This window comes from Jeotgalicoccus marinus DSM 19772, from assembly GCF_000425825.1.
GTDB classification, from domain to species: Bacteria; Bacillota; Bacilli; order Staphylococcales; family Salinicoccaceae; genus Jeotgalicoccus; species Jeotgalicoccus marinus.
In genome coordinates, this window is the sequence record NZ_KE384460.1 from 313,136 (window position 1) to 370,806 (window position 57,671).

The 57,671-nt window shown below is 38.3% G+C and carries 48 protein-coding genes (2 of these 48 running past the window's edge); 46 read left to right on the forward strand and 2 right to left on the reverse strand.

The window, feature by feature from the left end; genetic code table 11:
- The 38 genes from frr to hfq form a co-directional block, all read left to right on the forward strand.
- A protein-coding gene (gene frr, locus H624_RS0110720; protein WP_026867600.1) for a ribosome recycling factor crosses the window boundary here: on the forward strand, window positions 1-486 show its 3' portion. The gene continues 72 nt to the left of window position 1, outside the view; the window shows 486 of its 558 coding nt (coding positions 73-558); its start codon lies off the left edge, out of view; it ends in the stop codon at window positions 484-486.
- An 80-nt stretch (window positions 487-566) separates the two neighbouring features.
- Window positions 567-1,364, forward strand: coding sequence for an undecaprenyl pyrophosphate synthase (locus H624_RS0110725; RefSeq protein ID WP_026867601.1), 798 nt, complete (start codon window positions 567-569; stop codon window positions 1,362-1,364).
- A complete protein-coding gene (locus H624_RS0110730) occupies window positions 1,354-2,139 on the forward strand; it encodes a phosphatidate cytidylyltransferase (RefSeq protein WP_026867602.1) in 786 nt (261 codons plus the stop codon). Before H624_RS0110725 ends, H624_RS0110730 begins: the two co-directional genes overlap by 11 nt.
- Window positions 2,140-2,156: 17 nt before the next feature.
- Complete coding sequence (locus tag H624_RS0110735; protein ID WP_026867603.1) at window positions 2,157-3,281, forward strand: 1-deoxy-D-xylulose-5-phosphate reductoisomerase; 1,125 nt, start codon at window positions 2,157-2,159, stop codon at window positions 3,279-3,281.
- 5 nt (window positions 3,282-3,286) lie between these two features.
- On the forward strand, window positions 3,287-4,570 hold the full coding sequence (rseP, locus tag H624_RS0110740) for an RIP metalloprotease RseP (RefSeq protein WP_026867604.1): 1,284 nt from the start codon (window positions 3,287-3,289) through the stop codon (window positions 4,568-4,570).
- A gap of 12 nt (window positions 4,571-4,582) precedes the next feature.
- Window positions 4,583-6,277: a proline--tRNA ligase gene (locus tag H624_RS0110745; RefSeq protein WP_026867605.1), complete on the forward strand. Its 1,695-nt coding sequence runs from the start codon at window positions 4,583-4,585 to the stop codon at window positions 6,275-6,277.
- 64 nt (window positions 6,278-6,341) lie between these two features.
- Window positions 6,342-10,625: a PolC-type DNA polymerase III gene (locus tag H624_RS0110750; protein WP_026867606.1), complete on the forward strand. Its 4,284-nt coding sequence runs from the start codon at window positions 6,342-6,344 to the stop codon at window positions 10,623-10,625.
- A gap of 115 nt (window positions 10,626-10,740) precedes the next feature.
- A complete protein-coding gene (rimP, locus tag H624_RS0110755; protein ID WP_026867607.1) occupies window positions 10,741-11,208 on the forward strand; it encodes a ribosome maturation factor RimP in 468 nt (155 codons plus the stop codon).
- A 16-nt stretch (window positions 11,209-11,224) separates the two neighbouring features.
- Window positions 11,225-12,280, forward strand: coding sequence for a transcription termination factor NusA (gene nusA, locus H624_RS0110760; protein ID WP_026867608.1), 1,056 nt, complete (start codon window positions 11,225-11,227; stop codon window positions 12,278-12,280).
- An 11-nt stretch (window positions 12,281-12,291) separates the two neighbouring features.
- The gene (gene rnpM, locus H624_RS0110765; protein ID WP_035857278.1) at window positions 12,292-12,576 is read left to right on the forward strand and encodes an RNase P modulator RnpM; all 285 of its coding nucleotides are present in this window, start codon (window positions 12,292-12,294) and stop codon (window positions 12,574-12,576) included.
- Window positions 12,573-12,869 (forward strand): L7Ae/L30e/S12e/Gadd45 family ribosomal protein, encoded by a 297-nt coding sequence (locus H624_RS0110770; RefSeq protein WP_026867610.1) that lies wholly within the window; start codon window positions 12,573-12,575, stop codon window positions 12,867-12,869. The genes rnpM and H624_RS0110770 overlap by 4 nt, the downstream gene beginning before the upstream one ends.
- Window positions 12,870-12,883: 14 nt before the next feature.
- A complete protein-coding gene (infB, locus tag H624_RS0110775; protein ID WP_026867611.1) occupies window positions 12,884-15,037 on the forward strand; it encodes a translation initiation factor IF-2 in 2,154 nt (717 codons plus the stop codon).
- 1 nt (window position 15,038) lies between these two features.
- A complete protein-coding gene (gene rbfA / locus H624_RS0110780) occupies window positions 15,039-15,386 on the forward strand; it encodes a 30S ribosome-binding factor RbfA (protein WP_026867612.1) in 348 nt (115 codons plus the stop codon).
- A gap of 58 nt (window positions 15,387-15,444) precedes the next feature.
- Window positions 15,445-16,392: a tRNA pseudouridine(55) synthase TruB gene (truB, locus tag H624_RS0110785; protein WP_035857280.1), complete on the forward strand. Its 948-nt coding sequence runs from the start codon at window positions 15,445-15,447 to the stop codon at window positions 16,390-16,392.
- A complete protein-coding gene (ribF, locus tag H624_RS0110790) occupies window positions 16,379-17,317 on the forward strand; it encodes a riboflavin biosynthesis protein RibF (RefSeq protein ID WP_026867614.1) in 939 nt (312 codons plus the stop codon). Before truB ends, ribF begins: the two co-directional genes overlap by 14 nt.
- 159 nt (window positions 17,318-17,476) lie before the next feature.
- Entirely contained in the window at window positions 17,477-17,746 is a 270-nt protein-coding gene (gene rpsO, locus H624_RS0110795; protein ID WP_026867615.1) for a 30S ribosomal protein S15, read from the forward strand.
- Window positions 17,747-18,313: 567 nt separating this feature from the next.
- Window positions 18,314-20,431 carry a polyribonucleotide nucleotidyltransferase gene (gene pnp, locus H624_RS0110800; RefSeq protein WP_026867616.1) on the forward strand — a complete coding sequence of 706 codons (2,118 nt, stop codon included), beginning with the start codon at window positions 18,314-18,316 and terminating at the stop codon, window positions 20,429-20,431.
- Between the two features lie 29 nt (window positions 20,432-20,460).
- On the forward strand, window positions 20,461-22,134 hold the full coding sequence (locus tag H624_RS0110805; protein WP_035857284.1) for a ribonuclease J: 1,674 nt from the start codon (window positions 20,461-20,463) through the stop codon (window positions 22,132-22,134).
- Between the two features lie 81 nt (window positions 22,135-22,215).
- Window positions 22,216-24,648, forward strand: a complete 2,433-nt coding sequence (locus H624_RS0110810) for an FtsK/SpoIIIE family DNA translocase (protein ID WP_026867618.1) — start codon at window positions 22,216-22,218, stop codon at window positions 24,646-24,648.
- Between the two features lie 15 nt (window positions 24,649-24,663).
- The gene (yfmF, locus tag H624_RS0110815; RefSeq protein WP_026867619.1) at window positions 24,664-25,935 is read left to right on the forward strand and encodes an EF-P 5-aminopentanol modification-associated protein YfmF; all 1,272 of its coding nucleotides are present in this window, start codon (window positions 24,664-24,666) and stop codon (window positions 25,933-25,935) included.
- Window positions 25,928-27,220: an EF-P 5-aminopentanol modification-associated protein YfmH gene (yfmH, locus tag H624_RS0110820; RefSeq protein WP_156889188.1), complete on the forward strand. Its 1,293-nt coding sequence runs from the start codon at window positions 25,928-25,930 to the stop codon at window positions 27,218-27,220. The genes yfmF and yfmH overlap by 8 nt, the downstream gene beginning before the upstream one ends.
- The gene (locus tag H624_RS0110825; protein ID WP_026867621.1) at window positions 27,213-27,899 is read left to right on the forward strand and encodes an SDR family NAD(P)-dependent oxidoreductase; all 687 of its coding nucleotides are present in this window, start codon (window positions 27,213-27,215) and stop codon (window positions 27,897-27,899) included. Before yfmH ends, H624_RS0110825 begins: the two co-directional genes overlap by 8 nt.
- On the forward strand, window positions 27,896-28,717 hold the full coding sequence (locus H624_RS0110830) for a DUF3388 domain-containing protein (RefSeq protein WP_051220576.1): 822 nt from the start codon (window positions 27,896-27,898) through the stop codon (window positions 28,715-28,717). The genes H624_RS0110825 and H624_RS0110830 overlap by 4 nt, the downstream gene beginning before the upstream one ends.
- A 15-nt stretch (window positions 28,718-28,732) precedes the next feature.
- Window positions 28,733-29,602, forward strand: coding sequence for a helix-turn-helix domain-containing protein (locus tag H624_RS0110835; protein WP_026867623.1), 870 nt, complete (start codon window positions 28,733-28,735; stop codon window positions 29,600-29,602).
- Window positions 29,603-29,606: 4 nt separating this feature from the next.
- Window positions 29,607-30,191 (forward strand): CDP-diacylglycerol--glycerol-3-phosphate 3-phosphatidyltransferase, encoded by a 585-nt coding sequence (pgsA, locus tag H624_RS0110840; protein WP_026867624.1) that lies wholly within the window; start codon window positions 29,607-29,609, stop codon window positions 30,189-30,191.
- 169 nt (window positions 30,192-30,360) lie between these two features.
- Window positions 30,361-31,416 carry a recombinase RecA gene (gene recA / locus H624_RS0110845; protein ID WP_026867625.1) on the forward strand — a complete coding sequence of 352 codons (1,056 nt, stop codon included), beginning with the start codon at window positions 30,361-30,363 and terminating at the stop codon, window positions 31,414-31,416.
- A gap of 169 nt (window positions 31,417-31,585) precedes the next feature.
- Window positions 31,586-33,136, forward strand: coding sequence for a ribonuclease Y (rny, locus tag H624_RS0110850; RefSeq protein WP_370545414.1), 1,551 nt, complete (start codon window positions 31,586-31,588; stop codon window positions 33,134-33,136).
- Between the two features lie 179 nt (window positions 33,137-33,315).
- A complete protein-coding gene (locus H624_RS0110855) occupies window positions 33,316-34,296 on the forward strand; it encodes a nuclease-related domain-containing protein (protein ID WP_026867627.1) in 981 nt (326 codons plus the stop codon).
- A gap of 303 nt (window positions 34,297-34,599) precedes the next feature.
- Window positions 34,600-35,358: a TIGR00282 family metallophosphoesterase gene (locus H624_RS0110860; RefSeq protein ID WP_026867628.1), complete on the forward strand. Its 759-nt coding sequence runs from the start codon at window positions 34,600-34,602 to the stop codon at window positions 35,356-35,358.
- Window positions 35,359-35,505: 147 nt separating this feature from the next.
- Entirely contained in the window at window positions 35,506-37,227 is a 1,722-nt protein-coding gene (locus H624_RS0110865) for an ABC transporter ATP-binding protein (protein WP_026867629.1), read from the forward strand.
- Entirely contained in the window at window positions 37,220-39,031 is a 1,812-nt protein-coding gene (locus H624_RS0110870; RefSeq protein ID WP_026867630.1) for an ABC transporter ATP-binding protein, read from the forward strand. The genes H624_RS0110865 and H624_RS0110870 overlap by 8 nt, the downstream gene beginning before the upstream one ends.
- 77 nt (window positions 39,032-39,108) lie before the next feature.
- Window positions 39,109-39,543 carry a YlbF/YmcA family competence regulator gene (locus tag H624_RS0110875; protein WP_026867631.1) on the forward strand — a complete coding sequence of 145 codons (435 nt, stop codon included), beginning with the start codon at window positions 39,109-39,111 and terminating at the stop codon, window positions 39,541-39,543.
- Window positions 39,544-39,613: 70 nt separating this feature from the next.
- Complete coding sequence (gene thiW / locus H624_RS0110880; protein ID WP_026867632.1) at window positions 39,614-40,102, forward strand: energy coupling factor transporter S component ThiW; 489 nt, start codon at window positions 39,614-39,616, stop codon at window positions 40,100-40,102.
- Window positions 40,103-40,154: 52 nt separating this feature from the next.
- Entirely contained in the window at window positions 40,155-42,683 is a 2,529-nt protein-coding gene (gene mutS / locus H624_RS0110885; protein ID WP_026867633.1) for a DNA mismatch repair protein MutS, read from the forward strand.
- A gap of 12 nt (window positions 42,684-42,695) precedes the next feature.
- A complete protein-coding gene (gene mutL, locus H624_RS0110890) occupies window positions 42,696-44,531 on the forward strand; it encodes a DNA mismatch repair endonuclease MutL (RefSeq protein ID WP_026867634.1) in 1,836 nt (611 codons plus the stop codon).
- 181 nt (window positions 44,532-44,712) lie between these two features.
- On the forward strand, window positions 44,713-45,597 hold the full coding sequence (locus H624_RS0110895) for an alpha/beta fold hydrolase (protein ID WP_026867635.1): 885 nt from the start codon (window positions 44,713-44,715) through the stop codon (window positions 45,595-45,597).
- Window positions 45,584-46,492, forward strand: coding sequence for a tRNA (adenosine(37)-N6)-dimethylallyltransferase MiaA (miaA, locus tag H624_RS0110900; RefSeq protein ID WP_026867636.1), 909 nt, complete (start codon window positions 45,584-45,586; stop codon window positions 46,490-46,492). The genes H624_RS0110895 and miaA overlap by 14 nt, the downstream gene beginning before the upstream one ends.
- Complete coding sequence (gene hfq, locus H624_RS0110905) at window positions 46,493-46,681, forward strand: RNA chaperone Hfq (protein ID WP_026867637.1); 189 nt, start codon at window positions 46,493-46,495, stop codon at window positions 46,679-46,681.
- A 58-nt stretch (window positions 46,682-46,739) separates the two neighbouring features.
- On the opposite strand, the gene H624_RS0110910 is transcribed toward hfq, so the two are convergent.
- Window positions 46,740-47,225: a glutathione peroxidase gene (locus H624_RS0110910; protein ID WP_035857287.1), complete on the reverse strand. Its 486-nt coding sequence runs from the start codon at window positions 47,223-47,225 to the stop codon at window positions 46,740-46,742.
- Window positions 47,226-47,345: 120 nt separating this feature from the next.
- Here H624_RS0110910 and hflX point away from each other — a divergent pair, with 120 nt between their 5' ends.
- From hflX to H624_RS0110935, 5 genes are all read left to right on the forward strand, one after another.
- The gene (gene hflX / locus H624_RS12100) at window positions 47,346-48,569 is read left to right on the forward strand and encodes a GTPase HflX (RefSeq protein ID WP_035857289.1); all 1,224 of its coding nucleotides are present in this window, start codon (window positions 47,346-47,348) and stop codon (window positions 48,567-48,569) included.
- Window positions 48,562-49,815, forward strand: coding sequence for a methionine gamma-lyase family protein (locus tag H624_RS0110920; RefSeq protein ID WP_425402335.1), 1,254 nt, complete (start codon window positions 48,562-48,564; stop codon window positions 49,813-49,815). Before hflX ends, H624_RS0110920 begins: the two co-directional genes overlap by 8 nt.
- An 80-nt stretch (window positions 49,816-49,895) precedes the next feature.
- The gene (locus tag H624_RS0110925) at window positions 49,896-50,705 is read left to right on the forward strand and encodes an ABC transporter permease (RefSeq protein WP_026867640.1); all 810 of its coding nucleotides are present in this window, start codon (window positions 49,896-49,898) and stop codon (window positions 50,703-50,705) included.
- 7 nt (window positions 50,706-50,712) lie between these two features.
- Entirely contained in the window at window positions 50,713-51,627 is a 915-nt protein-coding gene (locus tag H624_RS0110930) for an ABC transporter ATP-binding protein (RefSeq protein WP_026867641.1), read from the forward strand.
- Between the two features lie 78 nt (window positions 51,628-51,705).
- Window positions 51,706-54,516 (forward strand): glycosyltransferase family 4 protein, encoded by a 2,811-nt coding sequence (locus H624_RS0110935; RefSeq protein ID WP_026867642.1) that lies wholly within the window; start codon window positions 51,706-51,708, stop codon window positions 54,514-54,516.
- Window positions 54,517-54,552: 36 nt separating this feature from the next.
- Here the strand turns inward: H624_RS0110935 and H624_RS12105 are convergent, their stop codons facing one another.
- Window positions 54,553-55,749 (reverse strand): DUF6270 domain-containing protein, encoded by a 1,197-nt coding sequence (locus H624_RS12105; protein WP_051220579.1) that lies wholly within the window; start codon window positions 55,747-55,749, stop codon window positions 54,553-54,555.
- 91 nt (window positions 55,750-55,840) lie between these two features.
- On the opposite strand from H624_RS12105, the gene H624_RS0110945 reads away from it, so the two are divergent.
- The 3 genes in view from H624_RS0110945 to H624_RS0110955 are tightly spaced (at most 32 nt apart) and all read left to right on the forward strand, a layout consistent with a single transcriptional unit that may run on beyond the window.
- Window positions 55,841-56,362: a YveK family protein gene (locus H624_RS0110945; RefSeq protein ID WP_026867643.1), complete on the forward strand. Its 522-nt coding sequence runs from the start codon at window positions 55,841-55,843 to the stop codon at window positions 56,360-56,362.
- A 10-nt stretch (window positions 56,363-56,372) separates the two neighbouring features.
- Window positions 56,373-56,999: a ParA family protein gene (locus tag H624_RS0110950; protein ID WP_026867644.1), complete on the forward strand. Its 627-nt coding sequence runs from the start codon at window positions 56,373-56,375 to the stop codon at window positions 56,997-56,999.
- Between the two features lie 32 nt (window positions 57,000-57,031).
- Window positions 57,032-57,671, forward strand: the 5' portion of a protein-coding gene (locus tag H624_RS0110955) for a nucleotide sugar dehydrogenase (RefSeq protein ID WP_026867645.1). 614 nt of this gene lie beyond the right edge of the window; the window shows 640 of its 1,254 coding nt (coding positions 1-640); the start codon lies at window positions 57,032-57,034; the stop codon falls past the right edge of the window.

Consider the following 57,671-nt stretch of genomic DNA (forward strand, 5'->3'; position numbering starts at 1 on the left):
GCTGGCATTAGAACAGGAGCTGCAAACTCAAGCATGCTTGACAGAGTATCTGTGGATTACTACGGTGCACCAACACCAATCAACCAATTAGCAAGTATTTCAGTGCCTGAAGCACGTATGCTAGTTGTTCAACCTTATGACAAAAGTTCAGTAGATGATGTCTTAAAAGCAATACAAATTGCAGACCTTGGTGTTAACCCAACAAGCGACGGGACATTAATCAGAATTACTGTGCCTCAGCTTACAGAAGAGCGTCGTAAAGAGTTTGTTAAAGATGCACGTAAAGAAGGCGAAAATGCAAAAGTTGCCATCCGTAATGTACGTCGTGATTCTAATGATGAATTAAAAGCAGCTGAAAAAGCAGGCGATATTTCTGAAGACGAATTACGTAATTACACAGACGATGTTCAAAAACTCACTGATAAGTTTATCGCTAAAGTAGATTCGTTATGTGACGATAAAGAGAAAGATATCTTAGCAGTTTAACTTTCAAACAGGTAAGGGGACTTACCTGTTTTTTTATTGATTAACTATGTTAAAATTAAATAATTGATAAGTATATAAAAATGTACAAAGCAACATATACAGCACGGAGGATCGTCATGTTTAATTCCGAAAAAATTAAAGCAGAGACAAATAGACCACTACCTGAACATATCGCTATGATTATGGATGGTAATGGCAGATATGCGAAGCGTATGGGAATGCCTAGAATTAAAGGGCATTATGAAGGGATGCAAAATGTTAAACGCATCGTCCGGCACGCAGCTAACATCAACATAAAGTACTTAACACTATATGCCTTTTCAACAGAGAATTGGACACGACCAAAGAGTGAAGTGAAATACCTGTTAAAGTTGCCGACTGACTTTTTAGGTACGTTTTTACCTGAGCTCATGGAGAAAAACGTTAAGGTCACAACAATTGGTGATTTTAATGCTTTACCTATACATACGAAGAAGGCAGTACAAACCGCAATAGATAAGACTGAGAATAACACAGGATTGAATCTAATCTTTGCCTTGAACTACGGCAGTAGAGACGAAATTCAAGACGCTCTAAAAGCGATGATTAGAGACGTAGAACAGGGGCACTTATCTATCGATGATATTGACAATCAAAAAATTGACGATTATTTGATGACAAGAGATATACCAGACCCAGAAATGATTATTAGAACGTCTGGGGAATATCGCTTAAGTAATTTTCTATTATGGCAATCCTCTTACAGTGAATTATTTTTCTCGCATACGTTTTGGCCAGAGTTTACTACTGAAGAAATGGATGAACTGATTTCCCAGTACCAAAACAGAGAAAGGCGTTTTGGAGGATTGAATGAGGAGGAGGATGTGAATGAGGACTAGAACAGTAACTGCAGTTATTGCACTGTTGTTATTTATCCCAATTGTCATTATTGGCAATTGGCCATTGTTGATTCTTGTTTATCTGATGGCAATTACTGGCCTGTATGAGATATTAAAGATGAATCACATTCATATCATTTCATTACCAGGTATCTTATCCTTAATAGGACTCTGTATGATTTTAATACCTAAGGAATCTTTCTCTCCCTTAGTCGGTGAATTTCAACTGGAAATCATTGTTGGACTCGCACTGATTATGCTATCGACAACGGTGGTCTCTAAAAATAGATTTACTTTTGTCGACATGGGCTTTTGTGTTCTAGCAGTCGCCTATATAGGGATTGGTTTTATGTACTTTTATGAAACTAGAGAAGCAGGTATCTTTTATATTCTATATGCGCTATTAATCGTTTGGTTAACAGACACCGGTGCTTATCTTTTCGGTAAGGCATTTGGTAAAAGAAAACTATGGCCACAGATTAGCCCGAACAAAACTATTGAAGGCTCACTTGGTGGTACATTGATTTCCACACTCATTCCAATCATTTTTGTTTCTTTTGGATGGTTAGAAGGATCATTATGGTTTCTTATTCCATTTACAATAATTCTTAGCATATTTGGCCAGATGGGGGATTTAGTTGAGTCAGCCTTAAAACGTCACTTTGATGTTAAGGACTCTGGTAATTTTCTACCTGGCCACGGCGGTATTTTAGACCGTTTTGATAGCTTTATATTCGTGTTACCACTCATGAATATTCTGCCGATTATTTCATAAAATAGGTGAATAAAATGATTAAGACAATTTCTATATTAGGTGCGACAGGGTCTATTGGTACTCAAGCGCTTGATGTCATAAAAAATAATCCGGAACACTTTAGACTCGGGGCCATATCTATCGGGCGTAATATAAATCGTTTAAGAGAAATTTTAACTGATTTCACGCCACACTTGGTATCTGTACAAGACGAAAGTGTAGTAAAAGATTTAACATCAGATTATCCACATATTGAATTTACCTATGGAGAACAAGGTCTTTTGGATGTTGCGTCATCCTCATGTGATATACTACTTACCGCTATCATGGGAAGTATCGGCTTAAAGCCGACCTTAAAAGCCATCGACAATAAGACAACCATTGCGCTTGCTAACAAGGAAACACTCGTTGCAGCCGGCGATATTGTAATGCGTCGTGCTAAGGAAAATAATGTATCGATTATCCCCGTTGATTCTGAGCATTCTGCACTCTTTCAATGCCTAAAGGGTGAGAACATTAAAGAAGTTGAACAGTTAATTATCACTGCGAGTGGTGGATCTTTTAGAGATTTAACACGTGAAGAACTAACGCATGTCACCTTAAAAGATGCCCTAAATCATCCAAACTGGTCTATGGGACAAAAGATTACCATTGATTCAGCGACGATGATGAACAAAGGTTTTGAAGTCATCGAAGCCAAGCACCTCTTTGATTTACCGACAGAAAAAATCCAAACGGTACTTCATAAGGAGAGCATCATTCATTCAATGGTAGAGTTTATTGATAATAGTATGATTGCGCAACTTGGTAATTCAGATATGCGTACAGCGATTCAATATGCCTTCACGCATCCAGAGCGTCTACATAAGAACAATCCATTAAAACTATCGGAACTACATCAATTGAACTTCAAACCAATGGATTTTCACCGCTTTAAAATGTTAAAATTCGCATACGATGCACTCGAGGCTGGTGGGACGCTAGCGACTGTTATGAATGCAGCGAATGAATTTGCTGTTGGTCAATTTTTACAAGGTCAGATTAGCTTTTTAGAAATTGAAGAAATTGTTGAACGTCGCATGATGATGCATGACAATATTCAAAACCCAGATCTTGAGACAATCTTAAGCCTTGACGCTCAGTATAAATCTAATATGAGGTGACATAAGTGGCAGGAATTTTAGCATTTATAGTAGTCTTTGGGCTCCTCGTTACCGTCCACGAATTTGGTCATATGTTCTTTGCAAAAAGAGCGGGTATAATGTGTCCAGAATTCGCAATCGGTATGGGTCCGAAGATTTTCTCTTATAAATATAATGATACACAGTACACCATTCGTCTATTACCGATTGGTGGCTATGTAAGAATGGCTTCAAAAGATATGGAAATCAATCCATTAAATGCAGGCATGAGAGTACAAGTTAAGTTAAATAACAGAGATGAAATTACACATGTTCTCCTAGATGATAAACACAATTTCCAATTTGCAGAAGAGCTTGAGGTGATCGATAGCGACATTTCAGAAGAAATGTACATTCGTGCTTACAGGCTAACAGACAATCAAGAAGTGACTTATTACTTTAGCGAAGAGACATACTTTGTTGAGGATGCAGAACTTGAACGTATCGCACCACTTTCCGGTCGATTTGAATCGAAGTCAGTCTGGCAACGTTTCCTCACTTTATTTGCTGGACCACTTTTCAATTTCTTACTTGCCTTTGTCTTATTTACAATTCTGTTTTATATACAAGGTAAGGCAAGTGATGAACCGATTGTTGGTCAAGTAGTTGAAGACACACCCGCTGAAGAGATTAATCTTGAATCGGGAGACCGCATCTTAGAAATTGATGGTCAAAAAGTGGAAAGCTGGTCTCATATGACTAGCCTAATTCAACAAGGCCAAGGTGAATCTCAAGAACTATTGATCGATTCAGATGGACAACAGAGAACTGAAAACCTTGAACCTGTGATTGAATCAACAGAATTACCTGACGGAACAGTAAATGAAAGACTGATTATCGGCGTTGGTGCCTACTTTGAAAATGGTATTATCGCTCCGATATGGTGGGGGATTCAAGAAACTGTCTCAAGTATGAGTTTGATCTTCGAACTTGTTGTAAGAATGATTGGTACTATTTTTGCGGGTACATTCAGCTTTGATATGTTGAATGGTCCAGTTGGAATATATAAGGTTACAGAGACAGTTGCCGCACAAGGCATACTTGTTTTAATGAGATTTACCGCACTCTTAAGTGTGAATTTAGGTATAATGAACTTATTACCAATTCCTGCTTTAGACGGTGGACGTATTTTATTCGTTTTATATGAAGGAATCTTCAGACGTCCATTAAACCGTAAGGTAGAATTGAACATACAACTTATCGGCGTACTATTCGTCTTAATCATCATGGTGCTGGTCACCTGGAATGATATTAAAACATTTTTCTTATAGGAGTGGATTTAAATGAGGCAATCACAAATGTTCATCCCAACTATGCGGGAAACACCAACAGAAGCTGAGAGTTTAAGTCATCGCCTGATGCTAAAATCCGGCATGATTAAACAACTCGCACGAGGTATTTATGCCTACTTGCCGATTACCCAATTAGTATTAAACAACATCCAAGACATCGTCCGCGAGGAAATGATGGCAATTGGTGGTGCTGAAGTCCACTTACCTGTACTGCATCCACAAGAACTCTGGGAAGAGTCAGGCAGATGGGATGCTTATGGTAAAGAACTCATGCGTTTAGAAGACCGTCATGGTAGAGGATTTGCACTCGGACCGACTCATGAAGAGGTCATTACAGATCTTGTACGTGATGAGTTAAAGAGTTATAAGAAATTACCACTGACACTCTTTCAGATTCAGACAAAATTCCGTGACGAGCTAAGACCAAGATTCGGACTCCTACGTGGACGTGAATTTATAATGAAAGATGCTTATTCATTCCATATTGATGAAGCATCATTAGACCAAACATACAATGATATGTACAATGCATATTCACGCATTTTTGACCGTTTAGATTTAAACTATAGAGCGGTTGAAGCGGATGGTGGTTCTATTGGAGGTAGTCATACTCACGAATTTATGGCCTTAGCCGATATTGGTGAAGATACGATTGTCTATACAGATGAGAGCGATTATGCTGCAAATATTGAAAAGGCAGTATCACCAAAACCAACAACGGTGAGTGAAGCAGAATTAAAAGATGTAGAAAAACTAGAAACACCAAATATTGCAACTGTTAAAGCGTTAGCAGAACTTTTAGAGACTGACTTAACACTTACAACCAAGACAATGGTGGTTAAGGTCGATGATGGTCTTAAAATGATAGTCATTAGAGGGGACCAGGAACTCAACGATGTTAAAGTGAAAGCCTTCTTTAATTCAGTTATCGTTGAGATGGCTACTGATGAAGAAATTCGACATGAATTAAACGCTTCACCAGGGTCCCTTGGCCCAGTTAATGCAACAATTCCAGTTTACATCGATTATCAAGTTGAAGTGATGAAGAACTATCCAGTTGGCGCAAATGAAACGGGTTACCATCTATTAAACGTTAACCATGGCCGTGATTTTACTCCAGACGGCACAGGAGATTTCCGCTTTATTAATGAAGGGGAAATGGTTGAAGATGGTTCAGGTCCAGCAAAATTCATGCGCGGTATTGAAGTTGGACAGGTCTTTAAACTCGGCACTAAATATTCAGAGTCGATGAACTTTAACGTCCTTGATCAGAATGGACGTTCAACACCAGTCTTGATGGGTTGTTATGGCATCGGTATTTCACGTGTATTATCAGCTGTCGTAGAAAGTCATCATGACGATAAAGGTATCTTCTGGCCGAAGTCTATTACACCATTTGATATCCATATCATTACAGCTAATACAAAAGATCAGACTATCGTAGACACAGCAGCGGAGCTCTATGACATTTTATCGAAAAACTATAGAGTACTTTACGATGATCGTAACGAGCGTGCAGGTGTTAAATTTGCCGATTCTGAATTGATTGGCTTACCAGTAAGAATTGTCGTTGGCCGCGGCGCTAAAGATGGCGTTGTTGAAGTAAAAGGTCGACGAGACGAAGAATCTACTGAAGTGCAAATCGCTGACTTAACATCATACCTTACTGACAATAACTACGCGTAAATCTTTGATTTACGCGTTTTTCTAAGGCGTGTATATAGAATTTTTAACCGGGAGTGTTATGTAAGTGGAAGGACAAGATAAATTAAGTATTTTGCTTCAGCGGGCGAATATCCAACAGAATAACTATTTAGAAGATGCATCACTGACAAAAGTTGTTGTCGATGATCAGTCTCGTAAGTGGCAGTTTCATTTGAAAACGTCTAGAATCATTCCGAGCACACTCTATCAGCTCATGAATCAAAATATTAAAGCAGCTTTTAAAGATATCGCGACAACAGAATTGATTATGTCATCGGCAGATTTTGATGAACAGACTGTCTTAGATTATTTTGATATTGCAGTAGATAGTTTAAATATAAACGACAATATAAAGCATCAGTTAAAGGGAACTGCAAAAAAACTACAAGATGAAACCCTTTTTATTGCGGTTAAGAATAGTATTGAAGAAGCGCACTTTAACAAACATATCAACGGCAACTTAACGACGGCCTATAAATATTTTGGTATTCATCTACAAGGTGTAAAAGTGACCGTCGATGATGAACTTCAAAACACTCGTACAGAAGCGCTAGAAAATAGAATCAATGATGAAAGAGAAGCGCTGATATCTGAATTCATTAATAGACGTGAACAAGAGAGTGAAGCAGAAGACACTAAAAAAGATGTTCAAAAACAAATCGGTAAACCGCAGACATTTGACGGAGTACGGCCATTAGAAAACATTTTTGATGAGGAAAACAGTGTCAAAATAGAAGGTCATATTTTTGATAAGGAAATCCGTGAGCTAAAAAGTGGCCGTCAAATTTTACAATTAAAGCTAACGGACTATACGGATTCTATTATGGCTAAGATGTTCTCTCGCCATGGTAAAAACGATGAGGATGTATTCGGTGCTTTAGAATTTGGAGATTGGGTGATTATTGAAGGCCGTGTTGAATACGATGAATTTACACGTGATATGGTCTTAAATATTAGAAATCTTACCGCAGTCAATAAGAAACCGAAAAAAGATTATGGAGATGAAAAACGCGTAGAATTACACCTTCATTCTGCCATGAGTCAAATGGATGGTATGACGAGTATCAGTGAATACATCAAACGCGCGAAATCTTTCGGACACGATGCTCTAGCGATTACAGACCATAACAATGTTCAAGCCTTTCCAGAAGCCTTTAATGCAACTGCAGGTGATGAGGACTTTAAGATGATTTTTGGCATGGAGGGCATGCTCGTCGATGACGGTGCACCAATTGCCTATAGACCTCAGAATTATAATCTAGACACACATGATTTTGTGGTCTTTGACGTCGAGACAACAGGACTATCATCTAAATATGATCAAATTATCGAACTTGCTGGAGTTAAGGTAAGAAACGGGGAAGTTGTAGATAAGTTTGAACGTTTTGCAAATCCAGGTGAAAAATTAACTGAACTGATCAAAGAATTAACAGGTATCACAGATGATATGCTTGTCGGAGCCCCTGATATTAGTGAAGTCATTACTGACTTCAAAGAATGGGTCGGAGATGCAATTTTTGTTGCTCACAATGCGAGCTTTGATATGGGCTTTATAGATGAAGCTTATGAAAAACAAGGTTTTGGTGAATCTACAAATGGTGTCATTGATACCTTAGAGTTGTCACGTACAATTAATACGAAGATGAAAAAGCATGGATTAAATATCTTAGCTAAGCACTATAACGTAGATTTAACTCAGCACCATAGAGCCATTTACGACGCCGAAGCGACAGCTTATATCTTTATTAAGATGATGGCACAGCTAAAAAGAGACTACGGTGTAACGAATCACCAGGATATTAACCGTAGCTTATCGAATAGTGATTCATATAAACGTGCTATGCCTTCTCACGTGTCGATTCTTGTAGAAAATAATACTGGCTTAAAGAACCTCTTTAAAATAGTCAGCCTATCATTAACGGATAATTTCTATAAATCACCTAGAATTAAAAGACAAGTACTAGAAGAGCACCGTGAGGGCTTACTTATCGGTAGTGCGTGTGATAACGGTGAGGTCTTTACTGCTATGATGCAGAAGTCTTATGAAGAAGCGAAGAAAAAAGCGTATTTCTATGATTATATAGAAGTCTTTCCAAAACCACTCTATCAGAGACTTTTAGACCGTGAAGTTGTCAGAGATGAAGCGGTCTTAGAAGAAATAATAGAAAACATGATTAAGCTTGGTAAGGACCTTGACAAACCAGTCGTTGCAACAGGTAATGTTCACTACTTAGATGAGTCAGATAAGCTTTCTCGTGATATTTTAGTCAAATCAAATCCTGGTAATCCCTTATCAAGAGGGAACCTACCCGATGCTCACTTTAGAACGACAGATGAGATGTTAGAGCTGTTCGACTTTTTAGATGAAGATACAGCCTATGAAATCGTTGTGACGAACACACGTAAAATCGCGAGTAAAATTGATAGAGTTGAAGTGATTAAGAAAGATCTCTTCCCACCTAAAATTGAAGGAGCAGAACAAGAAATTAGAGATATGTCATACAACAATGCTAAGGCGATTTATGGTGAAGATGTGCCTGAAATTGTTGTCGAGCGTTTAGAGAAAGAACTTGAGAGTATTATTGGTAACGGCTTTGCCGTCATCTATTTAATATCACATAAACTTGTAAAACGTTCACTTGATGATGGTTATCTCGTAGGTTCAAGGGGTTCAGTTGGTTCGAGCTTAGTTGCCACTATGACCGAGATTACGGAGGTTAACCCTTTACCACCGCATTACGTTTGTCCAAAATGTAAGCAGTCTGAGTTCTTTACAGATGGTTCAGTCTCTTCTGGTTATGATTTACCGGACAAACAGTGTGAAAACTGCCAAGTCGACTTGATTAAAGAAGGCCAAGATATTCCTTTTGAAACCTTCCTTGGCTTTAAAGGGGATAAAGTTCCAGATATTGATTTAAACTTCTCTGGTGTTTATCAACCTAAAGCGCACAACTATACGAAAGAATTGTTTGGTGAGGACTATGTCTACCGTGCGGGAACGATTGGTACAGTTGCAGAAAAAACGGCCTTTGGTTATGTTAAAGGGTATTTAAACGATAATGGTCTGCATAAGCGTGCTGCTGAAATTGACCGGCTCGTCATTGGCTGTTCTGGTGTAAAACGTACAACAGGTCAGCATCCAGGTGGGATAATTGTTGTTCCAGATGACATGGATATTTATGACTTTACGCCGATCCAATATCCTGCAGATGATATTGAAGCAGAATGGAAGACGACACACTTTGACTTCCACTCTATTGATAATAACTTATTGAAACTGGATATACTTGGACACGATGATCCGACTATGATTCGCATGCTACAAGACTTATCTGGTATCGATCCAACAACAGTACCAACTGATGACAAGGCAACGATGGGGCTGTTTTCATCACCGAGTTCACTCGGTGTGGACCAAGATCAGATTTTATGTAAGACCGGAACCTTAGGTATACCAGAGTTTGGTACAGGGTTCGTGCGTCAGATGTTAGAGGACACGAGACCGACAACGTTCTCAGAACTCGTACAAATTTCAGGATTATCTCACGGTACCGATGTTTGGTTAGGCAATGCCCAAGACCTCATTAGAAAAGGGATTTGCGACTTATCTAATGTAATTGGTTGTCGTGACGATATCATGGTGACCTTGATGTACAAAGGACTTGAACCGAGTCTAGCCTTCAACATTATGGAGAAGGTGCGTAAAGGTAAGGGACTCACTCCCGAACACGAACTTGCCATGAGAGAAAACGGCGTTGAGAGCTGGTACATCGATTCTTGTAAGAAAATCAAGTACATGTTCCCGAAAGCCCATGCCGCAGCTTACGTATTAAACTCAGTACGTATTGCTTATTTTAAAGTACATCATCCACTCTATTATTATGCATCGTACTTTACAGTCCGAGCATCAGACTTTGATTTGTTAACGTTCGTAAAAGATAAAGATACGATCCGCCATAGAGTCAAAGAGATGAATGCAAATTTCCAAGAACTCTCTAAAAAAGAGAAAGATACATTAGTCGTCTTAGAGCTTGTGAATGAAATGACGCAACGTGGCTATAGAATGCAGCCAGTCAACGTCGACAAATCACATGCGACGGACTTCATCATTGAGGGTGATACGCTAATTCCGCCTTTTGAATCTGTTCCAGGACTTGGGCGTTCTGTGGCGAACCGTATCGTTGAGTCAAGAGAAGATGGTGGCTTTATATCTAAAGAAGACTTGAACAAGAAAGCAGGTGTATCTCAAAAACTTATCGACTACTTAACAGAGCTCGGAAGTTTAGATCACCTTCCAGACAAAGCGCAGTTGTCAATCTTTGACATCTAGTGTTCTTGCGGTCGTTAAGCACGTGTGATATAATATTATTGATTTAAATAATCAGTCGTGAGGAGAAGAGCGGGTTTATACCGTTCTTCTCTTACTTTTGAAAGGGGATTTTGACATGAACCGAACTGAACAGGAAGTATATAACCATGTCGAGCCAATTGCCAAAGAAAATGATTTAAAGCTAGTTGAAGTTTCCTACGTAAAGGAAGGACCTGATTTCTTCTTGCGCGTTTACCTAGACAAAAAAGGCGGTATTACACTCGATGATTGTGCAGCATTTTCGGAAATAATCAGTGCGAAACTTGATGACTTGGACATCGTTCAAGGGGCCTATTATTTAGATGTGTCGTCTCCTGGTGCAGAACGTCCGATTAAAGATGATGAGGACTTAGAACTCACTTTAGAAAAAGGTATTTATATCAAAACTTATCAACAAATCGACGGTGAAAAAGAGTGGACTGGTGTCTTAAAAGAATACGATGACAAGTCTGTGACTATTGAATACAAAGTGAAAACTCGTAAGAAAACCATCACCGTAGAACGTGAAAAAATTGCAACGATTAGAAAAGCTGTACTGATTTAGAATGGAGGAAAATTGAGTGAATAAAGAATTGATCAATGCGGTTGAATATATCCATAAGGAAAAGAATATCCCAATGGAAGTCTTAGTGGATGCGATTGAAGCTGCTTTAATTACCGCTTATAAAAAGAATTACGCTGACCATAAAAATGTCTCGATCGATTTAAATATGGAATCTGGAAGTTATAGAGTGATTTCTAGAAAAGATGTTGTTGAAGAAGTAATGGACCCAACAGCAGAAATTGATCTCTTAACTGCAAGAGAATACAACCCAGCATATGAAGTCGGCGACCCGTTTGATGAAGACGTGACGCCTAAGGACTTTAATCGCGTTGGTGCACAGGCAGCGAAACAAGCAGTCATGCAGCGTATTAGAGATGCTGAACGCAGTATTCTATACGATGAGTTTATCGACAAAGAAGATGAAGTCTTAACTGGCTTAATCGATAGAGTCGACCACCGCTTTGTGTATATTCAACTAGGGAAGACAGATGCGGTATTAGCTGAATCTGAGCGCATGCCAAATGAGTCTTATATTCCAAATGAGCGTATTAAAGTTTACGTTAATAAGGTGGAACAAACGACTAAAGGGCCACAAATCTTCGTATCTAGAACGCATCCGAATCTATTAAAGCGACTATTTGAAGATGAAGTTCCTGAAATCTTTGATGGTACAGTAGAGGTTATGAGTGTTGCTCGTGAAGCGGGTGAGCGTTCGAAGATTAGTGTCCATGCAGAGAACCCAGATGTTGATGCTGTCGGGTCTTGTGTTGGTTCACGCGGTGCGCGTGTAGAAGCGATTGTGGATGAACTTCACGGTGAAAAAATTGACATCGTCTTATGGGATGAAGATCCTAAAGTATTTGTGAAAAATGCTTTAAGTCCTTCTCAAGTTGTCAGTGTGACTGTAGATGAGGAAAACAAATCAACTGTAGTTGTTGTTCCGGATCACCAACTATCATTAGCGATTGGTAAGAAAGGTCAAAATGCACGTCTTGCTGCGAAACTGACGGGCTGGAAAATTGACATTAAAAGTGAATCTGATGCTGAGGCAGAAAGCATCGAAAACGACTAGAGGTGTATACAATGGCACGGAAAATTCCGATGAGAAAATGTATCTTAACGAATGAAATGCATCCTAAAAATGATTTAATCCGCGTCGTTAAAACGAAAGAAGGCGAAGTTTTCGCTGATGCTACAGGTAAGAAAAATGGCCGAGGTAGCTATGTCGTTAAAGATTTAGAAAAAGTTAATAAAGCGAGAGAGAAAAAAGCTTTAGAAAAAGCGCTGGGTAAAGATACAGAAACTTTAAATCCGGTCTATGATGAAATTATCCGTTTGATCTATAGAGAGGATATTCCGAAGCGATGAACGATAAAATACTAAATTATGTCGGTCTAGCAACAGGCGCTAACAAGACAATCAATGGAGAAGAAAAAACACTTGAAGCGGTCAAGTCAAACAAAGCTGCCCTTGTGTTTTTAGCTTCTGATGCGGGTAAGAGTACAAGTAAGAGAATGAATGATAAGTGTAAGAGTTACAATGTCACAATCATTGATAAGTATACAAACGAAGAGCTCTCTAAAGCGACGGGTGCCTATAACCGCGTTGTTCTTGCCATTACCGACCATGGTTTTGCACGAAAGATTAAAGAGCTCTCATAGAAGGGATTGGTTCAATGAGTAAAACTAGAATTCATGAATATGCCAAAGAAATTGGCTTATCAAGTAAAGAGGTCATCGACTTCTTAGTATCACAAAATGTCGAGGTTAAGAGTCATATGTCTTCAATCGAAGACGATGTCTTAGTAATGCTTGATAAGAAATTTAAAAACAAAGAATCAAACACATCTAAAGAAACTAAGCCAAACAACAAAGAAAACAAACCAAAGCAAAAACAAAATAACCAGAAACAAAATAACCAGAAACAAAATAACCAGAAACAAAATAACCAGAAACAAAATAACCAGAAACAAAATAACAAAGGCAAACAACAAAAAGCTAAAGATAACAATAAGAATCAAAAACCCGCTAAAAAAGAATCATCCAAAAAAGAAGCGCCTAAACAAGAGGAAGCGGATAGTAAGCATTTCACTTATGAAGAAGGTATCACAGTCGGAGAGCTTGCCGAGAAAATCAATGTAGACCCTTCTAAAATTGTTAAAGACCTCTTCATGCTTGGTATTGTGACAAACATTAATCAATCACTTGACCAAGATTCAGTTGAAATTGTAGCTGAAAACTACGGCTACACTTCAGAGCTTACAGTTGAAGTCGATGATAGTGATCTGACAAACTTCTTCCATTTAGAGGAAGAAAACTTAGACGAAGAACGTCCAAGTGTAGTTACAATCATGGGGCACGTTGACCATGGTAAAACGACTTTACTGGACTCCATTAGAGATACGAAAGTAACAGCAGGTGAAGCTGGTGGGATTACTCAGCACGTCGGAGCCTACCAAATCGAACATGAGAATAAGAAAATTACTTTCTTAGATACACCAGGACACGCAGCGTTCACTACAATGCGTGCGCGCGGTGCACAGGTAACGGACTTAACAGTACTTGTAGTGGCTGCAGATGATGGTGTAATGCCACAAACTATTGAAGCAATTAACCACGCTAAGGCAGCAGAAGTACCAATTATTGTTGCAGTAAACAAAGTTGATAAACCAACTGCTAACCCTGACCGTGTCATGACAGAACTTGGTGAACATGGTCTATACCCAGAGGACTGGGGCGGTGACACAATCTTCGTTCAATTATCAGCACTAACTGGTGATGGAATTGATGACTTATTAGAAATGATTAACCTTGTTTCTGAAGTGTCGGAACTTAGAACAACGAGTGATATGCCAGCAGTCGGTACTGTAATCGACGCAGAATTAGACAAATCTCGTGGACCTGCAGCAAGTTTACTTGTACAACATGGTACTTTAAAAGTGGGCGACTCTATTGTTGTCGGCTCAACTTATGGTAAGGTCCGTGCAATGGTAAGTGACACAGGTCAGCGTATTAAGTCCGCTGGTCCATCTGTACCTGTTGAAATTACAGGTATCAATGATGTCCCTGAAGCAGGCGATCGTTTTGTAGTCTTTAAAGATGATAAGAAAGCGCGCCAAATCGGTGAAGCGCGTCACGAGGATAAGATTATGCGTGACCGTGAAGTCAATCAGAAAGTGTCTCTAGATAATCTGTTTGAACAGATGAAAGAGGGCGAAATGAAAGACTTAAACGTTATCATCAAAGGTGACGCTCAAGGATCTGTAGAGGCACTAGCTGCATCACTTATGAAGATTGATGTTGAAGGTGTCAATGTACGTATCATTCACACAGGTGTTGGTGCGATAAACGAATCTGACGTCACTTTAGCAAATGCATCAAGTGCGATTATTATCGGTTTCAATGTTCGTCCTGATGTCAACGCGAAACGTGCAGCAGAACAGAACCAAATCGATATGAGACTACACCGTATCATCTACAAAGTAATCGAAGAAATCGAGTCAGCAATGAAAGGAATGCTAGACCCTGAATACGAAGAACAAGTTATTGGTAATGTCGAAGTTCGTGAAATCTTTAAAGTATCTAAAGTGGGTACCATTGCAGGTGCTTATGTAACAGATGGTAAGATTACACGTGATAGCGGCGTGAGAGTAATTCGTGATAGCATCGTTATCTTTGAAGGCGAACTCGACACACTGAAACGTTTTAAAGATGATGCCAAAGAAGTGACTGCAGGATATGAATGTGGTCTGACAATTAAGAACTTCAACGATATCAAAGAAGGCGACCAAATAGAGCCATTCATTATGGTAGAGATTGAGAGGAAATAATATGTCACAAAGAAATGAAAGAATTGCAGAAGAAATAAAAAAAGTACTCAGTGAAGAAATCCGCACAACAGTGACAGAGAAAGAACCTGACATTGGTATGGTGACAATCACAGAAGTCGAAGTCACTAAGGAAAACGAATTAGCGACAGTATATTTCACTGCCCTTAACAATAATAAAGAATTCGTCCAAGAGACGCTTGATAAGTTTAATGGCTTATTTAGAAAAACTGTAGCGTCAAACATTCGTTTAAGAAAAGCACCCGAAATTCAATTTAAGTATGATAATTCAATTGAATACGGTCAGAGAATTGAGTCACTCTTAAGCGATATTAAGAAGCGAGACGAATAATTTTAAAGTGCCGCAGCCGGTGGATCGGCTGCGGCTATCTTTTTATGGAGGAAACCTTATGGCAAACCAAAAACATGGTGTTGTGGTGGTGGACAAACCGAGCGGTATGACTTCTCATGATGTCGTCTTCAAGATGCGTAAAGTCCTGAAGACAAAACGTGTTGGTCACACAGGAACACTCGATCCAGATGTCACTGGTGTCTTACCAATCGTAGTGGGTGATGCCACTAAGCTCACTGAGATCTTACAAATGAGAGACAAGCGCTATAGTGCAACAGTTACATTAGGAATCGCAACAGATACTGAAGATGCATCAGGGAATGTTACCTCACGTCAAGCGGTAGGTGAAAACATCAGTATTGACACAGTCAACGAGGCGATTCAATCATTCATTGGTGGTTATAGCCAAATGGTACCTATGTACAGCTCAGTCAAAGTCAACGGAAGAAAACTTTATGATTACGCGAGAAATGGCGAAATTGTTGACCGTCCTGTAAAAGATATCTACATCGAGGACATAAAATTGACTTCTGACATTAGAAAGGATTCGAGTACTTTATCTTTTGATATTGATGTGAAGTGTTCTAAAGGAACCTACATTAGAACACTTGCATTTGATATTGGTAAAGCGCTTGGCTATCCTGCACACATGTCTTATTTGAGGCGGACGGCTTCTTGTGGATTTTCCCTTGATGATGCGACCCCACTTCAGGATTTAATTAAAAATCCTGAGGCAGTTAATGTTATCCCGGTTATTAAGATTTTAGATGATCAAGTTCATTTTGATATTAGTGACGACCAAGCTTTACAATTTAAAGTCACTAACGGGCAAAAATTGGTCAAAAGTGATATATTAAATGTGCTAGGTTTAACTGAACTCGACACGGTTTTATTTACGCATCAGAACGTGCCGATTGGCATCTACAAAACTCACGTAGATAAGCCGGATCAGCTTAAGCCATTTAAAATGTTTAGTAACTTATGGGGGACTTATGGAAATATTTAGATTGCACTATCCAAATGAGCAAGACTTATCTTCAATAGAGCTATCGGCAGCGGCGATTGGATTTTTTGATGGTTTACACCGTGGACACCTTGATGTCATTAATACTATGAAGGGCATTGCTGAAGAAAAAGGCCTAAAAAAAACGGTCATTACCTTTGATCCGCATCCGTCGGTTGTCTTAGATCCGACACGCCAGCGTACAACTTATCTCACACCGATCGATGTGAAGATTAAAAAACTTGAAGCACTAGATATCGACTACCTATTCATCATCAACTTCTCAAGTGCTTTTGCCGGTCTAGATAAAGATTTCTTTATTCAGGAATACATTATCAATACACAAGTAAAAGAAGTCATTTCTGGATTCGATTATACTTATGGTAAAAAAGGTAGCGGCACAGTCGAAGATTTAAAACAGTATACTGAGTTCAACACGACAGTCGTTGACAAACTTGATTTTGATGGTGAAAAAGTATCAACGACAAAAATTCGTGAGTATTTGGAAACAAAAGCGCTCGCTAAAGCGAATCAAGCACTCGGCCGCGCTTACGATATCGAGGGCATTGTCGTACAAGGAGAAAAGCGCGGCCGGACCATCGGCTTTCCAACTGCGAATATTGAACCGAACTATCGTTACTTCATGCCGGCGAACGGTTCCTATGCAGTGACGATGACGATTGATAACGATGACAATGTTTATAAGGGCGTTGCAAGTGTAGGTGTCAAACCCACTTTCCACGACAACGCACGTCTAACGACAGAAGTCTATCTCTTTGATTTCAATAAAGATATCTACGGTGAAAACGTCACAATACATTGGCACCATTTCGTTCGTGATGAAGAAAAATTTGATGGTATCGAACCGTTAATAGAAGCAATCGATTCAGATGCCAAGATTGCACGCGAACTGCTGAGCGATATTTAACTCAAGGTGACTTTCGAAAAGGATGGGTTTTTATCGAAAGAATACTTGAACTTAGAGTAGAAAAATTGTATAATACTACGAGTACCTTATCTTGGCATTGTTGAAACTCCGACGCATGCTCGGATATTGGTGAATATAATTTTATTAGGAGGAATTTTCATGGCAATTTCAAAAGAAAGAAAAAATGAATTAATCGAAGAATACCGCGTACACGAATCAGATACAGGATCTCCTGAGGTTCAAATTGCAGTATTAACTGAAGAAATCAACACATTAAACGAACACTTACGTTTCCACAAGAAAGACCACCACTCAAGACGTGGACTTCTTAAAATGGTAGGTCGTCGTAAACACCTACTTACGTACCTACGTAATAAAGACGTTTCTAGATACCGTGAATTAATCGGTAAATTAGGCATCCGTCGTTAATTTTAATTGTGAATATTCATCCCCTCTCTGTCTGAGAGGGGATTTTTGTTTGTGGTTTTGTGACGGTTACGATAAAAGGGGAAATCGCGGCGCTGTGGCGGTGACAGTGACGTAAAAAGGGAGGATCACGCCACTGTGGATCTGACAGCGGTCCGCTAGCAGATTATCGGCTCCCTGTGGATCTGACAGGGGTCCGCTAGCAAATTATCGGCTCCCTGTGGATCTGACAGGGGTCCGCTAGCAAATTATCGGCTCCCTGTGGATCTGACAGTGGTCCGCTAGCAAATTATCGGCTCCCTGTGGATCTCACAGCGACCCGCTAGCAGAATATCAGCTCCCTGTGGATCTGACAGCGGTCCGCTAGCAGAATATCGGCTCTCTGTGGATCTGAAAGCGACCCGCCAACGTAATATCAGCTCTCTGTAACGACCACAGTGACCCAATAATACAATATCAATCTAAATTATAGCGATATGTCACAACACACCAACCCCTTTTTATATATATATTTGTAAAAAAAAATGATATGATAACTATAAGTGCCAAGCTAAGGAGAGAAAACAAATTATGAATGAACAAAATAAACAAGTTTTTGAAACGACGTGGGGCGGCCGACCACTAAAAGTTGAGTATGGTGAAATGGCTAAGCAGGCAAATGGATCTGTGTTGGTACGTTACGGAGATACAGTTGTACTCTCTACGGCGACGGCTTCTAAGGAACCTAAGGATATTGGATTTTTCCCACTTACTGTAGGTTACGAAGAGAAATTATATGCTGCTGGTAAGATACCAGGTGGCTTTAATAAACGTGAGGGACGTCCGAGTGAGGATGCAACGTTAACGAGTCGTTTGATTGACAGACCGATTCGTCCACTATTCCCGGATGGTTATAGACATGATGTTCAAGTCATTTCGATTGTTTTATCTGTCGATAATGACGCATCTCCACAGATGGCAGCGATGCTAGGGTCTTCTATGGCCTTAAGCGTATCTGATATTCCATTTGATGGGCCGATTGCTGGTGTAACGGTTGGCTTAATCGATGGGGAATTTATTATTAACCCGACAGCAGAACAGATGGAAAAATCTGAGTTAGAGCTTCAAGTAGCAGGGACTAAACATGCGGTCAACATGGTAGAGGCTGCTGCCGAGGAAGTACCTGAAGATGTCATGTTAAAAGCGATTCTCTTCGGACATGAAAACATTAAGGAACTTGTTCAATTCCAAGAAGAAGCGATTGCACAAGTTCAACCTGAAAAACGTGAAGTCATTGTTCACGAAATTGATGCGGACTTCCGTACGAAGATTACAGCTGAAATTGAAGCGATGGGACTTTACGCTAAGATCCAAGAAAACGATAAGCAAACGCGTGAAGCAAACATTTCAGAAGTTAAACAAGACATCATTGCAACACTTGATGAAGAAGCGGAAGACTACGAGGCTCAAGTTCAAGATGTTTCTGCGATTTTTGATGATCTCGTTAAGGCTGAAGTACGTCGATTAATTACAGATGAAAAAGTGCGTCCGGATGGTCGTGAGCCAGCTGAAATTCGTCCGCTTTCTTCTAATGTAGGCCTGTTACCACGTGCACATGGTTCGGCTTTATTTACACGTGGTCAAACCCAAGCCTTATCCGTTGCCACACTTGGTGGTTTAGGAGAACACCAAATCATTGATGGTTTAGGCACAGAAGAGAACAAACGCTATATGCACCACTACAACTTCCCGAATTTCTCGGTAGGTGAAACTGGACCGATTCGTGGACCTGGCCGTCGTGAGATTGGTCACGGTGCCTTAGGTGAACGTGCATTATTACAAGTTATTCCTTCAGAAGAGGAATTCCCGTATACAATCCGTGTCGTATCTGAAGTATTAGAATCCAATGGTTCATCATCTCAAGCATCAATCTGTGGTTCAACACTTGCACTAATGGATGCAGGTGTACCGCTTAAAGCACCGGTTGCAGGTATTGCAATGGGGCTTGTTAAGAAAGGTGAAAACTACACAATTCTATCTGATATTCAAGGTATGGAAGATGCTCTAGGTGACATGGACTTTAAAGTTGCAGGTACACCTAAAGGAATCACTGCCATTCAAATGGATATTAAGATTGATGGATTAAGTGAAGCGATTCTTCAAGAAGCACTTGAACAAGCACGTCTTGGTCGTCAGCACATTTTAGATCATATGCTAGCAACAATTGACAAACCGCGTACTGAGCTATCAGCATATGCGCCGAAAATTGAAGTCATGCATATTAAACCTGCTAAAATCCGTGACGTGATTGGACCAGGTGGTAAGAAAATTAACGAAATTATCGATGAGACAGGCGTTAAGCTCGACATCGAGCAAGATGGGACGGTATTTATCGGTGCAAGTGATCAGGAAGCCATCAAGAAAGCCCGTGCCATTATCGAAGATATTGTCAGAGAAGCTGAAGTTGGGGAAATTTATAACGGTGAAGTGCGCCGTATTGAGAAGTTTGGTGCCTTCGTTCAACTCTTCCCAGGTAAAGATGCACTCGTTCACATTTCTCAACTTGATACAACACGTGTCAACAAGGTTGAAGATGTCGTTAAAGTGGGGGATAAAATCCTCGTTAAGGTAACGAATATCGATAACCAAGGTCGTGTTAACGCTTCACGTAAAGAGTTATTAGAATCAAACAATGAAGAAGACAAATAAATTGCCGAAAGAAATTGGAGGACAACACTGTGAAAAAAAAGCAAAATGATGCACATGTGAAAATCGTTCCTCTCGGCGGCGTTGGAGAAATTGCGAAGAACATGTACATTGTTGAAGTTGACAACGACATGTTTATTCTCGATGCAGGATTGATGTTTCCGGAAGATGAGATGCTTGGTATCGACATTGTCATCCCGGACATCTCCTATGTTCTAGAGAACAAAGATCGTCTTAAAGCGATTTTTGTTACACATGGGCACGAGGATTCAATCGGCGCAATTCCATATATTATCCAAGACTTAAACGTGCCAATCTATGGTTCACGTTTAACAATTGCATTAATTAAAGAACGTCTGAAAGAGAAGAACGTTAAAAAGAAAGTTAAATTTTACGCTATCAATAGCGAATCTGTTATGAAATTTGGGCAGACGAATGTGGAGTTCTTTGAAACTTCTCATAGCATCCCGGACTCATACGGTATTAGTATGAACACACCATATGGCTCGATTGTCTATACAGGTGAATTTAAGTTCGACCAGAGCTTAACAGGAAACTATGACTATAATATGGCGAAGATGTATGCCCTAAGTCAAAAGAATAAGACACTCGCTTTAATCAGTGACTCTACTGAAGCTGAGAAAATGGGCTACAATACGGCTGAGAACATTATCGAAGAGCACATTCTCGATAACTTCCAAAAGTCTAAAAAGCGTATTATCGTGTCATGCTACGCTTCGAACTTTGTTCGCATTCAACAAGTTTTAACAAATGCTGCCAAAGTTAACCGTAAAGTTTCCTTCCTTGGACGTACATTAGAATCATCGTTTAAGGTTGCTAGAAAACTGGGTTACTTCGACATTCCAGAAGGCTTACTTGTGCCAAGCCATGAAATTAAAGACTATCCGGATAATGAACTCGTCATTATCGCTACAGGTTCACAAGGTGAGCCAATAGAAGCACTAGGTAAAATGTCACGTGGACAACATGAAGTGACCAACATTAAAGAAGGCGATGAAGTATACATTTTAACGACACCTTCTTCTAGTATGGAAGTCGTTCTATACTCTACTCAAAACGAACTTGTTAAAGCAGGTGCGACAATTAAGTCACCTGAATCAAGAATTCATGCCTCAGGACATGGTTTAGCTGAAGAATTAAAAATGATGCTAAACGTCTTTAAACCGGAATATTTCGTTCCTGTTCAAGGCGAATTCAAAAACCAAATTGCCCATGCCCGTCTTGCAACAGAGACAGGGGTAAAGGCAGAAAATATATTCCTACTTGAAAAAGGTGACGTCGTTCAGTACGACGGTACGAAGATGTATTCTAAAGATAAGGTTGAAGCAGGCAATGTATTAATCGATGGTAGCGGTGTTGGCGACGTTGGTAACATCGTCTTACGTGACCGTAGACTTCTTAGTGAGGACGGTATCTTTATTGCTGTTGTCACAATTGACCGTCAGACACGTCAAATTATTGCAGGACCTGAAATTCAATCACGTGGATTTGTCTACGTCAAAGAATCTGAAGAATTATTAAAAGAAGCGGCTGGCCGCGTTGGTGGTATTGTTGAAGAAAACATTAGCGCCGGTAAGATTGAATGGAGCGTCTTAAAACAAAATATCAGAGACGACCTCGGAAAATTCTTATACGATGAAACGAAACGCCGTCCAATGATAATTCCAATCATTTCTGAAATATAATAAAGTTAGATCCAACGGAGATATGAGGTTATCCTAATATCTCCGTTGTTATAATTATTCTGTTAATAAAGGTGGTTAACCATGGCGACCAAAAGAAAGCGCACCACAAAGAAGAAAAAGAATGATAAAAAAACATACTATGCTAGTTTTTCATTAATACTTATTATCCTACTTATCATTACGGTGTTTAGCCTAGGTGTCGTCGGTGAATATTTAGATGCAGGATTCAATTATTTATTCGGCTCGAGTCGATACTTTACTTACTTCGTACTCCTATTCGCAGCCTTTTATCTTGCGACAAACTTAAAATTCCCATTCACGAAACGCATGTTTGGCTACACCCTAATGCAATTCGGACTCTTATTTTTCCTACATTCCATCCTGTACCTAACAAATCGAGCACTTACAGACAGCTACTATGGCTTCCAAGAAATTCTCGAATTAACAAGAGCTTCGGGCTTTGAATTTACAGGCGGTGGCGTGATCGGTCAGACACTTTTCAACTTCTCATCAACAGGAATCAGCTTCTTTGGCACACTCTTAATCAGCTTGATCTTTATCTATTTAAGCCTGATTATTGTGCGTAATAAGAGCATTGAAGAATCACTAAGAAATGATTTCACCTTTGTCATTAAAGGACTGACAGCTATCGGTGCAGGCATTGCCTCATTATTTAGCATAATCAATGAGAAAATTAAAAATAGACCGGCTAAAGAGAAGAAAACCAGTACTGGAAAAACGGCCCCTGTCATTGAAGAAGCGAACGCCGAAGCACCCTTACCAAAAAGAAAAAACAAAAAACGTGAGGCGAGATTTAATCAGACGGATGAATCAGCAAAAGAAGAAGTTTCGGATACAGACTACGAGGAGACTTATATCGAACCAGAAGTCTATGCATCCGATGAGCTCGTCAGTGAAGAACCTGAAACCAAAGACGAAGTTGGACGAGCTGATTCAGAATCTGGTTTAACAATAGAAGAGGAAATTAGTGAGAAAAAAGAAATAGAATATGAAGATGATGATGCGGATCCCCTTCACGATATTCCAGAAGGCGAAGTCGGTGATGATGAGTTTGAGGAATTTGACGCAGAAGAGTTAAGAGAACTGAATGCCTACAAACTTCCACCAATCGATATTTTAAATGACGCTGAACAGACTGCTAAAGTCAGTAATAAGGAAGTTATTCAGCAAGGTAAAGTGCTGGAAGAGACGCTTAAAAACTTTGGCGTCAATGCGAAAGTTTCTAAGATTAGAATTGGCCCGGCAGTGACACAGTTTGAAATTCAGCCAGATATCGGTGTCAAAGTTTCCAAAATTATTAACCTTCAAAATGATATCGCCCTGAGTTTAGCTGCAAAAGACATACGTATTGAGGCACCAATACCGGGTAAATCAGCTGTTGGTATTGAAGTGCCAAACTCTGTTGTCAGTATGGTGACCTTAAGAGAAGTCATTAAGAGAAGATCATCCGACAATCCACTTGAGGTTGCCCTCGGCAAAGATATTTCTGGTGCGCCGATTATGGCAGAGTTAAATAAAATGCCGCACTTACTTGTTGCTGGGTCAACAGGAAGTGGTAAATCAGTATGTATTAACGGCATTATAGTCAGTATCTTACTCAATGCTAAACCGCATGAGGTAAAACTGATGATGATTGATCCGAAAATGGTAGAGTTAAATGTCTATAACGGCATTCCTCACCTCTTAGCACCTGTAGTGACTAATCCACAAAAGGCGAGCGATGCCTTAAATAGAATCGTGAGTGAAATGGAAAGACGTTACGATTTATTTAGTCACTCTAATACAAGAAACATCGAAGCTTACAACCAGTATCTAGAACGGACTGCTGATAATCCGAAAAAGGTACAAAAATTACCGTACATTGTTGTCATCGTCGATGAGCTCGCTGACCTCATGATGGTCGCTTCAAAAGATGTAGAAGCATCGATTACTCGTATTGCTCAGATGGCTAGGGCTGCAGGTATTCACCTTATCATCGCAACACAAAGACCATCAGTTGACGTTATTACTGGTATAATTAAAGCAAACATTCCGTCCCGCATCGCATTTGCAGTCAGCTCTCAAACAGACTCACGCACAATCATTGACTCTATGGGCGCAGAAAAACTGCTCGGTCGCGGTGACATGCTCTTCTTACCATCAGGCCGCTCTAAGCCATTACGTGTTCAAGGGGCCTTCCTAGATGATGAAGAGGTCACAGATATAGTAGAATTTATAACAGAGCAGATGAAAGCAAACTATGAGAAATCTGTCATCATGAATCAAAAACAAGCAGAAAAATCAGAAGTTGAATCCGATGATGACCTATATCCAGATGCGAAGTGGTTCGTCATCGAAGAACAACGCGCGTCTGCCAGTCTATTACAACGCCAGTTCAGAGTCGGATATAACCGCGCCGCACGCCTCGTTGATGACTTAGAGGCTAACGGTGTAATCGGACCTGCGAGCGGGTCGAAACCACGGAGTGTCCTGATTGAAAACCATGAAGATTAGTTAGGAGTTTTTCTTATGCAAGGTGTAGAGAAAAAAATTATTAATAATGTACCCATCGTAAAGATATATACCGAAAAGTTTAAGACAGTTGTCGTCAGCATCTACTTCCGTACGCCACTGACTGAACAAGGGGCAACAACAAGGAGTTTACTCAGTCGTATGATGGTCAAAAGAACAAGTGAACATCCGACTAATGCCAAACTGCTTGAGTACTTAGCTGAGCATTACGGTGCACACTTAACTTCTAACGTCATTAAGAAGGGTAGTGACCACCTATTAAAAGTGTCAATTGAATTTGTAAACGATAAGTTTATTCTTGAAGATATGGATATGCTTGGTGATATTACAGCACTCTTAAAAGATGTGTTGTATTCACCGTTCTCTTATAGTGAGGAAGATCAGGCATTTTTCGATAGAGAGAAGCGACTTTTAAAAAATCGTCTGACGAGCATGAAGGATAACTATGCCCAACGTGCCTTTGAGTCTCTCTTAGAGACTATGTTTGATGATGAGCCGTACCGGATTTTATCATTTGGGGATATTGAAGTCTTAGAACAATTAACGCTAGATGATGTTAAAGCAGCTCATGCTGATATGATGGCTAACAACGACATGTCAATTCTAGTTGCCGGTAAAGTGGATGATAAGATATTTGATGCCTTAGCGAACGTTCATCAATTAGAAGAACCTAAGCTCTATCCTTATAAAGGCTACCCAATACAAGCACCTGGGGACGTGAAGTACAAGACGACAGAAAGCCGTATTGAACAAGCGAAAGCTAACCTAGGCTTTAGGGTACTGTATTCTGAACCTGGTGATGTCATGGCATTGAATGTCTTCAACCAATTGTTTGGCGGTTCTGCTTCATCACTTTTATTTACGAATATTCGTGAGAAGATGAGCTTAGCATATTCCATCCATTCACAAGTGGATATTAAAAATGGTTATCTCTTTGTTCTAGCAGGGGTAGATAACGACAATATCAAGGTCTTTGAAGATGCAGTTAAACGAGAACTTGATCGCGTTTTAGATGGTGATTTTGATGAGCGCTTCGTCGAAGAAATCAAGCGTAATATGTTATCTTCAAGAAAAGAGTCCATGGATAAGCCGAGAGGCTTGATCTCTTTAAATTATAATCGCTTACTGAGAGATCAATCGACGACTAAAGAAGTTAAAGAATGGACTGAACAATTAAAAGCAGTCACTAAGGCAGATATCATAAACCTTGCTACTAAGATTAAACTGGACACAGTATATACGCTGAAAGGCGGTAATAATGATGACTAAGTATACAAAAACATACTATGAACACGTTGATGAAACCGTCTATAAACAGGTAATGGATAACGGTTTACAGGTGTATATTATCGACAAGTCAGGTTATAACAAAAAGTTTGCAACGTATACAACTAAATATGGTTCGACTGATAATCACTTTAAGTCAGGTGATAAGGTTTACAATGTGCCAGACGGTATCGCTCACTTTTTAGAACATAAGATGTTCGACAAAGAATCAGGTGACGTCTTTACGAAGTTTTCTGAAATGGGTGCCAGTGCCAATGCCTTTACTTCAGTGGACCGGACATCATATTTATTCAGTGCTACGGAAAATTTTGAAGAGAACTTAACGCTCTTGATGAACATGGTTGAAATTCCATATTTTACACCTGAAAAAGTGGATAAGGAAATTGGTATTATCAATGAAGAGATAAAGATGTACCAGGATAATCCAGGCTATAGACTCTACCATGAGACCCTAAATTCAATGTATGAAAATTCACCTGTTGCAATCGATATTGCAGGGACTTTAGAATCGATTTCTGAAATTACAGCGGAACACTTATACTTATGCCATGAGACATTTTATGCACCGGATAATATGGTCATGATTTTAGCAGGAGATTTCGATATCGAAGCAACGTTTAACTTTATCGAAACGCATCAAAATAAACGACCGACAACAACGCCATCAAACATTGAACGCTTCCTACCAGAAGAACCTTATGGTGTGAGTTGTTATAATCAAGAAATTCAGCTGCAAGTGACCACACCAAAAGTGATGCTCGGTTTTAAATCACTGCCGGATGATGCAGATAGTCATTTACGATCTAAACGTGATGCAGCGATGTTATTTGCCTTAGATATGGTCTTTGGCGAACAGTCTAGTTATTATGAGGATCTTTTAGAACGCGGCATTATAGATGATTCCTTTAATTTCTCTTATCAAGAAGATAATCTTGTGCGTCATACTTTGATGGCTGTGGAAACTGAACATCCAGAAACATTTACACAAGAAATAATTCGCATTATTAAAGAAGTTAAAGACTCAGATTTCTTCAGCGAGAAGCGGTTGCAGAGTCAAAAGCGAGAGTTATTAGGCGATTATTTAACGAGTTTAAACTCTCCAGAATACGTTGCGAATCAGTTTACTAAGTATCTCTTTGACGGTGCGGATCTCTATGAAGTGCCGGAACTAATCAATAGCATTACCTTAGATGACTTGAAGGAATTCTTTAATAATTCTATCGATGAAATGAATGTCTCAAGCGTCATCGTGAAGCCACATGACTAAGGTTGTCATCGTCGGTGCAAGTGGTGATATCGGATCAGCGGTCCATGAGAAATTTAAAGATGCTGATGTTATCACATTTACAAAGACACAGGACTCGAAATTTCAAAGCACCCATCATTATTTAGACTTGAGTCAGCCAATTGAAACCGAAGATTTAGTGTCATACTTTCAACATATTGATGTCATCGATACATTAATTTACACTCCAGGCGAAGCGCTGTTTGAACTCATCCAAGACACAGATTTAAGTACTGTCGATAAACAGTACAATATAAATATACGTAGTTTGGTCGCTTTTATACAGACATTGCTTCCTAAGCTGAGAAAAAGTGAGCACGCATCGATTATCGTCATGTCTTCAGTATGGGGAACATACGGCTCAAGTATGGAAAGTGTTTATAGTGCCTTTAAAGGTGCACAGGAGACCTTGGTCAAATCTTTGGCCAAGGAGTTTGCACCATCAGGAATTTCAGTAAATGCTATAGCACCTGGTGTGGTCCGTGGTAGAATGACATTAAAGCTAAGTAAAGAAGACATAAAGTATATGTTAGAAGATTTGCCGCAAGGCCGTTTAATTGAGCCTGAAGAAGTGGCAGACCTCACTCTTTATTTAGCATCTAGTAAAGCACGAAGCATTACGGGAGAGGTTTTAAAAATCAACGGGGGATGGTTTACATGAATCCAACACAACCTGAATTTTATCCTGAACGTACAGTAGAAGTGTATTTAGAATATAAAAATTTAGATGACAGGCCAGGTTTACTGGGCGATATTCTAAGTCTTTTAGGTAATATTGGTCTTTCGATCAAGACGATTAACGGTGTTGAAGTTTCACAGCGCGCACTGTTGATTCGTACGGACGATATGTGGAAGTTAGAACGCTTTAAAAACATCGTCAGACACATCCATGAGATTGAAATTATAAAGATTAGAAAACCGACCATTACTGACCGTTTGACCCTACGTCATGGCCGATTCATCAAACGTGCTGAAGAAAATAAGAATATCTTTAGTTTTACACGTGATGAAATTAGTATTGTAGTTGACTTTCTAGCGATACTATTTGATATCGATGATACTTTCTTAATTGGTGTTCGCGGAATGCCAAGAGTCGGTAAGACAGAATCCGTTGTTGCTGGAAGCGTGACGGCTGGTGATAAGTGGCTGTTCCTATCTTCAACAATGTTAAAGCAGACAGAAAGAACAAGTCTACACAAGCAGGAATACGACAAAGGAAACGTCTACATCATAGACGGCGCAGTTACATCTAAGTCAACGAATAATGAACATAAACGTCTGGTCAACGAAATTATAAACTACGAGGGTACGACGGTCGTCGAACATCCTGATTTACTAATGGAAGATCCTTACTTTAAACTGACTCAAGATGATTTTGATTACATTATTGAAATACGTGAGTACGATGGTCAAGAAATTACTTATGAAAAACATAAGAAGCGTCACTGGTTTGAAAGTGACAACATGGACTTTTTCTAATTGGAGCTAAAGATTATGAAACTAGGGACTTACTTAAAAAATAAAAGGGAAAAATCCGGCATCACTTTAAGAGAGATGGAAAGTGGCTCAGGTATTAAAAAATCAGTCATCTTAATTATCGAAGCGGGTGATTTATCAAAACTCCCTGAACCGAAGCACACCAAACATCTTATTAGAAAGTATGCTGATTACGTAAAACTCGATGCTGATATGCTCTTTGAGCGTTTTAGTGATGAGCTTCCGAAAGCGACAACAGATCAGCAGAAGAGAAATCAAAAAGAAGATCAGGACTTTAAATACTTAAAGAAAATTTTAATCGGTTTTATTACGATGATCTTAGTCTTGTTTGTTGTCTGGCTTGTACTTTTGCAAATCGGTTCTGAAGGTGACCTCTTTGAAACTAAACGGGTCTATGAAACAGACTCTGAAGTTATTGATGACATTGCTGCATCAAATGAAGAAGAGGCGACCGAAGCACCAGAAGAAGAAGCTGAATCTGAAGAACCCAAAGGAGAAACAGATGAAGAAGAAACAGAGGAAACAAGCGAGGAAGAAACAGAAGAATCGCCGACAACCGATGTGAGTTTTGTCAATCGTGAAGGTAATACCTTGATATATAATATTACGACGAGTGACACGTTTTCAGTGGAAATCTCAGGAGATGAACCTTCTTGGGTTAGCCTAACTGATGACCTTGAAAATTCTTATCTATATGAGGAATCTGAAGGTGGCACTTTTGATATTGATCCAGAAGCGTCTGTATTAAATTTGGCACTCGGAAACTCTACGAATTTTGATGTCTCAATTGATGGTCAGCCACTCGACAATTCCTTACGTGGTGATACGGTAACAATATATTATCAATTTAACATAACGAGGGAGTGACAAAATGAATATACCTAATTGGTTGACTGTGTTTCGAGTCATCCTTATTCCAGTCTTCTTAATCTTTGCCTTAGTCGATTTCGGTTTTGGCAATACGACCTTCCTCGGTGGGGGAGTTATACGCATTGAACAGCTCATTGCAGCTATAACCTTTGTCGTTGCCGCATTGACTGACTTTTTAGATGGTTACTTAGCCCGTAAATGGAATCTCATTACCAACATGGGGAAATTTTTAGACCCACTTGCCGACAAACTCCTCGTCACGACTGGTTTAATTGTCCTGGTTGAATGGCATGTTATTTCATCCTGGATTGCAGTTGTCATCATCGCACGTGAATTTGCAGTCACAGGTTTAAGACTCTTACAAATCGAGCAAGGCTACGTGTCAGCAGCAGGCCAGCTTGGTAAAGTGAAGACGGTCTTTCAAATGTTTGCACTAGTATTTTTACTTTTCGGTGATATTATGACAAGCTTCCTACCATTTTCACCAGGTATGGTATTAATGTACATTGCAGTCTTTTTTACAATTTTATCTGGAGTCGAATACTTTGTTAAAGGCCGGGCTGTTTTTAAGGCAGACCATAAATAAAAAATTGTCGATAAAAACATACAGAAAAGTGAAGTTTAGTAATGAATCCTGACGGTAATTAAAAAATGGTCAGCAAAAATTAAAATTTTGTATTTAAAAGCGAACATATATTCGCTTTTTTATTTTATGAGTGATATAATAAATATGAAATCACGACTGGAGGTACATTATGGACGAAAGACATAAAGCGATAGATACAGTAATTAAAAATATGGAAAAATCATTTGGTAAAGGTTCGGTAATGAAGCTAGGTGATGACGTTGGACGTAAGGTACAAACGACTTCATCAGGATCAGTTACAGTAGACAGAGCACTCGGTGTAGGCGGTTATCCGAAAGGCAGAATTATAGAAATCTACGGACCAGAATCTTCAGGTAAGACGACAGTATCCCTACACGCGATTGCAGAAGTTCAGAAAAATGGTGGCATCTGTGCCTTCATTGACGCAGAGCATGCGCTCGATCCAGAATATGCAAAGAATCTTGGTGTAGATATTGATAATTTATATATTTCACAACCAGACACAGGTGAGCAAGCACTAGAAATTACAGAAGCTTTCGTGCGAAGTGGTGCTGTAGATATGGTCGTTGTCGACTCTGTAGCAGCCCTAACACCTAGAGCTGAAATCGAAGGTGAGATGGGTGACTCTCACATGGGTCTTCAAGCCCGTCTGATGTCTCAAGCACTACGTAAACTTTCAGGTGCCATTTCTAAGTCAAATACGACTGCCTTATTCATCAACCAAGTCCGTGAGAAAATTGGTGTGATGTTCGGTAACCCAGAAACAACAACCGGCGGACGTGCCCTAAAATTCTATAGCTCAGTACGTCTTGAAGTCCGCCGTGCGGAAAGTCTTAAAGTCGGTCAAGATATCGTTGGTAACCGTACTAAGATTAAAGTTGTAAAAAATAAGGTTGCACCACCGTTTAAAGTGGCAGAAGTCGACATCATGTATGGTGAAGGTATTTCTCGCGTCGGTGAAGTGATTGACCTTGGTGTAGAAGAAGACATCATTGAAAAAAGTGGTGCTTGGTATTCTTACAATGGTGAAAGACTTGGCCAAGGTAAAGAGAATGCGAAGAATACACTAAAAGAAAACACTGAACTATACGAAGAAATCGAAAGAAAACTGCGCTCGGCACTCGGCTTTGGGGAAGATATTGAAGTCACTGAAGAAGAGGATGAGAAAGAAAGTACACTCTTTGATGAAGATGAATTAAAATAAGTTTATATAGCAATTTATTAAAAGTCGGCAAGCACGGGAAATGTAAATTCTCGTGCTTGCTTTTATGTAACATTATATTTAAAATTGTAATATATAATATTTTAATTCAACTCATATTATATTTAACACACTTTAGAACCGAGATAGGGAGGTGTTTATTGTGGACTTAATGAACATTCTCTTCATCCTAATTGGTATTATTCTAGGTGTTGTTATCGGATATTTTATTGTCAATAACATGTTGACTAAAAAGCAGCAACAAGCGAGAACATCAGCTGATCATATAATTTCAGAAGCAGAGAAAGAAGCTGACAATCTCAAGAAAGAAAAGCTGCTCGAAGCGAAGGAAGAAAACCAAAATCTGAAGGAAGCTTTCGATGATGATATGAATCGTCAACGCGCAGAGATGAAAGCATATGAAAACAGATTAATTCAACGAGAATCATCCTTAGATCGTAAAAGCGAAACGCTAGATAAGAAAGATGACTCGTTGGAACAAAAAGAAGCTAAAATTGAAGAAAAACAGCAGATGGTAGATGCCAAGGATGACGAGATTAATGAAAAAATTAGTCAACAAGAAACAGAATTATCCCGCATCTCCGGACTGACTCGTGATGAAGCGCGAGAAGAGTTGTTCTCTCAAGTAGAACAAGAACTGTCACATGATATGGCTGTAATGGTAAAAGAAAAGAAAGAAGCAATGACCCGCGATGTAGAAAAAGAAGCGCGTGAACTGCTTGCCCTAACGGCACAGCGTTACGCAGCAGAATATACAAGCGAGTCCACAGTGTCGGTAGTCAACCTACCAAATGATGAGATGAAAGGTCGCATCATCGGCCGTGAAGGTCGTAACATTAGAACACTTGAAACGCTGACTGGTGTCGATCTCATCATCGATGATACGCCAGAAGCGGTAATCTTATCAGGCTTTGATCCGATTCGTCGTCAAATTGCGAAAAGTGCCCTAGAAGCACTTGTAGAAGATGGCCGAATTCACCCAGGACGCATCGAAGAAATGGTTGATAAATCCCGTCGCAATATGGAAACTGAAATTCGCGACGCAGGTGAAGCTGCTGCATTTGAACTCGACATTCATAACTTACATCCAGAACTTTCTAAGCATTTAGGTAAGATGAAATATCGTCTAAGCTACGGACAAAACGTCCTCAAGCACTCAGTAGAAGTTGGATATCTTGCAGGTATCCTAGCAGCAGAACTCGGCGAAAACGTTGCACTCGCACGCCGTGCTGGACTACTTCATGATATCGGTAAATCCATCGACCATGAACTAGAAGGATCACACGTTGAAATCGGTGCTGAACTTGCTAAACGTTACAAGGAAAAAGACACAGTTATCAACGCAATTGAATCACACCACGGTGATGCTGAACCAACAAGCGTCATTTCAATCCTTGTTGCAGCGGCAGACGCCTTATCAGCTGCTCGTCCAGGTGCAAGACGCGAAACACTCGAGAACTATGTGAAACGTTTAGAGAAACTCGAGCATATAGCAGAAAGCTATGAAGGCGTTGAAAAAACCTTTGCAATTCAGGCCGGACGCGAAATTCGTGTCATGGTAAGTCCTGAAAATATCGATGACCTTAAAGCCCATCGATTAGCAAGAGACATTAAAAAACAAGTAGAAGATGAACTACAATATCCAGGACACATAAAAGTGACAGTTGTCCGTGAGATGAGGGCCATAGAATACGCAAAATAGTATTTAATGAATCCCCTAGACTAATTCCTAGTCTAGGGGATTTTTGTATGGTGCTTTTTACCATTTCTCAAATGAGTACTTACAATTTTGCCATTATTGTATTTGTGAGGGACTTTAGCTGAAAAACTATATTTTCCATGTATAAATAGAATTGAGGGAATACATAAATTGGAGGAAAAATGTTCTTAAATCATCGTAAGCAACCATTCGAGCTTTTACATTATACCGCCTTAGGAAAACGTCGAGCCTTGACAGAAAAAGAACAAACCGCCTTAAGAGCTAGTCATAAGGGCTTTATCGGAGAAAAGAATTACGATTTGATTTTGGATGAAACCGGCCATAGAAATATGCATATATTTCGTGATGTCTTTCTGAAAATCGGTAAAAGTTATACCCAGTTTGATAGCATCATCATCGCTGAAGATAGAATATCCCTCAATGAAATCAAAAACTACAGCGGTGAATATAGATTTGAAAATGGTAACTGGTATCGAAATCACCAGCAGATGAGTGATAATCCTTTTGTTCAAACAATGCGAGCAAAAAACAAACTTCAGCGCCTAATGACAGAGAACAACATTCAATACATTGTTGAGTCAGCCACTGTCTTTGTGAATGATGATTTTAGGTTGATTAGTGACGACGATAAAATTTGGAAGACCACCGTGTTAAGAAATTATCTTAGGACATACTTTTTAAGTCGGGGGAGTAGTTTTGTAGGAAATCGTACAAAGCAGGCAGCTGAAATAATTAAAAATGCCATGGTCGAAAATCCCTATTTGCCAAATGCTGTAGATATAAAGACGTTGAAGCTGGGTCTTTATTGTGGGGTTTGTGGGCACTTTGATTTGGAGAAGGGTCAATTCCATTTTTTGTGTGCAAATTGCGGGACGAAGGAGAGTAATAGTACCCACGTTTTACGTACCTTTAGCGATTTTAAATTCCTCTTCCCTGATGAAAAAATGACTAAGAGGAAGGTGCTGCAGCTGGCGGATCATCAGTTGTCCGATACTACCATTAAACGTTATTTAGCAAAATTTTGTACTAGAGATACAAGTGTGAAAACTGCTTGTTATAAATTTAAATTTTATGATTTTGAAGAAGCTATGACGACGATAAAGGACATAAGATATAAAGATTGGGTGAAAATTGTTGAATGATGGAGGTAGTTTGTCTTTATCGGCTCTCTGTGAAACTGACAGCGGCCCGCTAGGGATTTATCGGCTCGCTGTGAAACTGACAGCGGTCCGCTAGGGATTTATCGGCTCGGTGTGAAACTGACAGCGGCCCGCTAGCGATTTAACGGCTCGCTGTGAAACTGACAGCGGTCCGCTAGGGATTTATCGGCTCGCTGTGGAACTGACAGCGGTCCGCAAGAGTTGTATCGCACTGTTCTATCCCAAACATCGACACAGAAATCAGAAATCATGTATAATACTAGCAGTAGATAGGGTGGTTTTGATATGAGAATATTATTTATCGGAGATGTGGTCGGAAAAGTTGGCCGCCGCATGTTAAAAAATTATTTACCTGGGTTAAAAAAAGAACACGGCGCGCATTTCACGATTGTGAATGGTGAGAATGCTGCACACGGTAAGGGGATTACCGAGCGAACGTATAAGGAAATACTAAGTGCGGGTGCGGATTTTATCACGCTAGGGAATCATGCTTTCGCTAAACGTGAGGTATACGATCTCCTCAATACAGATGTGAAAATGGTAAGGCCGGCAAATTTCCCAGAAGGTACACCGGGTAAGGGGGCCAAAGTGGTCAACATCAATGGTAAGAAGCTGTTGATCGTTAATCTTCAGGCGCGTAGTTTCCTTGAGCCAATTGAAAATCCTTTTAAAGTTATCGATAAAATTCTTGATAGTCATGAATACGATCAAGCTTTCGTCGACTTCCACAGCGAAACGACGTCGGAGTCAATCGCCATGGGTTATTATTTAGATGGTCGGGTGAATGCTGTCGTTGGTACGCATACCCATGTGCAAACGAATGATGCGACCCGATTAGAAAATGGGACAGTTTACATAACGGACGTTGGTATGACTGGCTTTAAGGATGGCATTCTTGGTATTAGAAAAGATGAAGTCATCAGAAGGTTCATAACAAATTTACCTGAAAGACATGTGGTACCTGATGAAGGAAAAGGTGTCATTAGTGGCGTCATTATCGACACAGATCAAAAATCAATTAAAAATTTCAAAGTAGAAGAATAACTATGAAGGGTTCAGTTCAAATATAAACTGAACTCTTTTTCTTTATTCCAATCAAATTTAGTGAAAATTTTGTCTGTTTTATGGCATAATATAATTAATTCGGTTTTCGAAATAAGTAAGTGGGATTGAAACAAGGGGTGCATGTGTATGTTAACTGTCTACCGTTATGCAACGAAATATAAATGGCTGATTGTATTTGCTTTAGTGTTTATGTTTATTGAACTGATTGTTGAATTAATTCAGCCACTGTTTATTCAGCAAGTCATCGACCAGGGGATACTTGCCAATGATTTAGATAACGTCATATTTTATTTAATTGTGATGTTTGCAGTATCGCTGATTGCATTTATATCCGGGATTCTGAATACATATTTCACTAGTCATTTAACCAATATGTTTGGTTATGATTTAAGAATGGCAATTTTTACTAGAGTCCAGCACTTTACTTTAGCAACATTCTCGAAATTTCCAACTTCAAGCTTGATTACACGACTCACACAAGATGTCCTTCAAACAGAAATGCTCTTGTACATGAGTTTACGTATATTACTTAGGGCACCACTGCTCGTTATTGGTTCCTTGGTCATGTCATTTGTAGTCAATCCGACACTTGGTTTTTATCTATCAATTCTAACGCCAGTCCTTGCGGTATTCTTATTCATTACTGCGAGAAAAGGGGCAAAAGTATTTTTAAGAGTGCAGCACTGGCTTGATAGAATTAACCGTTTTATTCAGCAAAATTTAGAAGCTGTTAGGCTGATAAAAGCCAACGACAGAGGGAAATTCGAAGCAAATAAATTCGCCAAGGTCGCAACCAAGTTAAAGACAGACACGACTTATGCTTTACGATTGATGGAATCGATATTACCGGTCTTACTTTTAATCATGAACGGCAGTTTACTACTGGTCTTATGGGTGGCATCTGACATTCTACAAGATAACGCTGTTGCTGTCGGTGAGATTGTAGCCATCATTAACTACGCCTTAAGAATGCAGGGTGGATTCTCAATGTTTGCCTTTTTAATTATCGCGACATCTCGTGCTAAGGCGTCAAGTGACAGAATAAGTGAAGTCCTTCATTCACCAATTTCAATAGATGGAGAACAGACGTATAAAGAGAGTGAAGAAGAAGGTTACGTTAAGTTTGAAAATGTATCATTCAAATATCCAAACGCCTCGCGATATGTACTTAAGAACATATCATTTGAAATATACGACAACGAAAACTTTGTCATCATGGGCGGAACAGGTTCAGGTAAGTCCACTTTGATTAGCTTGATTCCAAATATGTATGACCCGACAGATGGGAAAGTCTATGTCAATGATAAAGAAATCAGGGAATGGGAAACTGCGGACTTAAGGCAAACAATCGGTTATGTGCCGCAGAGATCTATGTTATTTACAGGTAGCATCTACGATAATCTCCTTTGGGGTAACATAAAGGCTGAAGAAGAAGAGGTCATGACTTCTTCAGAGAAAGCTCAAATTCACGATAATATAATGAGCTTTGATGATAACTACGATACGCCAGTGGGTCAGATGGGTGTCACTTTATCAGGGGGGCAAAAACAAAGACTCTCTATTGCACGTGCCTTGGTAAGAAAGCCGGCTATTTTAATTTTAGATGACTCAACATCAGCACTTGATATTAAGACAGAAAACAACTTGTGGGATGCCTTAAAAGATGAAAATGTGACGCGAATCGTCATCACCCAAAAGATTTCTACAGCCAAAAATGCTGACCGTATTTTACTTTTAGATGACGGTGAAATTGCGGGGCTAGGTACACACGAGGAACTGTTAAAATCGTCACCGCTCTACGGAAAGATCAACGAGTCACAGATGAAAGGGGGGCACATCGATGAGTAATTTTTTCAACAAGCCTTTTGGTCATGAACCTGTCTTAAAGAAGGAAGATATTGGTTCAAAACAGAAGCGTACGAGGGCAGATAATATGGGGCAGACGCTCCTGAGAATCTGGCAGTTCATGAGAGGTGAAAGAAAGTTATTATACCTCATCATACTACTCGTCGTTGTGACCAGTCTTTTAAGCATCGTTGGTCCATTTTTAGTTGGCCGTATTGTTGACTTTTATTTTATACCGAGAGAATTCGATGGGCTATTTAGAGTATTAATTATACTTTTAGCTTCCTATATCTTACTGTCATTAACAACATTTATTCAGGCCTACCTAATGGTCGGCTTATCACAAAGAACAATCTATAACTTAAGACAACATTTATTTGATCATATGCAGGAATTACCAGTCACTTTTTTCGATAATCGCCAACACGGGGAATTGATGAGTCGGATGACAAACGATATTGAAACCTTGTCTCAAACAATGAACTCTTCATTTATTCAATTTACGACAAGTATTGTGACCTTGCTCGGCACGTTTTCGGTAATGTTGTACCTAAGTCCAATTATGACATTTCTAACGGCATTAATTATTCCTTTACTTATCATTGGTGTCCGCTATATTACAAATCGTACAGGTCCGATTTTTAAAATGAGACAGAGACGTACGGGGGAACTTAATGGATATATAGAAGAAATTGTCTCTGGTCAAGAAATCGTTAAAGTATTCTCTCAAGAAAAACGAGCGATTGATAACTTTGAAGAAAAAGCGAGAAATTTAAGAGAAGTTACTTTCTGGGCAAACTTGTACTCTGGCTTTATACCGAAAATAATGAATATGTTAAATAACTTATCCTTTACTATAGTTGCAGGTGCTGGAGGCATTCTTGCACTGACGACAAACGGTATCGTTACTGTTGGTACTATTGTTGTCTTCGCTGAATATGCGAGACAGTTTACAAGACCGCTCGCTGACCTATCCAACCAACTCAACCAGGTACTATCCGCCATTGCCGGTGCTGAAAGGGTCTTTCAGATTATAGATACGCCAAAAGAAAAGGATAATGGAACGATTGAAAATTTACAAATTGAAGGAAATATAGAATTTAAGAATGTCACATTCTCATATTTAAAAGAACAAAAATCACCAACTATAAAGGATCTATCGTTTTCAATTCAGTCTGGTGAATCAGTTGCTTTAATTGGTGCTACTGGAGCAGGGAAGACGACGATTATGCAGTTACTGGCCCGTTTCTATGAGACAGATAACGGGGAAATTTTAATCGACGGTAGAAATGTTAAAGACTATAAACGGCATGCCATACGCTCACGTACCGCATTTGTCTTACAAGATCCTTATCTTTTTGAGGCAACAATCAGAGAAAATATTCGCTATGGACGCTTAGATGCAACAGATGAGGAAGTCATAGAAGCTGCTAAGACCGCCAATGCACACGACTTCATTATCTCGCTTGATAACGGATATGATACTGTACTTGATTCGGATGATGGTGTTGTTTCAGAAGGACAAAAGCAGCTGATATCTATTGCGCGGGCTTTAATTACCGATCCTGCAATCCTATTATTAGATGAGGCAACATCTTCAATTGATACGATTACAGAGCTTAAAATCCAAGAATCACTTGAGCGGCTGATGAAAGGGCGAACTAGTATTATTATTGCTCATAGACTCAATACTATAAAAGCAGTCGACCGAATCTTTGTACTTGAACACGGTAAAATGCTTGAATCGGGTACTGAAAAAGCCTTGCTCGAAAAGAAAGGAAAATATTACGATATGGTGAATCAGTAAGTTCATGAGATTTACATTTAATTCGTGTAAGGATTCATATATAATGGTGATATATAAACTTAAAGGTGGAACGTTTCATGTATACTAAGGAACAAATTATAGAAGAAGCAAAAAAGCTCGGTAAGATGATGGCTGAAACCGAGCAGGTTGAGTTTTTCCAAAAGGCAGAAGCTAAAATTCATGAAAACCAGGAAATTCGTGAAAAGATGGCAAGCTTAAAGAGCCTTCAGCAACAAGCCGTTAACTTCCAAAACTACGGTAAGGAACGCGCTTATAAGATGACTGAAGAAAAGCTCGCAAAAATTGAAGAAGAGTTAAACGACATGCCATTAGTCGAACAATTCCAAGCATCCCAAGCGGGTGTCAATGAACTATTACAAATGGTGTCTCACGCGATCAGCTCAACTGTTACTCAAGAAGTGATTGAAAGAACGGGTGGAGATGTGCTCCAAGGTGAAACTGGAGCTGCTGTTAGAAACAGACCGAACCAAAACAAAGATCAATTTAAATAAGCAATTTTTAAAGCCGATAACCAACTGATGTTGATTACGGCTTTTTTCTTAAAAAAAGGGGGATTTATAAATGAATAAACTGACGAGAAATTTAACCTTAACTTCTGTTTTTGTTGCTTTAAATGTGGTCTTAGGTGTATTTATAACAATACCACTCGGTGTAATTAGAGCCGCACCAATGCAACATTTAATTAACGTACTCGGGGCAGTATTCACAGGTCCATGGGTCATCGTTCAAGCCTTCGTGTCCTCGACAATTCGAGTACTCTTAGGTACAGGCACAATATTTGCTTATCCCGGATCTATGATCGGTGCTTTATTGGCATACCTATTATATCGATATACTAAAAAATTGGCACCGACTGCCTTAGGTGAAGTGCTTGGAACAGGTATCATTGGGGCTCTAAGTCTGTATCCTTTGATGTTGATATTAGACCTCGACACTAATGTATATGCCGTTATTGCACTTGCATTTTTAGTGTCGAGTGCGATCGGTGCAACGGTGTCTTATTTTATCTTAAAAGCGCTCGAAAAGCGTGGAGTTTTAAACCGACTTTAAATGCTTCACATGTTATAATAATACGACAAGATTATCTTAGGAAGTGGAATAGATGGCAGAACTGACGCCGATGATGAAACAATATTTTTCGATAAAAGACCAACATCCCGATAGCCTATTATTCTTTAGGTTAGGTGACTTTTATGAGCTGTTTTACGATGATGCAGTGACTGCAGCAAAAGTGCTGGAAATCACACTGACTTCAAGAGATAAAAACAGTGACAATCCAACGCCAATGTGCGGTGTACCTTATCATTCTGCAAGAAATTACATTGCTAAACTCATCGACCATGGTTTTAAAGTCGCAATCTGTGAGCAGATGGAAAACCCGCGTGAAACTAAAGGCATGGTGAAACGTCAAGTCGTCCGAGTCATTACGCCAGGCACTTTAATCGATGATTTTGGAATGGAAGACGGCGCGAGTAACTATATTTTAGCGCTCAGAGAAGTGAATCAAACATATGAGGTCGCTTACGGTGATATTTCAACGGGAGAAATCCATGCCTTCTCAACCGCGAACCAGGACGATTTGAAGAGTGAAATCGAGACAATCGGTGCAAGTGAATTAGTCGTGGATTCAAGTTCAGAGTACCTGCTAAGTAAAATATATAGTGATCCACCGCTATATACTGTCTTTGAAGCGGTTGATAAGAAGGATTACGACTTTGAAGATGATGTCGTTGAACATGAGGCGATTCAGCTCCTCTTAAACTATATTCGTGCACAAAACATGAGAGATTTAGAGCATTTAAAACCGGTGACTAAACACCAGTTGAATGCTCATATGAGATTGAATTATGCAGCCGTGTCGAATTTGGAATTGCTTGAAAATATTCAGACTAAAAAGCAAAAAGGGTCACTGTTTTGGTATTTAAATAAGACCGAAACACCGATGGGGAAACGTCGTCTAAAAAATATGATTGAACGTCCGCTCGTTTCTAAAAAAGAGATTGAGAACCGCCAACAAATTGTGACCGTTCTAATCGACCATTTCTCTGAACGTGAACAGTTGTCTAAAATATTGAATCAAGTTTATGATATTGAACGTTTGGTCGGGCGTTTATCGTTTAATAATATTGATGTGAAGGACTTTGTCCAATTAAGAGACTCGCTCGAAGGCTTACCTGAATTAAAAGCACTTCTAGAATATCTTTCATTAACTGACAATCAATTATTTAGAAATTTTGATAGTTTAGAAGATGTCTATGAGCATTTAACTGTATTTACAGATCAACCACCTAAGACGATTCGAGAGGGTAATATCTTTAAAGATGGGGTCTCTGATGAATTGGATGAACTTAGAGACATTTCAAATAATGCGAGAACTTGGTTGAATAATTACTTAGAAGATGAAAAAGAACGTACTGGCTTAAAAAATCTAAAAATTGGTTTTAATAAAGTTTTTGGCTATTACTTAGAAATTTCTAAAGGGCAAGCTGTAAACTTTGATGCGGATAAGTTCTCTTACAATCGTAAACAAACATTAACGAATGCAGAGCGGTTTATTACCCCAGAACTTAAAGATATGGAGAGTAAAATACTGACTGCAGAAGATGATAGCATCATGCTTGAGTATAAGATGTTTACTGAAGTTAGAAATCATATGATGACCTACATCGATCGCTTGCAACATACCGCTTCACACTTATCAATGTTAGATACATTGATTTCATTTGCTCATGTTTCAAATGAGCATCACCTTATTGCACCTGAATTTTCTAGTGATCGTACATTAGAACTTGTTGAAGCACGCCATCCAATTGTTGAACGCATGTTAAACGAAAGTACTTATGTACCGAATGATTTAAACATGACAGATGATGACTTTATCTATCTAATTACCGGACCGAACATGTCAGGTAAATCGACCTATATGAGACAAGTTGCTTTGATTATCATCATGGCTCAAATTGGTATGAGAGTACCTGCAAACAAAGCAGTGCTTCCAATATTCGATGCAATCTATACTAGAATTGGTGCGAGTGATGACCTATCTAGTGGAAAGTCGACTTTCATGATTGAAATGATGGAAGCAAATACTGCCCTTCAAAATGCGACTAAAGATTCTCTATTAATTTTTGATGAGATTGGCCGAGGGACGTCGACTTATGATGGTATGGCGCTCGCTCAAGCCATGCTATCGTATATACACGATGACATTGGAGCGAAGACCTTATTCTCTACGCACTATCACGAATTAACAGCCTTAGAAAATGACTTATCTGGGCTACAAAATGTACACGTTAAAGCGACTGAATATGATGGTAAACTGGTCTTCTTACACAAGGTGAAGCCTGGTGCAGTAGAGAAAAGTTATGGTATTCATGTCGCAAGACTTGCTGAACTGCCGGAAAAGGTTACCGAGCTTGCAGAATCTTACTTAAGTGGTTTTGAAAATAAGAGTAAAGAAGCGCCTGACAATACAATTTTCCAACTTGAACTACCATTAGACGATTCAGAAGAACAAGAGAGAAATATAAATAGTGATTTAATCGAAAAATTAGAAAGTATCGACTTAAATGAAATGACACCAATTGAAGCATTAAATACCTTAGCAGAATTCAAAAAACTATTGAAATAGGAGGCATATAAAATGAGTAGAATACACGTGCTTCCTGCTGATATACAAAACAAGATTGCAGCAGGTGAAGTGGTCGAGCGTCCATCATCGATCGTTAAAGAAATCGTTGAAAACTCACTCGACGCTGATTCCTCTGTTATAGAAGTCATTGTCAAAAACTCTGGTATGGAATCAATTAAGGTCATCGATAATGGATCTGGAATTGACTATGAAGATAGACACTTACTTTTTGAACGTCATGCGACGAGTAAGCTTGATACAAGCTATGACCTATTTGAAATACGTTGCTTAGGCTTTCGAGGAGAGGCCCTGAGTAGTATTGGTGCTGTAGCCAAGGTCACTTTAGAGAGTATGAGTCAAAATTCAACACCTTTTAAAATTGTCTATTCAGCCGGGACGTATGAAAGTGATACAGTTTGGCACGAAAGACAGGGGACGATAATTGAAATAGAAGATTTATTTTACAATACACCTGCACGGTTAAAATATATTAAAAACCTTAGAACAGAGGCCGGTAAAATTATTGATATCGTCCAAAGAATGGCTTTAAATAATCCAAGTGTAAGTTTCCGTTTAGTCTTTGATGATAAGGAACGCTTTAAAACGACAGGTAATGGCAACTTAAAAGAAGTTATTCATATCTTGTACGGTATGCAAGTATCGTCCAATACCTTAGAAGTACACGGGGTGAGCCCGGACTATGAAATTACAGGCTACGCAGTTAGACCAGAAATTACTCGGTCCAATCGAAATTACATCAATATAGCAATCAACAACCGTCACATTCGTAATTTCAAGCTCACTCAAAGCATCATCAATGCCTACCATACTCTTCAAGCGAAAGATAAATACCCGCTTGTCTTTTTAGATATTAAGATGGATCCGAAATTACTTGATGTCAATGTGCACCCATCTAAGGTTGAAGTTAAATTATCAAAAGAACGAGAACTGTTAGATTTAACAGAACAAGCTGTCAAAGATGCATTAACAGAGACACAGTTAATTCCAGAAGTTCAGCATAAGTCGAAAGAAGAGAGACAACAAAAACCAGAACAGTCATCGATAGACTTTAGTGAGGACCACTTAAAAGCCATAAAAGAATCAGCGAGTCTTTATCAGAGTCCACCCAAGAAGAATAATTTCTTCAAGGAAAGAGAAATCGAACAGACGAGTGACCGGGCCTCAACAAAGCAAGAGCGTCCGACCGAGACTAAACCAAAAGATCAACCGACTTATATCAATACAGAAGACAAGCTAGAAAAAGAAAAACTACCGTATTTGGAAATTATCGGCCAACTTCATGGAACCTATATCATCATGCAAAATGAAACCGGCATGTACTTAATGGATCAGCACGCCGCTCAAGAACGCATCAAATATGAATATATTTATGAAAACGTAGTAAAAGAAAATGACGGCGTACCATTACTGATTCCATATACCTTCGAATTTTCATTTGACGACGTCATTACCATAGATGAGAAACTGACTGAATTAAGAAATCTAGGTTTTGAAATTGATAAGACGGGCATGAAACAATATACAGTATCAGCATACCCATCATGGATTAACAAAGATAATCCAGAAGCGGATATCAATGACCTCATAGATTTTATATCCCACACTGACCACTTCGATATCAACAAATATAGAGAAGAAATGTCCATCATGATGAGTTGTAAACAATCCATTAAAGCCAATCACTACCTCGATAAAAAACAGATGGAAGCCCTGTTAGAAGAACTCGGTAAGTGTCAATCACCATACACATGCCCGCACGGCCGCCCAGTCATCATTCACATGACCACCTATGAGATCGAAAGACTGTTTAATCGGGTGATGAAGTAAGGTAGAAAGTGGGAACATGGTGTTTGGTGAGCTGGCCCGGCTCCGAAACCAAAACGAAGCGGATGAATCGGGTAAGCTCCGCTCCGAATCCAAAACGAAGCGGACGTAACAGGCAAGCTCCGCTTCGAATCAAAAACGAAGCGCATGTACAGAACAAGAACCGCTAAGAGGGGGGTAGTGCATGAAGATTATTAACAAAACAATGAAAAATAAAGGCAGGACGATTGCCGTGACGCATTATGTACCAGTTGAACCGAAGGCGAGTATTCAGATTTTACACGGTATGGCTGAACATAAGGACCGCTACAAGGAATTTTTAACTTATTTAACTTTAAATAATATTCATTGTGTTGTTCACAACCATAGGGGTCATGGTAGTGATGAGAAAAAATCTAATTTAGGTCACTTTGATTCTTTTGAAGATTTAATCGACGACGCTATGGTCGTCTATCGTTCTATGCCGAGAGATTTACCCAGGTTCGCACTTGGTCATTCCATGGGCTCAATCATATTAAGAAGACTGTTAACTGAGGATTTATATGACGGTGCGATTATTGTAGGTACAGGCAGTAAGTTATCTTTTAAAGATGCGCTGGCTACAAAATTCTTAAAAGTGCTCGCTAAAGTAATTCCAAAAACAAGATCGACACTCATCAACAAATTAGCATTCTTTGGCTACGACTCTAACTTCAAAGGGAATCATAAGAATCGATGGCTATCAAAAGATGATAGCAACGTCATCTCCTATAACGAAGATCCACATGCTGGTCAAAAGATGAGTGTGAAGGCGCTCAGTGAGATTTTATCGAATATACGTCAAGTGGATTCATCAAAGGTCATCAGACAATATAAAAACATTCCATACTTATTAATTGGCGGCAATGATGATCCCTTCTCTCATTTCGCGAGAGATTACGAGATTATACGCTATCGGTTAAAGCGCTTATCTGATCACGTTGACGTCATACTGGAGCCGAATGCACGTCATGAGGTGCTATTTGAAGAAAATAGAGGGGCGGTTTTTTCTAAAATCGTCAACTGGGTATACTTACATGGGAAAAAGTAAATTATTAATCCTTGTCGGTCCAACAGCAATCGGTAAAACTGATTTATCTATAAAAATCGCAGAACATTTTAATGCAGAAATTATCAGCGGAGACTCCATGCAGGTTTATAGAGGTATGGATGTCGGTACAGGAAAAATTACTATAGATGAAATGAATGGCATTCCACATCACCTAATCGATATTAAAGACCCGGATGAAACTTTTTCAGTATCTGACTTTCAAACAATGGTGGTAAACTTAGTGAAGGATATTGAGAGTCGAGGTAAAGTACCCTTCATTGTTGGTGGGACAGGTCACTACATTAAAGCCCTGATCGATGGCTATAAATTTAACGAAGAAGAAAAAGAAGATATCGATAAATTCACCCAATACTATCAGCAATTTACAACTGAAAATTTATTCAAGATGCTCAGTGAAATGGTGCAAGATGTTGATATTCACCCCAACAACAGACAGCGAATCATTCGTCGTCTGGTAAAGGAAAACCTAACAACTACAGAAAAGAAAGCGTATACACAAGAAGAGAAGTATGATACATTCATAATAGGACTTACAACACAGAGAAGTGTGATATACGATCGTATCAATTTACGTGTAGAAAAAATGTTTTTGGCTGGCCTTGAAAATGAGGTTAGGGGATTGTATGACAAAGGTATGTCTAAGACAGCGAGTCAGGCAATAGGCTATAAGGAATTCTTGCCATATTTTAAAGGGGAGGCGAGTATTTCTGAAGTCATGGAGCGTGTACAAGCACATTCTAGACAGTACGCTAAAAGGCAATTAACTTATTTTAGAAACCAGCTTGAAATTCATTGGTATGATATCGCACAGACAAACACGGATATTATCTATAATGATATATATCAATTCTTACAAACAAAAGGGGAGAATTAGATGAATTTACAAGATTCGTTTCTAGGGGAGTATAAGGAGTCGGGGCAGGTGTTAACCGTCTTCTTAATGAACGGTTTTCAACTGCAAGGTAAGATCAATGATTTCGACAAATATGTGATAGAACTGGATTCTGATGGGAAAATTCAAATCATATATAAGCATGCAATTTCAACTTTTGTACGTGCTTAAAAAAGGGGAAACCGACTGTGAAATCTCTACGGAGAAACTTTACAGTCGGTTTATTTTTTTACCCAGCTAGATAACGATTGATATCTTCTTCTATGTCTTTTGGATCTTTTTGAGGTGCATAACGTTTTGCTACAATACCTTCACGAGTGACTAAGAATTTTGTAAAGTTCCACTTAACTGCACTCGTAATAAGTCCGGACTTTCCTTCAGTTAGGAATTTGAATAATGGATGAATGTTTTCACCCTTCACATCGACTTTCTCCATGACAGTGTACGTCGCACCAAAAGAATTCATGTATGCATCACGTGCCTCTGTAGCAGAACACGGTTCTTGATTCATAAAATTATTGGACGGGAAGGCAAGGATTTCTAAGCCGATTTCATGGTACTTTTCGTATAATTTCTCTAATTCTGCGAGCTGGTTATTAAAACCACATTCACTTGCTGTGTTTACAATAAGTACGACCTTTCCTTCGAACTGTCGCATATTTATAATATTATCATCTGCGTCTTTAGCAGAAAGATCATAGAATGTCGTTTTCATTATATGATTCACCTTTCTTATTCAGAAACTGACTTAACTACTTTAATATAGCCTTATTTATAATTGCCAAACATGATATCGTAATATTAATAAAAAAATTTGGGGGTGTTTGTCATAGAAATGACGCATACCGGAATCATCATTGCAGCAAATTTACCTCAGACGAAGGATGTTGACGCTGAAGTCAAAGAATTAAAAGAACTTTCTGAGTCTATCGGTATCGAAATCCTTGGTATACATATACAAAATAGACAACGGGTTGATCGTAAATCATATGTGGGTTCTGGATTTTTAGCAGAAATCGAAGCACAATATGAAGACTTGGATTATTGCATTGTAAATGATGAAATTTTAGCCAGTCAAAATAGAGCAATTGAAGCGATGTTAGATACGAGTGTCATCGATCGGACCCAAGTTATCTTGGATATATTTTCTTTAAGAGCGCAGTCGAAGTCAGGTAAACTTCAAGTGGAACTCGCTCAACTTGAATACTTGGTTCCTAGGCTTAAAGGAGAAGGCATAAACTTATCACGCCTTGGTGGGGGAATCGGCACAAGAGGTCCCGGTGAAACAAAACTTGAAACGGACCGTAGGCACATTAACTCACGTATCTCTGATATAAAGCGGCAATTGAAAGTTATCGATAATCACCGCCTAAGATATCGGAATAAGCGCCGTGAAAATCAAGTGACGAAAGTGTCTCTAATCGGTTATACCAATGCTGGAAAATCGACACTTTTCAATAAGTTGACTAAGGCTGAAGCACTTGAGGCAAATAAGCTTTTCGCAACACTAGATCCACTAACCCGTGAGATGGTGTTACCATCTGGTTTCCAGTGTATTATCTCAGATACTGTTGGATTTATTCAGAAACTGCCGACGACCTTAATCGAGAGTTTTAAATCGACACTAGAAGAAGCAGCGGATAGTGATTTTATTATTCACGTGATCGATAATAATGCAGCTGATATCATCAGTCAGTATGATACAGTAGAGCAATTGATTCAGTCTCTGGATATGGCGGATATTCCTCAACTTGTCTTATTTAATAAGAGCGACCTAAACGACAGTAAAAAATTATTACCACCTGTGCCTTATAACTTTGTAAATAAAAATATGGATTCAACTGAACTACTGTCTTATATAGAAGACTTCATGATTAAGTATTTCAGTGATTATGAAGTGAGTGTGCCAATATATAGACAAGATAAGATTTATAATCTTAAACGACAAACGGTGGTTAAGGATATAGAAATCGAAGCAGAAACAGTGAAAATCTCTGGCTTTGAACCTGATGGGAATTTTGTAAATAGAATAATAGCTAAGGATGAAGATAGTGAATAAAGAAGAAAAAATTATAAGCATCATAAATGAGGCAGTAGAAGCGTTATCACCTCATTTTAAAGAGAATAAAGATTTAGCACATAAAAATTTTAAGAAGGTCATGCAGGCTTTTAACGCACATTCAGTTATGGAATCGGATTTTAATGGTACAACAGGTTATGGTTATGACGATACTGGGCGTGACAAGTTAGAGGATATCTATAGAGATGTCTTCAAGGCTGAAGATGCTTTAGTAAGAACACAGATCATTTCAGGAACGCATGCAATTAGTCTCGTATTACTCAGTATTCTAAGAGAGGGAGAAGAACTGCTTTATATTACTGGCCAACCCTATGACACCTTAGAGAAGGTTATCGGGAATAGTAAAGATGATGTTGGAAGCCTTAAGGAACTTGGCGTTAATTTTAATACTATTGATTTAAAAGAAGACAAATTTGACACAGAGAAAATTCTCGAATCCATCACGGATCAGACAAAAATAATTGGTATTCAACGCTCACGAGGATATTCTGCACGTAAATCAATGTCTATCAACGAAATAGAAACCATTATAAAAACAATCAAAGAAAAGCATCCAAATGTGATTGTCTTCGTAGATAACTGTTACGGTGAATTTGTTGAGAGTAAAGAACCTCTTGAAGTTGGTGCAGATATTATCGCTGGTTCACTCATTAAAAACCCAGGCGGAGGACTCGCAAAAATGGGTGGCTATGTCGCAGGTAGACAAGACCTAGTTGAACGCGTGAGCTACCGCTTAACTGTACCAGGTGTCGGCAAGGAAATGGGTGCGAGTTTAAATGCCCTAACAGATATGTATCAAGGATTCTTTATGGCACCCCATGCAGTTATAGAATCTGTAAACGGTGCACTCTTAATGGCTTATGTCTTTGAACAATTGAACATGACAGCATCACCGTCTTATAGAGATAAGAGAACGGATCTAATCCAAAGTGTGAGCTTCAATACTGAAGAAGAGATGATAACATTCACGCAAATGATTCAAAAAGCGAGTCCAGTCAATTCAAGATTTTTACCTATACCGGATCAAATACCTGGTTACCAAAACCCAGTAATTATGGCTGCAGGTACATTTGTACAAGGTGCATCACTAGAACTATCTGCTGATGGTCCGATTCGAGCACCATATACAGTCTATGCTCAAGGTGGTCTACATATTGAACACGTTAAATATGCCTTAGAAATGGTTTTAAGTGAAATGAACGAAAAGGGTATGATTCAACTCTAGGCCTTGTATTGAAAGGCTAGTGACACAATAATAGTTTAAGAGTATAATTAACTTCGATCTTACAAATTGGAGCAAACCATATGAAAAATGTATTTGCGTTATTAAAAGAAAATTTTGAAAACCTGCCATTGATTTGGAAGTTGAGTTTATATAATTTGAAGGCTTCATACGCTAACCACTATCTTGGTTTACTTTGGACAATTTTAATGCCAGCTGCCCAAGTTGGCGTATTTTATGTTGTCTTTGGACTTGGTCTAAGAGGGGATAGAGGAGATGTACAGAATGTACCTTTCCTCGTCTATTTGATTACTGGTATATTTGCCTTTGGTTTTATATCAGGCTGTGTCAATGCAACATCAAATGCCATTAGTAGCCAGATTAACTTAGTGACAAAGATGAAGTTCCCTTCATCTATCTTGCTTTCGATGTCGGTCATGAATAATGTAATTTCTTTTATAATTATGACTTTAATCGTACTAGTCATCAGTTTAGTGAACGGTTATTCTGAACCAAGCCATTATTTAGTATGGTTTTATTTTATGTTTGCCACCATTGCCTTTAGTTATAGTATTGGTTTAATAATGTCTTCAGTGAACATATTAATAAGGGACTTTAAAAATGTTCAGGCAAATGTAATGAGAATGTTTTTCTTTGTAACACCAATTTTCTGGGAGCCAGAAGGTAGACCACCATTGATGTCTATAATTATGGCTTTTAACCCATTCGCTTATCTTCTCATGACATTCAGAAATGCGCTCATATTTGATGGACCAGCATTTTATGGTACAGCTGCTGACCATATCTATTTCTGGTCGATTACATTGTTCTTATTCTTTGTTGGAGTTCAGGTTCATTATCGCTATAAAGACAGATTAGTCGATTATCTGTAGAGGTGAAATTATGTATAAAGTAAAAGTAGATAATGTCTCAAAAATATATGATATAAATCGCAATAGAATTCAAAAAGTCTTATCCTTAATTTCATTTGGTTGGCTATATAAAGCTAAACCATTCTATGCATTAAGAGATATTAATTTTGAAGTACATGCTGGTGATTCAGTAGGTATTTTGGGTTTGAACGGTTCAGGTAAGACTACACTGTCTGACTTAATTGCTGAAGCGACGGTACCGTCTAAAGGGAATATTCATATTAATGGAAGAACATCACTTATTGCAATCAGTGCAGGTTTAAATAATGAGTTAACAGGCGAAGAAAATATTCGTATTAAATGCTTAATGCATGGTCTGTCTGAAAAAGATATTAATGATCGTTATGATGATATCTTAAAATTTTCTGAGCTTGGTGATTTCATCAAACAACCAATCAAGAGTTACTCTAGCGGAATGAGGTCAAGACTTGGTTTTGCGATTGCTATTCATACAGACCCGGACATTCTCATTGTAGATGAGGCTCTGTCTGTTGGTGATGAGACTTTTGCTAACAAATGTATTGACCGAATGAGAGATTTTCAAGCACAAGGTAAAACTATATTCTTCGTGTCTCATGCAACTGGTCAAATTAGACAGTTTTGTAATAAGGCAGTTTGGGTACAATATGGAGAAATGAAACAATTTGGAGATATGCAAGATGTAGTAAAAAGTTATGCTGAGTTTGTGGGTCAATATAAAAACTTAACACGTGATGAACAGATTGAGTATAAAGATAAGATGGTTGCCGAACAAATGGCGAAAAGTCAAAGATTGGTTTTACCGAAAGAGAAGATTAATATGTTGAGTGTTGCTGTCGGTAGTGGGCTGTTCTTACTAATGGTGCTCGGTATACTAATACAAGTATTCACTGTTTTTAATTAAAACAGCCTTTTTAAATATAGCAAAATATTGTAAGGTATAATATTAGTTCATTTCTGATAGACACATAGGAGAATTGCCATGAGATATCTTCAAGGAGTTATATCATACTTCGCATTAAAATATAATATGCCTGTTGTCTCTAGACACATACTCAAAATAAGTCTGACTAAAAAGATTGGTAAAAAAGAGCCGGGTTTAAGTTACTTTTTGAGAAAGTCAGGACACTTAACGCTACTTGACTTGATTGATCGTATGCGATTAGCCAATGATTATGAAGCTTATTTAAAGGCGCTTATTTTACGTCATGAGAAGGATTATAAAGGGTCTTTAGAGATGGTTGAAAATGACCGTAATAAGGCACTTGTACCTTTTAAGACCAAACTTTATTATAATTTAAAGCGTTTTGATGATGTTGAAGATATTGCAGAATCTGGACATGATGTACTCGGTGACTTAACAAAAGACCAGCAAGAGGTCTTAGTTCGTAATTTCTTAAAGTCAAATCAATACGATACGATTGAACGTATGATTAACCGTATGAGTAGAAATAAACAGCGATTGGTAGAATTATATAACGAAGAAAAAGATGATTTATTCTACCAATACTCTTGGACAAACTATAGACAAAATGTTTTAGAAATTGATGACCCTGATGTTCAGTTATCCGATTTAAAAGTAGTGATCGATCAAGAAGATATCAATTTAAAACATCTCGGTTATGTTTTAGTAATTAATAATCACTTCCAAAAAGAAGAATTAGTTGAACAATTAAACGATTTATTTGTCGATCACATCAACAATAATAGTCAGTTATTTAAATACATAGATCCAATCGCAGTCGATGTATTAGATTTCAATCTAGCTTCGACTGACAAAAAATCTGACCAACTCCAAAATCTATTAAATTATTATCACTTTGGTAAAGGTACGAAAGTGTTAATGAATAAAATTTTAAAATTGTTGCCTGAAGTACCGCTTAATGCACAGCATATTATGAGTTTACGAAGACTCATTATAGATCAACAGATACAATTTAAGGACTCAAATGCAATTCGTTTGTTTAAGTCAGATAAGCGTTTAGAAACTGTATTTCAAAGTGCAACGCTATTTTTAGATGAAGACACTAATGATAATACAGATTGTTTTGTCTATGACAATTTTTCAAATAAGTCTAGAGCGAGAATATATAATGCAGTGATTGCACAACTCCAAAGGGTAAATAAGTTATATAATTTACCACCATATCTTTTTGCTTATTTAGAAAAGACTGCAAGTAAAAAATATAATCATGCCCTCATACTCGGTCGATTTTATGCTGCTGAAAATGATACTGATAAGTTAAACCAGTTAATTAAGCGCCATTTACCGGAAAAGAAATACAAGTTACATATTAATCTTTCAATGTACTTGTTTAATTTAAAACGATTCAATGATTCACTCTATCATGCACAAGAAGCGTATAAGATTAAACCTGCCAGTGCAGATGTTTTAAGGGCATTGATCAGAGCAAATCATGCAATCGGTAATATTACTGCTCGGTATAAATTTTTAAAGGAAATGAAAAAGCACTTTCCTTCAAGAATATATCCTGGTGAATTTAATCTAGCGGAACAAGAATATAAACTGATGCAAAAAGAATGGCAACCGAAGCCCTTACCTTTAGATTCAAAATTCAATAGTGACGGCAAGACAATACTTTTTGTACTAAACAAAGGAATGCCAGTGATTAATGGTTATACAATTCGTTCAAATGAAATTATTTCTAGAGTAAAAGAACTCGGATATCGTCCAGTGGTGACCACACGCCTTGGCTGGTCTCCAGAACATGAGAGTTATGAAAAACCCGGTCTAGATGATGGGGATTATCGCATATATTATATTGATCGCTCAGATAAGTACTTAACAAATCGAACACCTTTAAAAAAATACTTCGATACTTACAAAGATGAACTTTATAAGATTGTCATGGCGGAGCGTCCGACAATTATTCATGCCGCTTCAAATTTCCAAAATGCCCTTCCAGCTATACGTTTAGGAAATCAGATGGGTATTAAGACAATTTATGAAGTTCGAGGCATGTGGCATCATACACAAACATCTAAAATTCATGAATTCTATCAGTCAGATAGATTTAACATGCAAGAAGAGTACGAAGTTATATGCTGTTCATACGCTGATGAGGTCGTTGTAATTAGTGAGAGCTTGAGAGAATATTTAATTTTTAAAGGTATTGATGCTTCTAAAATTACTTTAATTCAAAACGGCGTGAACACAGAGAAAATCTACCCAACAGAAAAATCAGAATCAATTGTTAATCAGTATAACCTTCAAAATAGTATTGTATTCGGCTTTATTGGGTCAATTACTAATTATGAAGGTATCGAAATGATAATTGATACTATTAAAGAATTAAACGAAAGTGATTATTATGATAAGCGCTTTAAGTTCTTAATTGTTGGAGATGGTCAATATCGCGCGACGCTCCAAAAGAAAGTGCTTGAGGCTCACTTAAGTGAGGATGTCATCTTTATAGGTAAAGTTCCATTTGAAACGGTTAAGGACTTCTATTCAGTTATAGATATCGCACCATTCCCTAGAGTGGATGAGCTTGTGTGTCAGTTGGTGACGCCAATCAAGACATATGAGGCGATGGCGATGGCTAAGAAAGTGATTGTCAGTGATGTCAATGCGCTTAAAGAAATGGTGATTGATCAAGTTAACGGCGTATACTTTAAAGCAGATGATCAAGAGGCATTCAAAGAAGCGGTGGTCAAAGTACTAACAAATGACTCTATCGGTGAATCAGCGAGAATGTGGGTTGAAGAAAATCGTAATTGGCAAGTATTAATCGATCGATTAGATCGTTTGTACAAAGAAATGATAGCTTAAAAAAATTGTGCCTAAGGAAAGCCTTAGGCACAATTTTTAATTTAACTTACTAATATAATCCTTAATCGCATTTGATGCTGAATTAAGAGCATCTTGATTATCAACGATGAATGTTTCAAGATCGTCTTTGTTTAAGTCATAAAGAATATTTAAAGCCATCTCTAATAAGTCTTCTTTTTTAATATAGTCTGCGTTTACTTCTTCCTTTAGAAATACGTCTAGACCGTTATAGCCATCCACATACCTAAATGGGTTACCCACTAGTCCTTTGAAGTTCGAAGTTGACAATATCAAATTTAACATCCATAGGTTATCTTCACTTGGCATTTCGACGTATTTATAGCTATTATTTTTACTAGATACTGTATTTGGTTTATATATAAAAGTATCAGAGAACCTAGGCTTAATATTATCCACTTCAGCTGTTACGCGGATTCGGTATTTTCCAGCTTCATCTAAATGGAACTGACAATAGCGTGAATCAGTACGGTGAGATTTTTTTAAAGGGCGACCATCTTTATATAATTCATAAATATAATATCTTTCTTCTACATAGTTCATAAAGACAGATAGTATGTTTCCTTCTAACTTTTCATCAAATAACAACTGGTTTTCATAGTTATCTGAATTAATTTTTCTCAACTGTTGGTTAACTGCATCATAGATTTCTAATGGTGCGTTAAGTATATCTTTAACTGCATCATTCCCTGCACTGATTACTAACTTATTTTCTATATTATTATAGAGTAATTCATATAGGCCTGAAATAAAGCTGTCGTAATCATTATTAGGTAGTACATCGATTAAAATAACTTTGTCATATCTTTGTGCCAAGGTTAAAACATCTTTGATTCTATTCCTTAAAGCTCTAAACTGATCAATTTTTCTAACTGTTTGGTAGTCGATTTCATCATCAATCAATTCAAATGAACGACGATTAAAGTAATCGCCATTATAGACGACGATATCATTTAGCTCACTGAGTAAATCAATCATTAATACTTCAGAGTTAGATTCTTTAAGTTTTTCCAGGTTTGCTTTATTTAAATCTCTATGAGCCGTAGAGATTTCAACGATATCACTCGTGTTAATATCTTTCATTGCTTTTGGGTACGGCTCTGAAAACAATGACAATAAGCTAGTACCAGCTATGAAGTTATTAACTGAGTAGGGGAAACTTCTGAATTCTGTTAGTTTGGAAGAAAATTTACTTCCGATAATATCAATTTTCATTACTTGCACCTCTAGATTTCGATAGAATGTTTTCTATTTGCATGCCTTAATAGTATAATATAATTTGAATCACGAATTAAGGAGCAGACTTATGTACTTTTTAAAGAAAAACATTCTTAATATTATTATTTGCATGCTTAGTTTTGGCGTGCTTGCTACAGTGGTTAACTTCTTCATTCCACCGTCCAGTACAACATACGAAGAATATTATACATTAGAAACTGCTCTAGAACCAAATTCTATTGCAGATTTAAATATATTACTAAACGATACTATTAATAACAGTTCTGATAATATTCACGTAGCCGAGTTGAATGGACAAACAAATTCTAATCTGTTACAACTAAACATTACAACAGAAAGTGGAATTAGTTATGATTCAATCCAATCACAAGTACATGATATTTTAGAAGCTGAAGGATTCGTAATAACCGAAAACGTAAGCCAATTGACTTACGATACTTCAAATGAAGCCTTACAGATTATTATTGTGATGTTAGGTTTAATCATTGGTACTGTTGTAGGAATCATTCTCGCAGTTAACAATAACAACATTAATACTGAAGAAGATATCCAACACTATTTAAACGAAAGAACATTGGGTACATTCTAGGAGTGAGAATATGAGTGCAAATGAAGAAATAGAGTCAGTATTTGACAAAGATCTTTTAAATACTTTATACGATACTGCGATTGCAATAAGAAAAGAAAACAAAGATAATCCAAAAAATAAGACGATATTTTCATCTTTAGTAAAACAAGCGGCAACAGTTGAAGCAACTGTTCATATCGCTTACTTACTCGCCAGCCTAAAAGATCGTGTATTAATCGTTAATTTAGATGGAAAGTCGTTTAACCAAGTTGAATCATATATAAATTCAAAAGCGAAACCGAATTTATTTACCACCTTAAAAACATCAATGTTTTTAAGTGAAGCCATCCAACCGACAGCTGTTGAACGATTGGATGTGATTCATATTGAAGATTTAAGTGACGAGGAAATCGTTACGAAATTTAATGAGCATAATGTATTATCAAAATTAAGCCCGTTAACGAATTATTATGATCATATCTTCATCATTGGTCCTCAAGTGGATGATATGGAAAATTACGGAACATATTTGGAATTAGCTGACAGTGCTGTCACAATTATCAATGCCAAAAAGAATGACAAACATGAATTAAGTAAATATTTACAGAAAATTAATCTTTTTAATGTAAAAAGTTTTGGTATACTAAGAAAAGAATAAATTTAAATTTGAAGAAGGTAAGGTGTTCCATAGTGAAACTAACAACAATTGGATTAGGTTATATCGGTTTACCTACATCTATTATGTTCGCTAAACACGGCGTAGACGTGTTAGGTGTCGATATTAAGCAAGAAGCTGTTGATATGCTTAATGGAGGACAAATTCATATTGAGGAGCCTGGACTACAAGAAGCACTTGAAGAAGTGTTAGAGACAGGTAAATTCAGGGCTTCGACTGTTGCTGAAGAAGCAGACGCATATATTATTGCGGTACCAACACCAAACAATGATGATGAGCATAAATCTGCAGATATCTCTATTGTTATGGCTGGTGTTGAGTCAATCGTTCCTATACTTAAAAAAGGTGACACTGTAATTGTAGAATCTACAATCGCACCTCGTACTATGGATGATAATGTAGCGCCTTATCTAGAAGAACAAGGCTTTAAGATTGGTGAAGACATTTTCTTAGTACACTGTCCTGAACGTGTATTACCAGGACAAATTATGCATGAGCTTATTTATAACAACCGTATTGTTGGTGGAATGACTCCAGCATGTGTTGAAGCTGGTAAGAAAGTATATGGTACTTTCGTTAAAGGTGAAATGATTGAAACAAATGCGAAGACTGCTGAAATGTCTAAGCTAATGGAGAATACTTATCGTGATGTGA

Bases quoted from the DNA above. Each gene is read 5' to 3' on its own strand.
- miaA (WP_026867636.1), top strand. From the start codon at position 45,584: ATGGGAAAAAGTAAATTATTAATCCTTGTCGGTCCAACAGCAATCGGT.
- rbfA (WP_026867612.1), top strand. From the start codon at position 15,039: ATGTCACAAAGAAATGAAAGAATTGCAGAAGAAATAAAAAAAGTACTC.
- truB (WP_035857280.1), top strand. From the start codon at position 15,445: ATGGCAAACCAAAAACATGGTGTTGTGGTGGTGGACAAACCGAGCGGT.
- H624_RS0110875 (WP_026867631.1), top strand. From the start codon at position 39,109: ATGTATACTAAGGAACAAATTATAGAAGAAGCAAAAAAGCTCGGTAAG.
- H624_RS0110730 (WP_026867602.1), top strand. From the start codon at position 1,354: ATGAGGACTAGAACAGTAACTGCAGTTATTGCACTGTTGTTATTTATC.
- H624_RS0110855 (WP_026867627.1), top strand. From the start codon at position 33,316: ATGTTCTTAAATCATCGTAAGCAACCATTCGAGCTTTTACATTATACC.
- H624_RS0110925 (WP_026867640.1), top strand. From the start codon at position 49,896: ATGAAAAATGTATTTGCGTTATTAAAAGAAAATTTTGAAAACCTGCCA.
- H624_RS0110860 (WP_026867628.1), top strand. From the start codon at position 34,600: ATGAGAATATTATTTATCGGAGATGTGGTCGGAAAAGTTGGCCGCCGC.
- H624_RS0110745 (WP_026867605.1), top strand. From the start codon at position 4,583: ATGAGGCAATCACAAATGTTCATCCCAACTATGCGGGAAACACCAACA.
- H624_RS0110935 (WP_026867642.1), top strand. From the start codon at position 51,706: ATGAGATATCTTCAAGGAGTTATATCATACTTCGCATTAAAATATAAT.
- H624_RS0110830 (WP_051220576.1), top strand. From the start codon at position 27,896: ATGAATCCAACACAACCTGAATTTTATCCTGAACGTACAGTAGAAGTG.
- rny (WP_370545414.1), top strand. From the start codon at position 31,586: ATGAACATTCTCTTCATCCTAATTGGTATTATTCTAGGTGTTGTTATC.
- H624_RS0110910 (WP_035857287.1), bottom strand. From the start codon at position 47,225: ATGAAAACGACATTCTATGATCTTTCTGCTAAAGACGCAGATGATAAT.
- H624_RS0110865 (WP_026867629.1), top strand. From the start codon at position 35,506: ATGTTAACTGTCTACCGTTATGCAACGAAATATAAATGGCTGATTGTA.
- H624_RS0110825 (WP_026867621.1), top strand. From the start codon at position 27,213: ATGACTAAGGTTGTCATCGTCGGTGCAAGTGGTGATATCGGATCAGCG.
- H624_RS12105 (WP_051220579.1), bottom strand. From the start codon at position 55,749: ATGAAAATTGATATTATCGGAAGTAAATTTTCTTCCAAACTAACAGAA.
- H624_RS0110725 (WP_026867601.1), top strand. From the start codon at position 567: ATGTACAAAGCAACATATACAGCACGGAGGATCGTCATGTTTAATTCC.
- H624_RS0110835 (WP_026867623.1), top strand. From the start codon at position 28,733: ATGAAACTAGGGACTTACTTAAAAAATAAAAGGGAAAAATCCGGCATC.
- H624_RS0110895 (WP_026867635.1), top strand. From the start codon at position 44,713: ATGAAGATTATTAACAAAACAATGAAAAATAAAGGCAGGACGATTGCC.
- H624_RS0110950 (WP_026867644.1), top strand. From the start codon at position 56,373: ATGAGTGCAAATGAAGAAATAGAGTCAGTATTTGACAAAGATCTTTTA.
- rnpM (WP_035857278.1), top strand. From the start codon at position 12,292: ATGGCACGGAAAATTCCGATGAGAAAATGTATCTTAACGAATGAAATG.
- recA (WP_026867625.1), top strand. From the start codon at position 30,361: ATGGACGAAAGACATAAAGCGATAGATACAGTAATTAAAAATATGGAA.
- rpsO (WP_026867615.1), top strand. From the start codon at position 17,477: ATGGCAATTTCAAAAGAAAGAAAAAATGAATTAATCGAAGAATACCGC.
- pgsA (WP_026867624.1), top strand. From the start codon at position 29,607: ATGAATATACCTAATTGGTTGACTGTGTTTCGAGTCATCCTTATTCCA.
- thiW (WP_026867632.1), top strand. From the start codon at position 39,614: ATGAATAAACTGACGAGAAATTTAACCTTAACTTCTGTTTTTGTTGCT.
- H624_RS0110870 (WP_026867630.1), top strand. From the start codon at position 37,220: ATGAGTAATTTTTTCAACAAGCCTTTTGGTCATGAACCTGTCTTAAAG.
- H624_RS0110770 (WP_026867610.1), top strand. From the start codon at position 12,573: ATGAACGATAAAATACTAAATTATGTCGGTCTAGCAACAGGCGCTAAC.
- mutL (WP_026867634.1), top strand. From the start codon at position 42,696: ATGAGTAGAATACACGTGCTTCCTGCTGATATACAAAACAAGATTGCA.
- ribF (WP_026867614.1), top strand. From the start codon at position 16,379: ATGGAAATATTTAGATTGCACTATCCAAATGAGCAAGACTTATCTTCA.
- H624_RS0110945 (WP_026867643.1), top strand. From the start codon at position 55,841: ATGTACTTTTTAAAGAAAAACATTCTTAATATTATTATTTGCATGCTT.
- infB (WP_026867611.1), top strand. From the start codon at position 12,884: ATGAGTAAAACTAGAATTCATGAATATGCCAAAGAAATTGGCTTATCA.
- hflX (WP_035857289.1), top strand. From the start codon at position 47,346: ATGACGCATACCGGAATCATCATTGCAGCAAATTTACCTCAGACGAAG.
- yfmF (WP_026867619.1), top strand. From the start codon at position 24,664: ATGCAAGGTGTAGAGAAAAAAATTATTAATAATGTACCCATCGTAAAG.
- rimP (WP_026867607.1), top strand. From the start codon at position 10,741: ATGAACCGAACTGAACAGGAAGTATATAACCATGTCGAGCCAATTGCC.
- pnp (WP_026867616.1), top strand. From the start codon at position 18,314: ATGAATGAACAAAATAAACAAGTTTTTGAAACGACGTGGGGCGGCCGA.
- hfq (WP_026867637.1), top strand. From the start codon at position 46,493: ATGAATTTACAAGATTCGTTTCTAGGGGAGTATAAGGAGTCGGGGCAG.
- H624_RS0110810 (WP_026867618.1), top strand. From the start codon at position 22,216: ATGGCGACCAAAAGAAAGCGCACCACAAAGAAGAAAAAGAATGATAAA.
- mutS (WP_026867633.1), top strand. From the start codon at position 40,155: ATGGCAGAACTGACGCCGATGATGAAACAATATTTTTCGATAAAAGAC.
- yfmH (WP_156889188.1), top strand. From the start codon at position 25,928: ATGACTAAGTATACAAAAACATACTATGAACACGTTGATGAAACCGTC.